The organism is Pseudomonas sp. RP-B7 (assembly GCF_059803535.1).
The window spans coordinates 1-52,358 of record NZ_JAPFHC010000038.1 but is presented as its reverse complement, the minus strand read 5'-3'; the positions used below and the strand labels follow the sequence as shown (position 1 = coordinate 52,358).

At 62.5% G+C, this 52,358-nt stretch carries 42 protein-coding genes; 22 read left to right on the top strand and 20 right to left on the bottom strand.

Annotation, left to right across the window (positions count from 1 at the left end):
- Nucleotides 1-326: 326 nt before the first annotated feature.
- Nucleotides 327-1,271, bottom strand: coding sequence for an aliphatic sulfonate ABC transporter substrate-binding protein (locus OPU96_RS25455; RefSeq protein ID WP_498559921.1), 945 nt, complete (start codon nucleotides 1,269-1,271; stop codon nucleotides 327-329).
- 239 nt (nucleotides 1,272-1,510) lie between these two features.
- Between OPU96_RS25455 and OPU96_RS25450 the strand changes: the two genes are divergently transcribed.
- The 4 genes from OPU96_RS25450 (at nucleotide 1,511) to OPU96_RS25435 (ending at nucleotide 5,020) form a co-directional block, all read left to right on the top strand.
- Nucleotides 1,511-2,569, top strand: a complete 1,059-nt coding sequence (locus tag OPU96_RS25450; RefSeq protein ID WP_498559920.1) for an ABC transporter substrate-binding protein — start codon at nucleotides 1,511-1,513, stop codon at nucleotides 2,567-2,569.
- Entirely contained in the window at nucleotides 2,556-3,545 is a 990-nt protein-coding gene (locus OPU96_RS25445; protein ID WP_463984826.1) for an ABC transporter permease, read from the top strand. The genes OPU96_RS25450 and OPU96_RS25445 overlap by 14 nt, the downstream gene beginning before the upstream one ends.
- Nucleotides 3,539-4,327 (top strand): ABC transporter ATP-binding protein, encoded by a 789-nt coding sequence (locus OPU96_RS25440; protein WP_498559919.1) that lies wholly within the window; start codon nucleotides 3,539-3,541, stop codon nucleotides 4,325-4,327. Before OPU96_RS25445 ends, OPU96_RS25440 begins: the two co-directional genes overlap by 7 nt.
- A 261-nt stretch (nucleotides 4,328-4,588) precedes the next feature.
- The gene (locus OPU96_RS25435) at nucleotides 4,589-5,020 is read left to right on the top strand and encodes a hypothetical protein (protein WP_498559918.1); all 432 of its coding nucleotides are present in this window, start codon (nucleotides 4,589-4,591) and stop codon (nucleotides 5,018-5,020) included.
- Nucleotides 5,021-5,115: 95 nt separating this feature from the next.
- Here the strand turns inward: OPU96_RS25435 and OPU96_RS25430 are convergent, their stop codons facing one another.
- Nucleotides 5,116-5,838, bottom strand: coding sequence for a pirin family protein (locus tag OPU96_RS25430; protein WP_498559917.1), 723 nt, complete (start codon nucleotides 5,836-5,838; stop codon nucleotides 5,116-5,118).
- 182 nt (nucleotides 5,839-6,020) lie between these two features.
- Between OPU96_RS25430 and OPU96_RS25425 the strand changes: the two genes are divergently transcribed.
- Together OPU96_RS25425 and OPU96_RS25420 are read left to right on the top strand one after the other, a co-directional pair.
- Nucleotides 6,021-6,971, top strand: coding sequence for a GlxA family transcriptional regulator (locus tag OPU96_RS25425; RefSeq protein ID WP_192296421.1), 951 nt, complete (start codon nucleotides 6,021-6,023; stop codon nucleotides 6,969-6,971).
- A gap of 148 nt (nucleotides 6,972-7,119) precedes the next feature.
- Complete coding sequence (locus tag OPU96_RS25420) at nucleotides 7,120-8,571, top strand: ATP-binding protein (RefSeq protein ID WP_305391045.1); 1,452 nt, start codon at nucleotides 7,120-7,122, stop codon at nucleotides 8,569-8,571.
- On the opposite strand, the gene OPU96_RS25415 is transcribed toward OPU96_RS25420, so the two are convergent.
- Together OPU96_RS25415 and OPU96_RS25410 are read right to left on the bottom strand one after the other, a co-directional pair.
- A complete protein-coding gene (locus tag OPU96_RS25415; protein WP_498559916.1) occupies nucleotides 8,518-11,280 on the bottom strand; it encodes an ATP-binding protein in 2,763 nt (920 codons plus the stop codon). The genes OPU96_RS25420 and OPU96_RS25415 overlap by 54 nt on opposite strands.
- A gap of 58 nt (nucleotides 11,281-11,338) precedes the next feature.
- On the bottom strand, nucleotides 11,339-11,737 hold the full coding sequence (locus OPU96_RS25410) for a helix-turn-helix domain-containing protein (protein WP_226457472.1): 399 nt from the start codon (nucleotides 11,735-11,737) through the stop codon (nucleotides 11,339-11,341).
- A 204-nt stretch (nucleotides 11,738-11,941) separates the two neighbouring features.
- On the opposite strand from OPU96_RS25410, the gene OPU96_RS25405 reads away from it, so the two are divergent.
- From OPU96_RS25405 to OPU96_RS25380, 6 genes are all read left to right on the top strand, one after another.
- On the top strand, nucleotides 11,942-12,856 hold the full coding sequence (locus OPU96_RS25405) for a LysR family transcriptional regulator (RefSeq protein WP_305391044.1): 915 nt from the start codon (nucleotides 11,942-11,944) through the stop codon (nucleotides 12,854-12,856).
- 123 nt (nucleotides 12,857-12,979) lie between these two features.
- Nucleotides 12,980-13,942 carry a hypothetical protein gene (locus OPU96_RS25400; protein ID WP_226457474.1) on the top strand — a complete coding sequence of 321 codons (963 nt, stop codon included), beginning with the start codon at nucleotides 12,980-12,982 and terminating at the stop codon, nucleotides 13,940-13,942.
- 230 nt (nucleotides 13,943-14,172) lie between these two features.
- The gene (locus OPU96_RS25395) at nucleotides 14,173-14,763 is read left to right on the top strand and encodes an antibiotic biosynthesis monooxygenase (RefSeq protein ID WP_305391042.1); all 591 of its coding nucleotides are present in this window, start codon (nucleotides 14,173-14,175) and stop codon (nucleotides 14,761-14,763) included.
- A complete protein-coding gene (locus OPU96_RS25390; protein ID WP_226457476.1) occupies nucleotides 14,760-16,598 on the top strand; it encodes an amidohydrolase in 1,839 nt (612 codons plus the stop codon). The genes OPU96_RS25395 and OPU96_RS25390 overlap by 4 nt, the downstream gene beginning before the upstream one ends.
- A 28-nt stretch (nucleotides 16,599-16,626) precedes the next feature.
- Nucleotides 16,627-17,244 (top strand): isochorismate family cysteine hydrolase YcaC, encoded by a 618-nt coding sequence (gene ycaC, locus OPU96_RS25385; RefSeq protein WP_192296414.1) that lies wholly within the window; start codon nucleotides 16,627-16,629, stop codon nucleotides 17,242-17,244.
- Between the two features lie 214 nt (nucleotides 17,245-17,458).
- Entirely contained in the window at nucleotides 17,459-18,340 is an 882-nt protein-coding gene (locus OPU96_RS25380) for a LysR family transcriptional regulator (protein WP_226457477.1), read from the top strand.
- Here OPU96_RS25380 and OPU96_RS25375 read toward each other — a convergent pair.
- Both OPU96_RS25375 and OPU96_RS25370 read right to left on the bottom strand, forming a co-directional pair.
- Nucleotides 18,327-19,364: an AraC family transcriptional regulator gene (locus OPU96_RS25375; RefSeq protein WP_498559915.1), complete on the bottom strand. Its 1,038-nt coding sequence runs from the start codon at nucleotides 19,362-19,364 to the stop codon at nucleotides 18,327-18,329. The two genes, OPU96_RS25380 and OPU96_RS25375, sit on opposite strands and share 14 nt — an antisense overlap.
- Nucleotide 19,365: 1 nt before the next feature.
- Nucleotides 19,366-20,280: a GGDEF domain-containing protein gene (locus tag OPU96_RS25370; RefSeq protein WP_226457479.1), complete on the bottom strand. Its 915-nt coding sequence runs from the start codon at nucleotides 20,278-20,280 to the stop codon at nucleotides 19,366-19,368.
- 415 nt (nucleotides 20,281-20,695) lie between these two features.
- Between OPU96_RS25370 and OPU96_RS25365 the strand changes: the two genes are divergently transcribed.
- The 5 genes from OPU96_RS25365 to OPU96_RS25345 all read left to right on the top strand — a co-directional run bounded on the left by OPU96_RS25365 (nucleotide 20,696) and on the right by OPU96_RS25345 (nucleotide 27,123).
- The gene (locus tag OPU96_RS25365; protein WP_498559914.1) at nucleotides 20,696-23,209 is read left to right on the top strand and encodes a TonB-dependent receptor; all 2,514 of its coding nucleotides are present in this window, start codon (nucleotides 20,696-20,698) and stop codon (nucleotides 23,207-23,209) included.
- An 83-nt stretch (nucleotides 23,210-23,292) separates the two neighbouring features.
- The gene (locus tag OPU96_RS25360; RefSeq protein ID WP_498559913.1) at nucleotides 23,293-25,155 is read left to right on the top strand and encodes a phytase; all 1,863 of its coding nucleotides are present in this window, start codon (nucleotides 23,293-23,295) and stop codon (nucleotides 25,153-25,155) included.
- A 46-nt stretch (nucleotides 25,156-25,201) separates the two neighbouring features.
- Nucleotides 25,202-25,894 carry a protein TolQ gene (gene tolQ / locus OPU96_RS25355; RefSeq protein WP_192296408.1) on the top strand — a complete coding sequence of 231 codons (693 nt, stop codon included), beginning with the start codon at nucleotides 25,202-25,204 and terminating at the stop codon, nucleotides 25,892-25,894.
- A gap of 15 nt (nucleotides 25,895-25,909) precedes the next feature.
- Entirely contained in the window at nucleotides 25,910-26,356 is a 447-nt protein-coding gene (gene tolR, locus OPU96_RS25350) for a protein TolR (protein ID WP_226457483.1), read from the top strand.
- The gene (locus tag OPU96_RS25345) at nucleotides 26,353-27,123 is read left to right on the top strand and encodes an energy transducer TonB (RefSeq protein WP_498559912.1); all 771 of its coding nucleotides are present in this window, start codon (nucleotides 26,353-26,355) and stop codon (nucleotides 27,121-27,123) included. The genes tolR and OPU96_RS25345 overlap by 4 nt, the downstream gene beginning before the upstream one ends.
- 5 nt (nucleotides 27,124-27,128) lie before the next feature.
- On the opposite strand, the gene OPU96_RS25340 is transcribed toward OPU96_RS25345, so the two are convergent.
- From OPU96_RS25340 to OPU96_RS25315, 6 genes are all read right to left on the bottom strand, one after another.
- Nucleotides 27,129-29,249, bottom strand: coding sequence for a TonB-dependent receptor (locus OPU96_RS25340; protein ID WP_498559911.1), 2,121 nt, complete (start codon nucleotides 29,247-29,249; stop codon nucleotides 27,129-27,131).
- Between the two features lie 311 nt (nucleotides 29,250-29,560).
- Nucleotides 29,561-30,505, bottom strand: a complete 945-nt coding sequence (locus OPU96_RS25335; RefSeq protein ID WP_498559910.1) for a D-isomer specific 2-hydroxyacid dehydrogenase family protein — start codon at nucleotides 30,503-30,505, stop codon at nucleotides 29,561-29,563.
- Nucleotides 30,502-31,671 carry an acyl-CoA dehydrogenase family protein gene (locus OPU96_RS25330; RefSeq protein ID WP_498559909.1) on the bottom strand — a complete coding sequence of 390 codons (1,170 nt, stop codon included), beginning with the start codon at nucleotides 31,669-31,671 and terminating at the stop codon, nucleotides 30,502-30,504. Before OPU96_RS25330 ends, OPU96_RS25335 begins: the two co-directional genes overlap by 4 nt.
- Before the next feature lie 124 nt (nucleotides 31,672-31,795).
- Nucleotides 31,796-32,479, bottom strand: a complete 684-nt coding sequence (locus tag OPU96_RS25325; protein WP_498559908.1) for a peroxiredoxin-like family protein — start codon at nucleotides 32,477-32,479, stop codon at nucleotides 31,796-31,798.
- The gene (locus OPU96_RS25320) at nucleotides 32,476-33,822 is read right to left on the bottom strand and encodes an LLM class flavin-dependent oxidoreductase (protein WP_498559907.1); all 1,347 of its coding nucleotides are present in this window, start codon (nucleotides 33,820-33,822) and stop codon (nucleotides 32,476-32,478) included. The genes OPU96_RS25325 and OPU96_RS25320 overlap by 4 nt, the downstream gene beginning before the upstream one ends.
- 30 nt (nucleotides 33,823-33,852) lie before the next feature.
- A complete protein-coding gene (locus OPU96_RS25315) occupies nucleotides 33,853-34,827 on the bottom strand; it encodes an ABC transporter substrate-binding protein (RefSeq protein ID WP_226457489.1) in 975 nt (324 codons plus the stop codon).
- A 285-nt stretch (nucleotides 34,828-35,112) separates the two neighbouring features.
- Here OPU96_RS25315 and OPU96_RS25310 point away from each other — a divergent pair, with 285 nt between their 5' ends.
- Nucleotides 35,113-39,273, top strand: a complete 4,161-nt coding sequence (locus OPU96_RS25310) for a toxin C-terminal domain-containing protein (RefSeq protein ID WP_498559906.1) — start codon at nucleotides 35,113-35,115, stop codon at nucleotides 39,271-39,273.
- A gap of 4 nt (nucleotides 39,274-39,277) precedes the next feature.
- Nucleotides 39,278-39,727 carry a hypothetical protein gene (locus OPU96_RS25305; protein WP_305391031.1) on the top strand — a complete coding sequence of 150 codons (450 nt, stop codon included), beginning with the start codon at nucleotides 39,278-39,280 and terminating at the stop codon, nucleotides 39,725-39,727.
- 8 nt (nucleotides 39,728-39,735) lie between these two features.
- Here the strand turns inward: OPU96_RS25305 and OPU96_RS25300 are convergent, their stop codons facing one another.
- The 4 genes from OPU96_RS25300 to OPU96_RS25285 form a co-directional block, all read right to left on the bottom strand.
- The gene (locus OPU96_RS25300; protein WP_226457490.1) at nucleotides 39,736-40,098 is read right to left on the bottom strand and encodes a 4Fe-4S dicluster domain-containing protein; all 363 of its coding nucleotides are present in this window, start codon (nucleotides 40,096-40,098) and stop codon (nucleotides 39,736-39,738) included.
- A gap of 146 nt (nucleotides 40,099-40,244) precedes the next feature.
- Entirely contained in the window at nucleotides 40,245-41,819 is a 1,575-nt protein-coding gene (locus tag OPU96_RS25295) for an FAD-dependent oxidoreductase (protein ID WP_498559905.1), read from the bottom strand.
- A gap of 108 nt (nucleotides 41,820-41,927) precedes the next feature.
- Nucleotides 41,928-43,511 carry a rhodanese-related sulfurtransferase gene (locus OPU96_RS25290; RefSeq protein WP_498559904.1) on the bottom strand — a complete coding sequence of 528 codons (1,584 nt, stop codon included), beginning with the start codon at nucleotides 43,509-43,511 and terminating at the stop codon, nucleotides 41,928-41,930.
- Nucleotides 43,508-44,119 carry a cysteine dioxygenase family protein gene (locus OPU96_RS25285; RefSeq protein WP_226457493.1) on the bottom strand — a complete coding sequence of 204 codons (612 nt, stop codon included), beginning with the start codon at nucleotides 44,117-44,119 and terminating at the stop codon, nucleotides 43,508-43,510. The genes OPU96_RS25290 and OPU96_RS25285 overlap by 4 nt, the downstream gene beginning before the upstream one ends.
- 214 nt (nucleotides 44,120-44,333) lie before the next feature.
- Here OPU96_RS25285 and OPU96_RS25280 point away from each other — a divergent pair, with 214 nt between their 5' ends.
- Entirely contained in the window at nucleotides 44,334-45,239 is a 906-nt protein-coding gene (locus OPU96_RS25280; protein WP_192296396.1) for a LysR family transcriptional regulator, read from the top strand.
- 198 nt (nucleotides 45,240-45,437) lie between these two features.
- Entirely contained in the window at nucleotides 45,438-46,232 is a 795-nt protein-coding gene (locus OPU96_RS25275) for a class II aldolase/adducin family protein (protein WP_305391028.1), read from the top strand.
- Nucleotides 46,233-46,365: 133 nt separating this feature from the next.
- On the opposite strand, the gene OPU96_RS25270 is transcribed toward OPU96_RS25275, so the two are convergent.
- On the bottom strand, nucleotides 46,366-47,448 hold the full coding sequence (locus OPU96_RS25270; RefSeq protein WP_226457495.1) for an LLM class flavin-dependent oxidoreductase: 1,083 nt from the start codon (nucleotides 47,446-47,448) through the stop codon (nucleotides 46,366-46,368).
- A 293-nt stretch (nucleotides 47,449-47,741) separates the two neighbouring features.
- On the opposite strand from OPU96_RS25270, the gene glsB reads away from it, so the two are divergent.
- Nucleotides 47,742-48,650: a glutaminase B gene (glsB, locus tag OPU96_RS25265; protein WP_192296393.1), complete on the top strand. Its 909-nt coding sequence runs from the start codon at nucleotides 47,742-47,744 to the stop codon at nucleotides 48,648-48,650.
- A 43-nt stretch (nucleotides 48,651-48,693) separates the two neighbouring features.
- Here glsB and lspA read toward each other — a convergent pair whose 3' ends face one another.
- The 3 genes from lspA to OPU96_RS25250 form a co-directional block, all read right to left on the bottom strand.
- Nucleotides 48,694-49,197 carry a signal peptidase II gene (gene lspA, locus OPU96_RS25260; RefSeq protein ID WP_498559903.1) on the bottom strand — a complete coding sequence of 168 codons (504 nt, stop codon included), beginning with the start codon at nucleotides 49,195-49,197 and terminating at the stop codon, nucleotides 48,694-48,696.
- A 434-nt stretch (nucleotides 49,198-49,631) separates the two neighbouring features.
- A complete protein-coding gene (locus OPU96_RS25255) occupies nucleotides 49,632-50,876 on the bottom strand; it encodes a saccharopine dehydrogenase family protein (protein ID WP_226457497.1) in 1,245 nt (414 codons plus the stop codon).
- A gap of 28 nt (nucleotides 50,877-50,904) precedes the next feature.
- Nucleotides 50,905-52,002 carry a carboxynorspermidine decarboxylase gene (locus OPU96_RS25250; protein WP_192296390.1) on the bottom strand — a complete coding sequence of 366 codons (1,098 nt, stop codon included), beginning with the start codon at nucleotides 52,000-52,002 and terminating at the stop codon, nucleotides 50,905-50,907.
- Nucleotides 52,003-52,358 lie beyond the last annotated feature (356 nt).

The window sequence follows — 52,358 nt, the reverse complement described above, 5'->3', positions numbered from 1 at the left end:
AAGCGCTGGTTCAGCCAACACCTCTACCAACAGTCCCACCGCCTTCGCAGCCTCACTAAAGTTCGACAGCTCCCACAGGAGACTGGCAGTGTCTGGGCGATCTCCAGCCGAGCACTGACGGCCCGCCAACACCGATCACCTGTGGGAGCGGGCTTGCCCGCGAAAGCGCTGGTTCAGCCAACACCTCTACCAACAGTCCCACCGCCTTCGCAGCCTCACTAAAGTTCGACAGCTCCCACAAGGATTGGCAGTGCCTGGGCGACCTCCAGCAAGCGCCTAATGCCCTTCACGTCCTTGCACCCAAGGCCGTTCCACAGTTGACCCGGTTACGGCTTCCAGGTGTCGACATCCTTGGCATCCACGGATTTGGGCAGCAAGCCCGCCTTGAAGAACGCATCGGCAATCTTCTGCTGTTCACCCAACTGCTCGACCGTCACCGGCTGCACCAGGTAGCTGCGGTGCGCATTCGCCGCTTCCACCGTGGCGACATCCAGGTTGCCCCACAGCGGGCCGAGCACTTTTGCTGCGTCCTGCGGGTTGCTCTTCACCCATTTCCCGGCTTTTTCCAACTGCTCATACACCACCTTCAACACCTCGGGATGGGCCTTGGCGTACGGGGTGCCGGTCAGGTAGTAACGCTTGTAGCTGGCCAGCCCGCTGCCGTCCGTGAGGGTGCGGGTCGGCAGTTGGCGCTGCACGCCGGCGAGGAAGGGTTCCCAGGTGACCCAGGCATCCACCTTATTGTTCTCGAACGCGGCGCGGCCGTCGGTGGGGGACAGGTAGGCGGGCTCGATGTCGGCGAATGCCAACCCGGCCTTGGCCAGTGCAGCGATCAGCAAATAGTGGGTACCGGCGGCCTTGGTCACCGCGATTTTCTTGCCTTTCAAATCGCTGAGCTGCTGGATCGGCGAGTCCTTGCGCACCACGATGGCCTGGGCCGAAGGCGAGGGCGCTTCCTGGGCGAAGTAGGTGAGTTTGGCCTGGGCCGCCTGGGCGAAGATCGGCACGGTGTCGGCGACGTCGGCGCTGATGTCGACGTTGCCCACATTCAACGCTTCGAGCAGCGGCAGGCCACTGGGGAACTCGTGCCAGGACACGTCAATGTGTTCGGCCTTGAGGGCTGTTTCCAAGGTGCCCTGGGTCTTCAACAGAGTGATCAGGGTGGACGACTTCTGATAACCGATACGCAGGGTCTCCCGGGCTTCGGCACTGATCGCAACGCAGAGGGCCAACAGCCCGAATGCAGCGGCGAGGGGGCGACGGATAGACATGGCAGGCTCGATCTTCAACGGAATGCGGCCAATCTTAAAGTTCTAAAAACTATTCGATAAATACTCTTTCGATCTTAGCTTAGGGCACTTTTTCCGCGATCCGACGAATCGGGCATAACCATAGAATTATAGGGTCCTTTCATAATCATTCGTCATTAATATAATCGAAAGCGATTTATTTTCGAGCCCTGTGCAATTTTTGGCATATGGCTGCTGGCCTCTTTGAAGGGAAACTCTCCATGGCTGCATTCGACCATTTGACCCGTCGCCACTTGCTCGGCATGGCCGGCATCACCCTGGCCGGCCTGACGCTGCCGCACCAGGCTTTCGGTGCCGACGAACACGCCGGCCACCACCCGCCGCAGGAGCCCTCGGGCACTGGCGATTTCATCCGCCTCGACGCCCCGCGCAAACTCAAGCTGGCCGTCAACCTCAACGCCGTATGCCTGGCTCCGGTGGTGATCGCCCACGGGCAGGGTTTTTTCACCCGGCACAACCTGGACGTGGAATTGGTCAACTTCGGCAACTCCACCGAGGTGCTGCTGGAGGCCATCGCCACCGGCAAGGCCGATGCGGGCGTGGGCATGGCGCTGCGTTGGCTCAAGGCACTGGAGCAGGGCTTCGACGTCAAACTCACCGCCGGTACCCACGGCGGTTGCCTGCGTTTGCTCAGTGCCGCGAATGGCCGTATCAGCAAGCTGGAAGACCTCAAGGGCAAGGCCATTGGCGTCACCGACATGGCCAGCCCGGACCGCAATTTCTTCTCGATCCTGCTGAAAAAACACGGCGTTGACCCGGTGCGTGACGTGGAGTGGCGCCTGTACCCCGCCGACTTGCTCGGCACCGCCCTGGAGCGCGGCGAAGTGCAGGCGGTGAGCGGCAGCGACCCGTTCATGTATCGCCTGATCAAGTCCGGCGTGGCGCGGGAACTGTCCACCAACCTGGTGGAGGAATACGCCAACCTCAGTTGCTGCGTGGTCGGTGTCACCGGCAAGTTGGTGCGCGAAGACAAACGCGTGGTTGCGGCGCTGACCCAGGCGATCCTCGAAGCCCATGACTATAGCGTGCAACACCCGGAAGCGGTCGCCAAAGGCTTCCAGGCCCATGCGCTGAACACTTCGGTGGAAGAAGTGCAGGCGATCCTTCACGACCACACCCACGGCCACCACGCGGTGGGCGCGGCGTTGACCGAGGAAATCCTGACTTACGTCACCGACCTGAAAACCGTCGAAGTGATCAGCAAGAGTACTGACCCGGCGGAGTTTGCCAAGGAGATCACCGCCGATGTCTTCAGCTGACGCGACAACCCTCAACCCGCCGCTGACATTCAAGGCCTGGGGGCAGGGCGCCGCCGTGGTGGCGGCCTGGCTGGCCGTCGCGCTGTTGATCAGCTACTGGCCCAACGCGGTGCGCCATTGGCCGATGACCCAGGGCTTGGCGAATCTCTGCGTGGGTCTGGCGGTCTTGTTCGTTGTGCTGAGCCTGCTCGGTCTGCGTATCGCCAAACTGGGCCAGCGCCTGCGTACTGGCGCGCCGTGGCTGATCGCCTTGCCGGTGCTGCTGGGCATCTGGGAGCTGCTCACCGCCAAACTCGCGCTCCTTCCGGTGCCGTTTTTTGCACCACCCCAGGCCTTGCTCGCGGTGTACGTCGAAGACTACGCACGCCTGGCCGACAGCCTGCTCAACTCCGCGTTGCTGCTCGGTTCGGGCGTGGCGCTGGGGGCGATCAGCGGGTTTATCGCCGGTGTCGCCATCGGTTGGTCAACGCGTATTGGCTATTGGCTGCACCCGCTGCTGCGCATCCTTGGCCCGGTGCCGTCGACGGCGTTGTTGCCGCTGTGCTTTTTCCTGTTTCCGAGCAGCTGGAGCGCGAGTGTGTTTCTGATCGCGCTGGCCACCTGGTTTCCGGTCACGGTGCTGACCTGGTCCGGTGTGGCCAGCGTGGACAAGGCCTATTACGACGTGGCACGCACCCTCGGCGCCAAGCAAGGCTTCCTGATTTTCAAAGTGGCGATTCCGGCGGCGCTGCCCCACGTATTCGTCGGTTTGTTCATGGGCTTGGGCGCCTCGTTTTCGACCCTGGTGGTGGCGGAAATGATGGGGGTCAAATCCGGCATCGGCTGGTATCTGCAATGGGCCCAAGGCTGGGCCGCTTACGCGAATATGTACGCCGCACTGTTGATCATGGCATTGGCCTGTTCGGGGTTGATCACCGGGTTGTTTCTGGTGCGTGACCGCTTGCTGGCCTGGCAGAAAGGAGCGATGAAATGGTAGCCCTGGCACACGCGGTATCGGCGTCGACGGGATTGGCGCTGCGCATCGACAACCTCAGCCACGGTTTTGCCCTGGACGGCGAGCATTTGCCGGTGTTGGAACGGGTGTCGCTGGACGTGGCGCCGGGGGAATTCGTCGCACTGCTCGGTCCTTCCGGCTGCGGCAAATCCACTCTGCTGCGCTTGGTCGCTGGGCTGGAACCGGCGGATTCCGGGCGCTTGCTCGCCGACGGCGCACCCATCACCGGGCCTGACCCGAGCCGCGTGGTGGTGTTCCAGGACCCGACCCTCTACCCCTGGCGCCGGGTGTGGGACAACGTTGCGCTGGGCCTGGAAGCCCAGGGTTTGCTCAAGACGCATTCGGCCAAGGTCGATGAGGCCCTGGACAAGGTCGGCCTGCGCCAGTTCGCCCGCGCCTATCCGCGCCAGTTGTCCGGCGGCATGGCGCAGCGCGTGGCGTTGGCCCGTGCGCTGGTCAATCAACCGCGCTTGCTGATCCTCGACGAACCGCTGGGCAAGCTGGACTCCCTGACGCGCATCACCATGCAAAAAGAGTTGATCGAGTTGTGGCAACGCCAGGGCTACACGGCGTTGCTGGTGACCCATGACGTGGAAGAAGCCTTGCTGCTGGCCAACCGCGTGATCGTATTCAGCGATCGCCCGGCAAAAATCCAGGCACAGTTGACCATCGAACGGCCGTACCCCCGGCATCGTGATGATCCGTATCTGGTCGACTTGCGGCGGCAGATCCTGGGCCTGCTCGGGCTGGGAGAAAACTGGTAGAAACCGACCCGAAACAGGCAGAGCCATGTAGTGAGCGGGCTTGCCCGCGCTGGGTGGCGAAGCCGCCCCAAACCCAGGCACCTCGACCTCCCTGAAACACCGCGTCGGTCGTGTTGGGGCGGCTTCGCCACCCAGCGCGGGGCAAGCCCGCTCACTACAGGTCGTGTTTTGAGGGGGGCAAATATCCGGGTTTATTCGGGGCGAAAAAAAACCGGCTGATCAGGCCGGTTTGGAGTACCCCGCGAACAGTGCGGGTTATACGTGGTTGCCCAGCAGACGATCCGCACCGCCTTCAGCCAGACCACGTTCCTGCAGACGATCTGCACCACCTTCAGCCAGACCACGTTCCTGCAGACGATCCGCACCGCCTTCAGCCAGACCACGTTCCTGCAGACGATCCGCACCGCCTTCAGCCAGACCACGTTCCTGCAGACGATCTGCACCGCCTTCAGCCAGACCACGTTCCTGCAGGCGATCCGCACCACCTTCGGCGACACGATTTCCTTGCAGGCGATCCGCACCACCTTCGGCAACGCGGCTTTCAATCAAGCGGTCTGCACCGCCTTCAGCGACAACAGGATGAGCAAAAGCGTTTGCAGCGAGTACCGAGAAAGCGAGGCTAAGCAGGATTTGGCGTTTCATGATGGTGTGCTCCAGATGTTTAAGGTTGGGTGTTGCCGGGTATGGGTTTGATGTTACGCGTTGCATTTTTTAAGAGAACTTCATTGCGCTGATGGTGACTATCGACGCCAGCGATGGCCCGTTTCGAGGGGCCATCGCCGTGCCGGTCACGGCATGCGTGGCAGTTCCTGAGGGCGCAGGTCGAACACCAGCACCTCGGCGTCGTCGCCGTGGCTGAGGTGGATCTGCTGCTCATTGCGCACTCGCGCACCGTCACCTTCGGCAAAGCGCTGGCCGTTGATTTCAACGCTGCCACGGGCCACGTGGATGTAGGCGTGGCGGTCCGCGGCGAGGTCGAGGGTCGCGCTTTCGTCGCCGTTGAACAGCCCGGCATACACCCGCGCATCCTGGCGCACGTTCAGCGAACCGTCGGCGCCGTCCGGCGAGATGATCAACTGCAAGCGTCCGCGTTTCTGCGCTTCGCTGAAGTGCTCCTGCTGATAGCGCGGCTCGGCACCGACCACGTTCGGCACAATCCAGATTTGCAGGAAGTGCACGCCACGGGTCTGGCTGTGGTTGAACTCGCTGTGGGCCACGCCGCTGCCGGCGCTCATCAGTTGTACGTCGCCAGGACGGATCACCGAGCCGGTGCCGAGGGTGTCCTTGTGTTCCAGGGCGCCTTCGAGCACGTAGGAGAAAATCTCCATGTCGCGGTGCGGGTGCTGGCCGAAGCCTTTGCCGGCGGCGACGCGGTCATCGTTGATCACTAGCAGGTCGGAGAAACCCTGCTCGTTGGGGTTCCAGTAGTTGGCGAACGAGAAGGTGTGGAACGACTTCAACCAACCGTGATTGGCGGCGCCGCGTTCGGAAGCTTTGCGAAGGGTCAGCATGGTCTTGTCCTCAAGTGAGCGTTGGCTGCGAGATGCAGTGCGCTGGCGTTGAGAAGAAGGTTAATGGTTATCCGTATATTCATTAAGAAGCTGAAATTTGAATAACTGTCCCCTTGAGATTGACAATATAAGACGTGCCATAATGCCCGGCCCGTACCTTATTCGATGGATTTGCCGCCCCTATGAAAACCGTGGCCATGGCGCTGTTCCCGGACTTCCTGTTGCTCGACATGGCCGGGCCGCTCGAAGTGTTTTCGATTGCCAACCGCTACCTGCCAGTGGCCGAGCATTACCGCATCCTCACCGTCGGCACCGAGCCCGGCGCGCTACGTGCGTCCAATGGCGTGCTGGTGCAGCCCGATCTGTTGCTGGAACACGCCCACGACGCCTATGACCTGCTGCTGGTGCCCGGCGGCCCTGGTGCCTATAACGAATGCCATCCCGCGTTGCTACCGTGGCTCAAGGCTAGCGCCCCCAAGGCGCGCCGCTTTGGTTCGATCTGCACCGGCGCGTTTGTGCTGGGGCATGCCGGGCTGCTCGACGGCCACCGCGTGACCACTCATTGGCACTACACTGAGCGGCTGATCCAGGGCTTTCCCAAGGCCATCGTCGAGACCGACCGCATTTACTTGCAGGACGGTCGCTTGATCACCTCGGGCGGCGTCACCGCCGGTATCGACCTGGCGCTGTCGGTGGTCGCCCAGGACCACGGCAAGCAGGTCGCGGTGGATGTGGCCAAGGTGCTGCTGGTGGTGATGAAACGCCAGGGCGGCCAAGCCCAGTTCAGCCCGATGACTGCGGCGGTAGCGCCCCAGGAAACGCCGATCACGCGGGTACAGAACCACGTGTTGGCGCATCTGGATCAGCCGTTCACCATTGATTCGATGGCCGATCTGGCGGGGATGAGTGCGCGCCACTTTGCCCGGGTATTTGCCAAGGACGTGCAAATGACGCCGATGGCATTTTTGCAGGGCGCGCGCATCGACCGGGCCCGCCACTTGCTCGAAACCACTGACCTGCCGCTCAAGACCGTGGCCTTCCATGCCGGCTTCGGCAGTGTGCGCTACATGCGTTCTCTGTTCAGCGAGAAACTCGGCCTCAACCCGACTCAGTACCGCCAGCAATTCAGTTAAGGACGCTATGGCCGTCTCGCGCACTCCAATGTCCGTGTGGCTCCCCGTGCCAGCATTGTCCTGTCACGGCGAGCTGGCAAGATAGCTCCACGCCCATAAAAAAGGATGCGCAAACGCCCAAGGCCGGGTGTTTCAGCGCTTTATCGAGATGAACAACGCGCCCACGGTGAGCTTTGGCCGCTACACCTTTCACCCGCAGCAACGGCTGGTCAGCAAGGCTGGCTTTCCGGTGCCGCTGGGCGGGCGGGCGCTGGACATCCTCGCGGTGCTGCTGGAGGTGCCGGGGCAGTTTGTCAGCAAGGACACCCTGATCGCCCGCGTCTGGCCCAGCAGCGTAGTGGAGGAGAACAACCTGCGCGTGCACATTGCCGCGCTGCGCCGTGCGTTTGATGGCCAGCCGTGCATCATCAACGACCCCCAGCGCGGCTACAGCTTTGTCGCGCCGGTGCAGGGCGCTGCTCAAGTCAGCCAGTCCCGGCACAACCTGGCAGTGCGCCTCAGCCCGCTGATTGGCCGCGATGAGCTGCTGGGCGTGTTGGCGCGGCGCCTGTGCGGGCAACGCCTGATGACCCTGACCGGTTGCGCCGGCGTGGGCAAGAGCAGCCTGGCGCTGGCCCTGGCCGAACGGATGCTGCCGCGTTACCGCGATGGTGTGTGGTGGGTGGACCTGGCGACCGTGCAAGCGCCCACCCAGATGCTGCACCATCTGGCCCAGGCGCTTGGCCTGGAACCCTGTGCCAGCACCCAGGCACTGTGCAAACCCTTGGCAACGCGCCAACTGTTGCTGGTGCTCGATGGTGCCGATTTGCTGCTGAGTGCCTGTCGCCATCTGGTGCGCGCCCTGGCGCAGCACGCGCCCCGGGTCAGCGTCTTGCTCAGCAGCCGCGAAGCGCTGCAATTGCCCGGTGAGTGGGTGCAGCGCGTGCCCCGGCTACCCCTGCCGGCGCCATGTGCGTGGGGCAGTGTCGAACAGGCGATGACGGCGCCGGCGGTGCAACTGTTTGTCGCGCGGGTGCGGGCCGGCCAGCAGGGTTTTGAGTTGCGGCCCCAGGACCTGGCGCCGCTGCGCGAGATCTGCCGGCGCCTCGATGGCCTGCCATTGGCCCTGGAGTTGGCGGCCGCCCAGGTCGAAGCCCTCGGCATACAGGGCGTGCAAAGCCAATTGCGCAGTGGCTTGCAGGTGTTGACGCGCGGGCGCCGCACGGCGGTGGAGCGCCACCAGTCCTTCACGGCGGCTTTGGATTGGAGTTACGCACGCCTGAGCCTGCCGGAGCGCTGGCTGTTCCTGCAAATGGGCCTGTTCAAGATGGCCGTGAGCTTGCCCGTGTTGATCGAACTGGTCGCGGGCACCGAACTGGAACATGCCGACCTGGCCTATCTGCTGGCACGGCTGGTCGGCACTTCGTTGCTGGCGCAGGAACCGGGCCCTGGGCCTGCGCGCTATCGCCTGCTCAACAGCCTGCGCAGCTACGCCCTGGCGCAACTGCGCGACCCGCAGCAGGTGGCGCGTTTGCAAGCGGGCTACGGGCATTACCTGGGGCCGTTTTCAGGCCGGTCGTTTGTCCTGCAACTCGTCGAGCAGGCAGCGTACTCGGACTAGATCCGCGGTTCCAAAGCCTTCGCTGAACCGACCGTAAACCGATTCCAGCAGGTCACGCGCCGCCTGCACGCGCCCCTGGCTTTGCCACAACCGCGCCAACGCCGTGGCACTGCGCAGCTCCCAGGCCAGGGCGCCTTGCTGGTGCGCCAGGCCGAGGGCTTCGAGCAGCAGGCTTTCGGCGGCGCGCTTGTCGTCGAGGCTTTCGGCACGTACTCGCAGGATCTCCGCGGTGCACCAGCCGGCCATGCCGTTGCTGGCGCGTTCGAATACTGCATCGCTCACCGCGATGGCGTTGAAGGTCAGCAGGATGTCCTCCACCAGCCCCAGGCCCTGCACGTCTGCCATCGGTAGCGTCCCGGCGTAGCAGCGTGCCCAGGTGTGGAACAGCTGTGCCGAGTGTTTCTGCGCCTGTTGCAGCAGCAAGTCCATCTGCTCGCGGGTGGCGTCGGTGTCACCGTTGTAGCGGGCGATCACCACCCCGGCCAGGGCCAGCGTGTAGCAGATCGAGGTGCCATGGTTGATCTGCAACGCCAATGCCAGCGCCTGATCGGCGGTACGTGCCGCGCGCTCCGGGAAACCGCGCAGCCACTGGATGCGTGCAAGGATCGTCAACGACGCCACGCTCTGGTCGTACTGCACGCCAAAGCCATGGGTAAAACGGTTGAGATGGCCGCTCTGGGCCATGCGCTGGATCACCTGCTCGGCGTTGTGCAAGGCCAGCGCCTGGTTGCCGGCGAAGTGTTGCGCCAGCACCCGCAGGCGTTGTGCGCTGAGGTCCAGCAAGGGGTCGGCCTGGGGCCCCAGTTGGTCGAAGTGCAGGCTCTGCACCAAGGCTTCGCGATAGTTGCCGCAGCACAGGCTGACCGCCATCTGGCCCGACACGGCGCGCAACTGGCCGGCCAGGTCCTTGCCAGCTTCAGCCAGGCGCCTGGCGCAGGCGAATGCCTCGATGGTTTGCGGCGTGCCGCCCTGGGTGTGATAGGAAAAACTGCCCAGCGCCAGTTGCAACGCCATGCGCAAACGCTGGCTCGGTGTGGTCGATTGGCCCAGGCGCGCCAGGGCCTTGCCCACGTACAGGCCGTGTTCGCGCAGCAGCGACAGCTCTTGCCACAACGGCATCGCGCTGACGGTGAGACGAATCCCCAGCAAATGGGCGCCCTGGTCGCCGAGGCCCCAGTCGAGGGCGGCGCGGATGTCTTCGCGCAAGGGGGCGTAGCGGTCGAGCCAGGCCTGGGTCGCGATCAGTTCCCAATCGTCCTGCGCCTGCTCCATCAGCGCCAGGCAGCGCTCGGCATGGCGCTCGCGGGTGGTGTCGAGCTCGTTGGCGCCGCTGAGTTTTTCCAGGGCATAGGTGCGGGTGATGTCGTGCAGGCGATAGACCACCTCGTCATCGCCAGCCTCCACATTCAACAGCGACTTGGCGACCAATTGGGTGATGGAACCCAGCACTTCGAGCGGTGCGATACGCTCCCCGGCGATCACTGCCGCCGCGCTGGCCAGGCTGAAGCTACCGCGGAATACCGCGAGGCGGCGCAGGCAAATCTGCTCGCAACCTGTGAGCAGGTCGAAGCTCCAATCCAGGGTGGCGCGCAGGGTTTGTTGACGGGGCAGGGCGTTGCGGCGGCCACGGATCAGCAGGCGGAAGTTGTCTTCCATCTGTACCCGCAAGCCTTGCAGGCCGAAGCGTTCGATCTGTGCAGCGACCAACTCGATGGCCAAGGGAATGCCATCCAGGCGCTGGCAAATATCAATCGCCAGCGGCAGTTCAGCTTCGCTCAATGCAAAGCTGTCCTGGTGGGACATGGCCCGCTCGATCAGCAGCTGCAAGGCCGGGTAGCCCAGGGCCTGGGCGCGGTTGCCGGTGGCGGGCGGGCAGGCCAGCGGTTCCAGGCGCTGCACCGATTCACCCTCGGCGCGCAACGCTTCACGGCTGGTGGCGATGATGTGCAGCTCTGGCGCGTGGCGCAGCAGGGTTTCGCTGATCAGCGCGATGTCGTCCAGCAGGTGTTCGCAGTTGTCGATCACCAGCAACAGTTGGCGCGATTGCAGGTTTCGAGCGAGGGACAGCAGCGGTTGCGCCTCGGTGAGCGTGAGGTCGAGCAGGGCGGCGAGGTTGGGCAGAATCATCGACGGCGTGCTCAGCGGCGCCAGGTCGAGCAGGCAAATGCCGTCGCGGTAATGCCCGATCAGCAACTCCGCAACCCGCAGCGCCACGGTGGTCTTGCCCATGCCGCCGGCGCCGGTCAGGGTGATGAAGCGTAGCACGGGCATCTGCTGCACCAGTGCGTCGATCAGGGCCTGGCGGCCGATCATCCGCGTGCGCCGCAGTGGCAGGTTATGGCACGGGCGCGGTGATGCACCCTCGGTGGGCAGGCTCATCGGTTCGATGCTCAGTGGTGCGACAAAACTGTAGCCGCGTTGGGCCACCGTCACGATATAGCGCTGCCCGGCCTGGCCATCGCCCAAGGCCTTACGCAGCGCCGCCATATGCACCCGCAGGTTGCCGTCCTCCACCACGCTTTTGGGCCACACGCGGGCCATCAATTCCTGCTTGCTCACCACATTGCCGGCCTGTTCCAGCAGGACCAGCAGGATATCCACCGCGCGCCGCCCCAGGCGCAACGGCCGGCCGCCTTCCAGCACCAGGCGCTGGCGCGGGTGGATGCGGTAAGGGCCGAACTGCACGGCCTGGTCGCTGAGGTCACTCATGGGCGGCCACGTTCCTGGAAAAGGGTCTGGCCAGCATATTCCAGGCGTGTGCAGACCACTAGGCCGCAATCACCTGTGGTTTGTGACGCGATTGGTGGTTTCGCCAGGTCATCGGGTTGACACCGACGCTGCGGGTAAACATATGGCAGAAATGCGCCTGGTCGCAGAACCCGCACTCCAGGCTAATCTGCGTCAGGCTCAAGTCGGAACCGGTGATCAGCTCCTTGGCCCGCTGGATGCGCTGCTGGCGGATCCATTCCTGGGGTGACAACCCGGTGCTGCACTTGAAGGCACGGGAGAAGTGGCTGCGCGACAGGGCGCAGGCCTGGGCCAGTTCGGCAATGGTCAGGCTTTCCCCAAGGTTGGCGAGGATCAGTTGCTTGGCAATCTGTTCGCGGCGCGAGCACAGGCCGCCGGTTGCAGATAAACGGGGAGCAAGTTGCTCGAGTCGGGCCATGACGAATATCCGTAGTCGATGGGAGCGTTCCCGGTGGATGGATGCAGTGTAGACCGACACATTCTTGGCGCCTGACCGCCCGGCTGACGAGTTAATCGTTGTTAATTTCGCCAGGTCCGGGCGTTGAAAAGACAGCACAGGCGTGCAATCCAGGCGGCGTTCTGCGTGCTTATCTGGCGGTTCGCCAATCGTGTGGATACCGCTATGAATCGCAACGACCTGCGTCGCGTCGACATGAACCTGCTGGTGATTTTCGAGGCGCTGATGTTCGAGAAGAACCTGACCCGGGTCGCCGAAAAACTGTTCATGGGCCAACCGGCGGTGAGTGCCGCCCTGGGCCGCCTGCGCGACCTGTTCGACGATCCGTTGCTGCTGCGCAACGGGCGGGGAATGGAGCCCACGCCACGTGCCGTGGCGATACTCAAGGAGTTGCAACCGGCCATGGACATCATCTCGGGCGCCGTCAGCCGCGCCAAGGACTTCGACCCTTCAACCAGCTGTGCGGTGTTTCGTATCGGCCTGTCCGACGACGCCGAGTTTGGCCTGTTCCCACCGTTGCTCAGCCAACTGCGTGAAGAGGCGCCCGGGATTGTCGTGGTGGTGCGCCGCGCGAACTACCTGCTGATGTCGGCGTTGCTGGCCAGTGGCGAGATTTCCGTGGGGGTCAGCTACACCACGGAATTACCGGCGAATGCCAAGCGCAAGAAACTGCGGGATATTCCGTGCAAGGTGCTGCGCGGGGACGACGGTGTCGAGCCGCTGACCCTGGATGAGTACTGTGCGCGGCCCCATGCAATGGTGTCGTTCTCCGGAGACCTGAGCGGCAACATTGATCTGGATTTGGCCCGGATCGGCCGGGCCCGCCGGGTGGTGCTGGCGGTGCCGCAGTTCAGTGGGCTGCGGGCGTTGTTGGCGGGTACGCAGATTATTGCGACAGTGCCGGATTATGCGGCGTGTGCGTTGACCGAAGGCACCCCCTTACGGGCGGAAGATCCGCCGTTTGCGATTGATGCCGCGGAGCTGTCGATGGTGTGGAGTGGGGTGCATGACAATGATCCGGCGGAGCGCTGGTTGCGTGGGCGGATTGCTGAGCATATGGCGCGGGCGCTTCAGGTTTGATCGCCGACCAACCCGCGCCAGAATTAAGCAAAATCCAGGACGTCCGAGTCGTTTTACTGACAGCCTCTTTGAGTAAAGGCTTTCTACTATGGAGGGACTTTTCCAGCGAAGGCAGTTACTCCTATGCGCATTGGCAACTTACCACTGTTTCCACAGATAGCACCTGAAACGTCTGTTCTCACACCAGGTTTATCCTCGGCGAGTGTGCTGCATGAGCAGCGCAGTAGTCACAGTGAAGGACACCGCAAAAGCCCGCAGCCGGCAGCACATGCCGGCGCTGCGGAAACTACCGTGACGTCAAAGCTTGACAGGGTCAGTGAGCCAAAACTTCAAATAAAAAAACAGGCGACCGCGCCGAATGGACTATTCGGTGTGAGTTACAGTATTTATGCGCCTAGCCCTGGACTGAGCAATATCACGTTTCCAATAACTATCGATAAAGGCGCTCAACGCAAGAGCAGCAAGGATGGCGGGATCTATTACGCGATGCAGTTCGGCGTCAATAATGAAAAAGGTAATAAGCTGGGGACTGGCTACATTGGGATGCAGCCACGCGGTGACGGTAAGGCACTGGTGGTGTTTTCCGGATTTGGTCCGCATTTCAGCGCTCCCAAAGGTCGTTCCGAGGCGGATGGAGGACCAGGGGGCAGTAATAGCACATTGGTAGATTTCAAGTTTGGTCATAAATATAACCTGACAGTAGAGCGAGATCCCGATAACGCCAAGCGGCTAAAGGCCTATGTTCAGGATGTTACGGACCCCGATAAGCCTGGGCCCAGACAGCATGTGAAAGATATTGATGTCGATCAGAAAGTTGCATTGGCCGGCTCCAATGTTGGATTTGTTGAACACTATGGCGCGGGGATCGACCGAAGTTCACAGATTGCGCCGACAAGTGGCAGTTTTTTTGCTCCCTTTAGTACAGACGACAGAGGCCGTGTTAGAAACGGTTCAGTCAATAGCAGAGGCTTGTATGGTCGATTCGCGAATTCAATAACCGGCACCCAGGAGATTACAAAAAAGTTTGATAGGCGTACCCAAGTGAAATTTTCTCTTCAGGGGGTTGGCTATGAAAAGAAGGCCTGAAGTCTAGAACCTGAGGTGTTGTTATTGAGCCCCGCGAACAATCAAACGCGTGGGCGGATGGGCGAACACATGGCGCCGGTGCTTTAAGGTTTGGCGTGCATATCCGTTTGTTCGGTAACGGGTGTGTACCCAACCCACCCACCCCAAACAGCACATACATCCAATTCCCCATCCCCAATCCCCACCAAACTCCCCCCATCGCTCAACTCTCCAGGGGGGAATCAAACGTCATGGACCCTACACCTAAAACCAGCCCCGACGAAGTCGTCACACTGGTCGTCAAGCATCTGGTCAAGCCAGGCCGCGAAACCGACTACGAAGCCTGGCTACGCCGCATCGTGCGCATTGCCGGCGAACGCCCCGGCCACCTCGGTGTGGACGTCGTACGCAGCAAACAAAACAAGCTCGCGCTGTTCACCTGCGTCCTGCGCTACCGCTCCACCGATGCTCTGGAACAGTGGCTCGATTCCCCCGAACGCAAGACCCTGATCGCCGAAGCCGCCCCCATGCTGGCCGACGGCGACAACACCGAAATCGGTGCCGTCAACGAGTTCTGGTTCAACCCCGAAACCGAAAACGCCGCCAAGCCGCCGCGCTGGAAGCAAGCCGTGGTCACGCTGTGCGTGATCCTGCCGCTGACCCTGCTGGTACCGATCATCTGGGGCCCGGTGCTGCGCCTGCACCCGTTGCTCTCCAACTATGTGGTCGCCACGTTCCTGATCACCCTGACCATCGTGCTGCTGGTGGTCTACCTGCTGATGCCGGCGGCCACCCGCCTGTTCGCTCCCTGGCTTGAAGCCTCTGTAAAGGAAACCCTATGAACGCCGATCTGATTCTGTTCAATGGCCAGTTCCACACGGTGGACCGGGAAAACCCGCGCGCCACCGCCGTCGCCATCCACCAAGGGCGCTTTGTCGCCGTCGGTACCGATGCTCAAGCCATGGCCCTGCGCGGCAGCGGCACCCAGGTCATCGACCTCAAGGGCCGCACCGTGATCCCGGGCCTCAACGACTCGCACCTGCACCTGATCCGTGGTGGCTTGAACTACAACCTGGAGTTGCGTTGGGAAGGCGTGCCATCCCTGGCCGATGCATTGCGCATGCTCAAGGACCAGGCCGACCGCACCCCGACGCCACAGTGGGTGCGCGTGGTCGGTGGCTGGAACGAATTCCAGTTCGCCGAAAAACGCATGCCGACCCTGGACGAACTCAACCAGGCCGCGCCGGACACCCCGGTGTTTGTACTGCACCTCTACGACCGCGCCTTGCTCAACCGCGCCGCCCTGCGCGTGGCCGGCTACACCAAGGACACGCCGAACCCGCCGGGCGGCGAGATCGTGCGTGACAGCAACGGCAACCCCACCGGCATGCTGGTGGCGCGCCCCAACGCGATGATCCTGTATTCGACTCTGGCCAAGGGCCCGAAACTGCCGCTGGAGTACCAGGTCAACTCGACCCGCCAGTTCATGCGTGAACTCAATCGCCTGGGCCTGACCAGCGCAATCGACGCCGGCGGTGGTTTCCAGAACTACCCGGACGACTACGCGGTAATCGAGCAGTTGGCCAAGGACGAACAGTTGACGGTGCGCATCGCCTACAACCTGTTCACCCAGAAGCCCAAGGAAGAGCTCGCCGACTTCAAGAACTGGACCGGCAGCGTGACCCTGCACCAGGGCGACGACTACCTGCGCCACAACGGCGCCGGCGAGATGCTGGTGTTCTCCGCCGCCGACTTCGAGGACTTCCTCGAACCACGCCCGGACCTGCCGCTGACCATGGAGCAGGAGCTGGAGCCGGTGGTCCGCCACCTGGTGGAGCAGCGCTGGCCGTTCCGCCTGCACGCTACCTATGACGAATCCATCTCGCGCATGCTCGACGTGTTCGAGAAGGTCAACCGCGACATCCCGTTCAACGGCTTGCCGTGGTTCTTCGACCACGCCGAAACCATCACGCCGAAAAACATCGAGCGCGTGCGCGCCCTTGGCGGTGGTATTGCGATCCAGGACCGCATGGCGTTCCAGGGCGAGTACTTCGTCGAGCGCTACGGCGCCAAGGCCGCCGAAGCCACGCCGCCGATCAAGCGCATGCTCGCCGAAGGCGTGCCGGTCGGCGCGGGCACCGATGCCACGCGCGTGTCGAGCTACAACCCGTGGACCTCGCTGTACTGGATGGTCAGCGGCCGCACCGTGGGCGGCCTGGAGCTGCACGCCGAAGGCCTGCCGCGCCTGACCGCGCTGGAGCTGTTCACCCATGGCAGCGCCTGGTTCTCGTCCGAGCAGGGCAAGAAGGGCCAGATCAAGGTCGGCCAGTTGGCGGACGTCGCCGCACTGTCGGCGGACTTTTTCAGCGTCGATGAAGAAGCCATCAAGTGGATCGAGTCGGTCCTCACCGTGGTCGGCGGCAAAGTGGTCTACGGCGCCGGCGACTTTGAAGATGTCGCACCGCCACGCGTGCCGGTGCTGCCGGACTGGTCGCCGGTGGTCAAGGTGCCGGGGCACTGGCGCCCGAGTTCGCCGTTGCAGGCCCAGGTTCACCAGTGCAGCGGCCCGTGCGGCGTGCATTCCCACAGCCATGAAAAGGCCCGGCTTTCCAGCGTGCCGGTCAGCGACTTCCAGGGTTTCTGGGGCGCGTTTGGCTGTTCCTGCTTTGCTTTCTGATTTCCCATCCCCCGTAAGGAGTTGAACTATGGCTAGCCCTCGTTTGAACAAAGATGACGCCGTTGTACTGTTGGTTGACCACCAGACTGGCCTGATCTCGCTGGTGCAGGATTTCTCGCCGAACGAATTCAAGAACAACGTCCTGGCCCTGGCCGATGTGGCGAAGTTCTTCAACCTGCCGACCATCCTCACCACCAGCTTTGAAAGCGGCCCCAACGGTCCGCTGGTGCCTGAGCTGAAAGAACTGTTCCCGGACGCGCCGTACATCGCCCGCCCTGGCCAGATCAACGCCTGGGACAACGAAGATTTCGTCAAGGCCGTGAAGGCGACCGGTCGCAAGCAGATCATCATTGCCGGTGTGGTGACCGATGTGTGCGTGGCGTTCCCGACCTTGTGCGCGCTGGAGGAAGGCTTTGAAGTGTTCGTGGTCACCGATGCATCGGGGACCTTCAACGAAACCGTGCAGCAGGCTGCCTGGGCACGCATGACCGCCGCCGGTGCACAACTGGTGAACTGGTTTGCGGTGGCGTGCGAGCTGCAACGTGACTGGCGCAACGACATGGAAGGCCTGGCCAACCTGCTGTCGCCGCGCATCCCCAACTACCGCAACCTGATGAACAGCTACTCGGCGTTTACTGCCAAGTAAGCGGTTCTGCATCACACCGTTGAACCCTGTGGGAGCCGGGTTTTTGTGGGAGCGGGCTTGCTCGCGAATGCGGCGTGTCAGTCAAAGATGTTCCAACTGACCGAGCGCTTTCGCGAGCAAGCCCGCTCCCACAGAAGCCAGCTCCCACATTTTGTTTTGTGGTATTGCGACTAACCGGTTATACAACCGCTTAAATGTCCACCGAGAAGCGACAATGAACCCCTTTGAAGACATGCGCCTGTTTTGCCAGGTCATGGAATCCGGCAGCTTCACCGCCGCCGCCGAACAGTTGGGCCTGTCCAAGCAGTTTGTCAGCCGCCGCCTGATCCAGCTCGAAGACCGCCTCGGCGTGCGTCTGCTCAACCGCTCCACCCGCCGCCTGGACGTTACGCCACTCGGCCAGAGTTACTACGAATCCGCCTTGCGCCTGCTCAGTGAAGTCGAGCAAGTGGAGCAGGGCATCGCCGGCCAGAACAGCGAGCCGCGCGGCACCATTCGCCTGAGCGCGCCGTTGTCGTTTGCCATGGCCCATCTGGGTTGCCTGTTGCCGTTGTTCTTGCAGCGCTATCCCGAGGTCGCGGTCGAGGTCGACCTCAGTGACCGCCCCGTGGACCTGATCGGCGAAGGCTACGATCTGGTGCTGCGCATCGGCACCCTGGAAGACTCAACCCTGATTGCCCGCCGCATCGCCGGCATCCCCCGGGTGTACTGCGCCAGCCCCGACTACCTGGCCCGGCGCGGCACCCCGCAAAAACCCGATGACCTCGCCGCGCATGACTGCCTGCCCTACGGCCATGGTCGCCAGGTGCAGTGGCGCTTCAAGGGCAAGCTGCAAGCGGTGAACGTGTGCGGGCGCATGCGCGTGAACAACGGCGACCTGTTGCGCGACACCGCGATTGCCGGGCTGGGCGTCACCTACCTGCCGACTTTTATCGTCGGCGAGGCGTTGAAGGACGGCCGCCTGGTGACGGTCCTCGACGAATTCGCCCCCGAAGACCTGACCCTGTCGGCGGTGTACCCGCAGCACCGGCAAAGTTCGCGCCCGGTGCAGGCGCTGGTGGAATTCCTGCGCGAGCGCCTGGCTAGCGGCTGTTGAACAGCTGGCGGATCAGGCTCGGTGTGCTGCCGGTCCAGCGCTTGAACGCGCGGCGAAAGTTCGCCGCGTCGTTGAAGTTCAAATACGCCGCCACTTCCTCATTGCTGTAGCCCTTGACCTGATACAGGTGCAACGCCACCTGCTTGCGCACGCGGTCGACCTGCTGCTGAAACCCGGTGTCGTGCTTGTGCAACTTGCGCTTGAGGGTCGCCGGGCTCATGGCGAAGGCCTGGGCCGCCTGCTCCAGGCTCGGCGCCTGGCGCACCTGGTCGCGCAGGTAATCGTGGAGGCAATCGAGAAAACTGCCGGCAAAACCCAACTGCTCGATCTGCTCGCGGGCTTGCTGGCGTGCCACTTGCCCAGCCGTGGCCGAGGCGCCCGGCCAGGCACGGGTCAGGTATTCACGGGGGATGCTCAGCATGTCCAGCGGGCGTTCGAAGCGGGTTTCTTCGCCCAGGTGCACCCAATACTGCTCGACGTAACGCGGCTCGGCATGGCTGACACTGCACGCCCACGGCAGGCGTTCGCCGCTGAGCCACTGACTCATGGCAACCAGCGAGGTCATGCTCGCTTCCAGCAGGAAACGCCAGTGTTCGCCGGCGCCGCAGCTGTCCAGCCAGTACAGGTAGGCGTGGTGCTCATCCAGTTCCAGTTGCAGGCTCACCAATGGGCTGAGCAGCACTTGCTGCTGGATCAGGATCTCGAGGGCCTGATGCAGGTTCTGCGCATGCCCCAAGGCGTGGCTGGCCGCGCCGTAATAGCCTGGCAGCAGGCGCTGGCCAAACAGGAAGCTGCTGTCGTCGGCGTCCAATAATTTGCGGCTGTTGCCGATCAGCGCAAAAAACTGCTGCGGACTCAGGCGCGCCGTACCGGCCAGGATGTCTTCGTGAAACAGCCCGGTGCCGCGTAGCAGGCGATGGCTGTCGATGTCCCGCGACAAAGCCAGGTCGATCAGTGTGGCGGGTTGGTAGTGCCCGGGGATGAAGCGGCTGTCGGCTTCATACCAGTCGGCTTTCACGGCCATCTCAGGCGCTTTTCGCGAGGGGGTGTTTGGCGCGGGCGAGGGCCAGGTTCAGGCGCTTGAGCAAGTCCTGGGGCGCTTCGTCGAGGGCCATCACCACGGCCGTGGTCGCCGCCAGTTGCAGGCGTTCGCCTTGCTGGCGGGTCTTGTGGGCGAGGGCGCGTACGCTCTGTTGCAGTTCCAGTGCGAGCACCTGGGCCTGGCGTTCGCCGGTGTTTGGCAGCAGCACCACAAAACGATCACCGGCCAGGCGGCACAGCAAATCCTGGCGGCGCAGGTTCAGCAACAGTGCATGGCTGAGGGCCTGCAATACCGCGTCGCCTTCGGCATGGCCGTAGGCCTGGTTGATTGCGGCGAAGTTGTCCAGGTCCAGGGCCAGCAACGACAGCGGCTGTTGTTGCTCGCGGCTGTCTTGCAGGCTCTCGGCCAACTGGCGCTTGAGGTAGTCGGCACCGGCCAGTGGCGTGAGTTTGTCGAACAGCCGGTGCTCGCGGAACAGCCGCTCGCGCTTCTCCATCTGCGCGCTGATCGCCAGTTGCTCGCGGTGCCAGTGGTAGATGCCGATGGTCAGCAGGATCATGCCCACCGGCATCGGCCCGGACTCGAGCCAGTGGTCCCAGGTGATGCTGTCGGGCAGGCGGATGAACTCGTCGAGGCTGTCGATCCACCATGAGAAAAAGATGCACGACAGGCCCAGCGCCAGGTAGTTGGTCACGCGCCCGGCGGGGCGGCTTTTCAGCACCAGGCCAAGCCAGACCAGGGCGAGTAGGGCCGAGCCGCCTTCGCCGAAGATGTCCAGCCAGACCCATTCGCTGACGCTTTTCAACTCGCCGCAGGCCAGGTGCAGGAGCAGCCCGAGGTTGGCGGCGATCAGCAGCAGGGCGAGTTTCCAGCGGTGGGGTTTGAGTACGCAGAACATGGCCGCGAGTCCTTGGGCAACGAAGCGATGGGCGCCAGCACAGCAGATGGATGTGACGGTTGCATGACGGTGGGGGTGGGTCGAATCAGCTCACGGCTAAAACACAATTCACTGGCAAACACAGATCAAATGTGGCGCTGGCTTGTGTGGGAGCGGGCTTGCTCGCGAAGGCGGTGGGTCAGTTAGAACAGCTTTGACTGGCACACTGCATTCGCGAGCAAGCCCGCTCCCACACAAGCCCCACATTTTGACCGAGGTCATTTCAGCTCATTTGTTCGCGTAAACCCGCTCAAAACCCCGGTTTACGGGGTTCACAGCCAACTCCTGTCACAGAACCGTCATCCCCCATCCCTAGCTTGCCCTCCCAGTTGCCAGGCCTCTTGCCTGGCGCCACAGGATTCTTGGGGAGGATTGCATGTACAAGCGCACCGGGCTCGTCAGCTTCACGCTTACCGCCTTGGCCCTGGCGATTGCCAGTGAGCGGCTCAATGCGGCCGAGGCGGCCACCACCGAGCACGTTGAAGTGGTCGGCCAGGCGGCGGCGATTGATTCGGCGTTGAAGGAGCAGCGCACTTCCGACAGCATCAAGAGCGTGGTGCACGCCGACGGCGTCGCCCAGTTGCCGGATGAAAACGTCGCCGAAGCCGTGCAGCGCCTGCCCGGTGTCAGCGTCGAGCGCGACCAGGGCGAAGGGCGCTTCGTCAGCGTGCGCGGCCTGGGCCCGGACCTCAACAGCGTGACCATCAACGGCACCCTGGTGCCAGCCCCGGAAAGCGCACGCCGCGCCGTGGCCCTGGATGTGCTGCCTTCGGAGCTGGTGCAATCGCTGTCGGTGATCAAGACCTTGACCCCCGACATGGACGCCAACTCCCTCGGCGGCACCGTCGACGTGCAAAGCCTCTCGGCCTTCGACCACAAGGGCCTGTTCTACACCGGTAGCAGCGAAGCCAGCTACGACAAGAACACCAGCCAGACCAGCCCGAAATTCTCCGGCGCGGCCAGCAACCGTTTCAGCCTTGGCGATGGCATCGACAACTTCGGCGTGGCCGCCGCGCTGAGCTGGCAGAAGCGTGACTTCGGCTCGGACAACGTCGAGACCGGCGGCGCCTGGGACTTCACCGACGGCGCCAAACTCAACGAATTCGAACAGCGTGACTACGACATCAGCCGCGAGCGTGCCGGTGGTGGGCTGAACTTCGACTACAAGCCCGACGACCTCAGCAGTTATTACCTGCGCACCCTCTACAGCCGCTACAAGGACACCGAGACCCGCAACTCCACCAGCATCGAATTTGCCGACCCGCTGGCTGCCGGCGAACTGGGCGATGCCGAAGCCAAGCGCAAGTTGAAGAACCGCGAAGAGACTCAGGAAATCCAGTCCTACGTGTTTGGCGGCGAACGCATGCTTGGCTTGTGGACCCTCAGCGGCCAGGCCGGTTACAGCCAGTCCAGCGAAGACAGCCCGGGGCATATCGCCGGTGCGACCTTCGACGGCGGCGACTTCGCCAATAGCGGCTTCTACGACAAGGACAAGCCACGGCCGATCATCGGCGCCGGTTTCTACGACGCCAGCAACTACACCCTCGACAAAGTCGACTGGAAAAAACAGAACACCAAGGACACCGAGAAAAACCTGCGCCTGGACCTGGCCCGCGACTACGACCTGAGCGGCTACGCCTCGCAGTTCAAGTTCGGCGGCAAAGTCAGCCGCCGCCACAAGACCAACGACCTGGAAGCCTGGGCCTACAAGAACTTCGATGACCTCGGTTTCAGCGACGAACAGCTCAACCTCACCCAGTTCCAGAAGGGCAATGTCGACTACCGCCTGGGCAACTACGGCCCCGGCATCAGCGCCAGTGGTATCAAGCAACTGCTCGGCGGCCTGAATGCGGCGGACTTTTATGACGAGACCGAATCGCGGGTCAACGACTTCACCATCCGCGAAGACATCAACGCCGGTTACCTGATGAACACCGTCGACATCGACGATTGGCGCTTCATCGCCGGCCTGCGCTACGAAGGCACCGAGTTCGACGCCAAAGGCACCGGCGCCACCGACGGCGTGTTCAGCGACAACCACACCCAGCGCCGCTACCACCACTGGCTGCCGGGCCTGCATGCGCGCTACCAGATCGACAAGAACACCCAGGTGCGCGCGGCCTGGACCAAATCCGTGGTGCGCCCGACCTTCGGCCAGCTGGCGCCGGGCTTTGTGATCGACGATGACGAAGCCACCTTCGGCAACCCGAACCTAAAGCCCCTGGAATCGAGCAACCTGGACCTGGGCATCGAGCACTTCATGGGGCGCGCCGGCACTGTCTCGGCGTTCGTGTTCTACAAGGACATCAAGAACTTCGTCTACAACACCGACCTGGCCGGTACCGGCGCCTGGACCAATTTTTCCGAGGCCCACACCTACGCCAATGGCGACAGTGCCAAGCTCTACGGCCTGGAACTGGCCTATTCGCAGAAGTTCGACTGGCTGCCGGCGCCGTGGAACGGCTTGCTGGTCGGCGCCAACACCACGTTCAGCCGCTCCAGCGCCGACATCGAGGGCTTCGACAGTGCCAGCGGCAGCAACCGCAAACGCAATATCAGCCTGCCGAACCAGTCGGACAGCGTCGGCAACCTGATGCTCGGTTGGGAAGACGACAAGCTCAGCCTGCGCCTGTCGGCCAACTACAAGTCGGCCTATTTGTACGAGCTGGCCTCGATCAACGACAAGGCCCACGACCTGCACGTGGATGCGCAGACCTTCGTCGATTTCAGCGCGCGCTACTCGCTGACCAAGAACCTGCAAGTGAGCTTCGAGGCGCAGAACCTGACGGATGAGTCGTACTTCGTCTACACCGGCCATCGCAGCTACAACGGCCAATACGAGGAGTACGGCCCGACCTACAAAGTCGGCCTGACCTTCACCCATTTCTAAGCACCAACACTGATCTAAATGTGGGAGCAGGCAAGCCAGCTCCCACAGTAGAACTCCATTGTTTTCAAAGGATTTACCCGTACATGAGAATTTCCAAGCTGTACCTGCTGATGACATTGGCGACCGCCGTGCCTGCAATGGCCGCCGACCTGGCGCTGACGCCCTGGGCGCCAGGCCTGAATGCCGAAGCAATCACGTTCCTGAGCGACACCCAGCGCCTCACCGCCAGCCCCCGTGACGGCTTGCAACTGGTCGACGCCAAAGGTGCCGAACTGGCCCGTTTCAAGGGCAATTTCAGCAGCCTCGATACCCGCACCGCCGGCTCCCAGACCCTGGTCGCCAGCCTCGACAATGATCGCCAGCAAGCCCTGCTGATCAACCTCGATGCGTCCGCGAAAACCTTCGGCAAACCGCTCTACCTGCCCACCCGCGACTACGCGGTGAATGGCCTGTGCCTCTACCGCGACTCCGCCGCCAACCTGTTTGTGTTCCTCGTCGGAGAGGAAGGCAAGGGCGAGCAATGGCTGGTCGGTCACGCTGCGACGCTGTTGAGCGAGCCGCAGCGTGTGCGCGGTTTGCCGCTGCCGCCGTCGGCGCAATTCTGCCAGGTGGACGACGGCGCCAATCGCCTGGTGGTGAACGAAGAAAACCTCGGCTGGTGGGCTTACCCGGCGCACCCGGAAGCGGATGTGAAACGCACGCCGGTGGCGGTGTTCGACAATCCCAAGCGCGAAGCCGGGGCCATGGCGCTGGTACCGGGAGGTGTGGTCGCGCTTGATCCCAAGACGGCTCAACTGCATCTGTTCCAGCAAAGCGGTGAGCGCTGGGTGGAGCAATCGAGCCTGAACCTGCCAGGCCTCAAGGAACCGGAGCAACTGGCGGTGAGCGGCCAGCAACTGCTGGTGCGTGATGACGACACTGGCAAGCTCTATCAGGGCAAGCTCAATTGGCAGGCCAAGTCGGTGCCGGTCGAAGCGGTGATTCCAGAGGTCGCGGCCATGCGCCAGACCGATCCTGTCGGCCGTCAGGGCGATGCAGCGGATGATCCGGCGATCTGGATTCACCCCGAGCAGCCGGGCAAAAGCCGCGTGCTCGGCACCAACAAAAAACAGGGCCTGCTGGTCTATGACCTGGACGGCAAGCTGTTGCAGGAACTGGCGGTCGGGCGCCTGAACAACGTCGACGTGCGCCCCAATTTCAAGTTGGGCACGCAGACCGTCGACCTTGCCGTCGCCAGCAACCGTGATCACAACAGCCTGAGCCTGTTCAGCATCGACCGCAGCAGCGGCGAGCTGCGCGAAGCCGGTGAAGTGCCGACGCCGCTCAAGGCGATCTACGGCATCTGCCTGTTTCAGCCCGCCAGTGGCGAGATCTATGCCATCGCCAACGACAAGGACGGCACCTTCCTGCAATACCGCCTGAGCGCCGCGGACGGCCGCGTGCACGGCGAGTTGGTGCGCCAGTTCAAGGTCGACAGCCAGCCCGAAGGCTGCGTGGCCGATGACCAGCGCCAGCGCCTGTTTATCGGTGAAGAAGACGTCGGCGTGTGGGCGGTGGATGCCCGCGCCGACCAGCCGGCCAAGCTCACCAGCGTGATCAAGGTGGGGCCGCAACTGCACGCGGACGTCGAAGGCCTGGCGTTGTACCAGAGCGATAAACGCGACTACCTGGTGATCTCCAGCCAGGGCAACGACAGCTACCTGGTGGTGGATGCCGAACCGCCGTTCGCCACCCACGGTGCGTTTCGCGTCGGCCTGAATGCCGATGCCGGCATCGACGGTGCTTCGCAGACCGATGGCCTGGAAGTCACTGCGATCAACCTCGGCGGGCCCTGGAGCCAGGGCATGCTGGTGGTGCAGGACGGGCGCAAGCGCATGCCCGAGCAGGCCCAGAACTTCAAGTTTGTGCCGTGGGCCGAGGTGACCCGCACGCTGAAATTGCCGTAACGCGTCATCACCCGGTCATCACTTTTTATTCGAATAGGAGTTCACCATGCACGCGACGATGGAACATATGACGATCTGGGGTTTGATCAGCGACGCCAGCCTGTTGGTCAAGGCGGTGATGATCACGCTGCTGCTGGCTTCCTTGCTCAGTTGGTACTTGATCATCCAGCGCGGCACTGTGCTGCGCCGCCTGGAGCGCCAGTTGCACGCTTTTGTGCAGCGCTTTCGCGCCGCGCCCGACTTGCAGCCGCTGTACCGCGACGCGGTGCAGGCGGGTGAGGGCGGCATTGCGCCGATCTTTATCGCCGGGATCGAGGAATACCAGCACCTGCACAGCCATGATCCGGCGGTGCTCGAAGGGGTGGAGCGGGCGTTGCAGGTGGCGATCACCGAGCAGGAAATCGAACTGGAAAAGGGCCTGCAATTTCTCGCGACCGTGGGCTCGGTCAGCCCTTACATCGGCTTGTTTGGCACCGTGTGGGGCATCATGAATTCGTTCATCGGTTTGTCCCAGGTGCAACAGGCCACGCTGTCCACGGTGGCGCCGGGCATCGCTGAAGCGTTGATCGCCACGGCCATCGGTCTGTTTGCGGCGATTCCGGCGGTGATCGCCTACAACCGCTTTGCGGCCCGTGGCCAGACCTTGCTTACCCGCTACTACGCCTTCGGCAACGAACTGCAAGTGCGCCTGCACCGCACCTTGCGCGGCACGCCGATCAACCTGGCCGTGGCCGCCTGAAAGAGGAGCAAGACGATGCTGACCAGGCCGCAACGCAAGCACGGGCCCAAGGCCGAGATGAACGTGGTGCCGTATATCGACGTGATGCTGGTGCTGCTGGTGATCTTCATGGTCACCGCGCCGATGCTGACCCAGGGCGTGAAGATCGAACTGCCCAAGGTCGCCGCCGAGGCGCTGGCCACCGACACGCGCCAGCAGATCCTGACGTTGTCGGTGAAAGCCGACGGTGGCTACTACTGGAACCTCGGTGGCGAACTGGACACCACGCACCAGACCGACAGCGCCGTGAGCCTGGACGAAATGGGCGCCAAGGTCATGCAGGTGGTGGCGGCGCGCAGTGACACCCAGGTGTACATCCGCGCCGACGATAACGCCGGCTACGGCCGCGTGGTCGCGGCCATGGCGGTGTTGCAGAAAGGCGGTGTGAGCAACCTGGGGCTGGTGACCGAGGCCCCGCAATGACGGCGATGATCATGCACAGTCCAACGCTGGCAAGGCTGCCCCGGGACACGGCGGGGTTTTGGCGCAACAGCTTGGCGGCGAGCATCGCGGTGGCGCTGCACGTCGGTGTGTTGGCCGCGCTGATGCTGGGCTGGTCCACGGAAAAACCGCTGGTGGAGGCTCCACGGGTGATGCACACCCAGTTGGTGATGCTGCCACCGGCGCCCGCGCCCGCGCCGGTGCCTGAGCCAGTGGCCGTCGTACCCCCCGCGCCACCGGAGCCGGTTGCCGTGCCGGTACCGCCCAAACCCGTGGTCGATCCACGGATCCAGGCGCAAAAGCTGGAGAAAGCCGCCTTGGCCCGCAAGCGGGTCGAGGACCAGAAAATCGTGCAGCAGCAAGAGCGACTGGCGACCGAGCAGCGCAACCGCGAGTTGGAGCAGCAGCGCCTGGACCAACAACGCCTGGCCGCCGAACGCGCCCGTCCTGCGGCCCCGGCGGCAGCCCCGGCGTTTGACAGCCGCCAATACCAGCCCTTGAGCAAGCAAGCTCCGGACTACCCGGAGCGCGCCCTGGACAAGAACATCGAAGGCGATTGCTCCGTGGAGTACACCGTCAACCCCCAGGGCCGCGTGGAAAATCCCCGGGTGCTCGACGGCTGCCATCCATTGTTCATGCGGCCTTCACTGGCGGCGGCGAACACCTTCCGCTACCAGCCGCGCATCGTTGAGGGCAAGGCGGTCGCCGTACCGGCGGTGCGCAACACCTTCCACTACCGCATCAAATAGGCGCCTCAGAGGTCGTAGCGCACTGACAGCAACACGGTGCGCGGGTCGTTGACCGAGTAGTAGCGCGCACCGCTGGACGGCACGTAGCCCACCGATTGCGGATAGGCGCGGTCCAGCAGGTTTTTCACCGCGAGGGTGGTGGTCCAGTGGCCGTCGCCGCTGATGTAGCGGGTGTTGGCGTTCCAGAAGGTTTGCTGCGGCACTTCCTGGATGTCGTCGTTCAGTGCGTTGGCCCAGGACTTGGTCTGGAACTGCGCATCCGTGCCCGCCAGCCACGTGCCCGGCAATCCGGCCGGGATTGTGTAGTTGAGACCGACGCTGGCGTTCCAGCGCGGCGAGAACACCAGGTGCTTGCCGTTGGCATCCACGCCTGCGCCGCTGGCGTTCTGGAAGTCGTCGTACTGGCTTTCCAGGTAGCCGAGGTTGGCGGTCAGTTGCAAGTCGCGGCTCAGGGCGGTGAGGGTCTCCAGCTCGACGCCGTAGGTGTGGGCCTGGCCGACGTTGGTGCGCAGGCTCACGCCCAGCGCCGGGTCGTAGGCGTTGGTCTGCAGGTCCTTGTAGTCGTTGTAGAACAACGCAACGTTGGCGCGCAGGCGCTGGTCGAAGAAGTCACCCTTCAAGCCGGTTTCCCAGGTGGTCACGTCTTCCGGCGAGAACGCCTGCTCGGCGGCGGCGCGGGTCGGTGCACGGTTGTCGTAGCCGCCGGCCTTGAAGCCCTTGGCGACGTAGGCGTACTGGTTCAGGTGCGGGGTCCAGGCGTATTCGAAGCCGAGTTTCGGGCTGGTGGACTGCCAGGACTTGCTCGACTCGGCGGCAAAGTTAGTGCCGGTGATCTGCCGGTCGGTGTTGATCGCGTAGTTGGTGAACTCGAAGTTCTTGTGCTCGCGAGTAAAGCGCAGGCCGGCGATCAGCGACAGTTGCGGGGTGATCTTGTAGGTGCCCTGGCCGTAGAGCGCATAGCTTTCAGTGTTGGTGGTGCTGTACTGGCCCTGGCCGATCACGCGGTTGCGTGAGATGGAATAGGTGAGGTTGTCGCGGTCGGCGTCGAAGCGCTCGCGGTACAGGTACAGGCCGGTGCTGAAGCTGAAGGCGTCGTAGTCGCCGTTGAGTTGGAACTCCTGGGTCGCGTAGTTCTGCTTGTAGAGGATCAGGTTGTTCTGGATCAGCGCGGCCTGGCCGGAGTTGTCGTAGTCCACCGGCTGGTTGAACGAGGACCAGGCGGTGACCGACTTGACGTTCAGGTGATCGTCGATCGCATAGAGGGCGCGTAACACCGAACTGCCCTGGTCGAGGCGGTTTTTCGGGTCGAGGCTGCTGTAGCTCTTGAACTTGTCGAAATGCCCGTTGGCATCGAAGGGCGAATAGCTGGTGGTGTCACCGCGGTCAAAGGTGCCGGCCAGGGTCAGTTGCACATCCCACGGTGAATCCTCGGGCTTGTAGCGCAGCTTGCCGCGATAGGACTGGATGTCGACGTTGTTCACGTCCTTGCCCCGCGTCGGGTTTGACACGGTGCCGTCGCGGCTCAGGCGGATCGCCGAGAAGCTGGCGAACAGCGCGTTGTCCACCAGCGGGCCGCTGATCAGGACGCGGCCGTTCTGCGCGTTGTAGTTACCGGCGCCAAGTTCGACGAAACCACGGGTCTGCTGGTTCGGGTCGCGGGTGATCACGCGGATCGCCCCGGCGCTGCTGTTGCGTCCGTACAATGTGCCCTGGGGGCCGCGCAGCACTTCGACGCGCTCGACATCGTTGAAGTCGAGCATCGAGGAAATGGCGCGGGGGATGTACAGGTCGTCGGCATACACCGCCACGGCGGCTTCCTGGATCGGGTCGGTTTCGCCGATGCCACGGATGCCGTAGGTCTGCGCGCTGTAGGAGATCGACTGGCGACTGAGGGTCAGGTTCGGCACCTGGCCGGAGAGGTCGCGCACGCTGCGGATCTGCTTGTCGTCCAGGGTCTGCTCGTCGAATGCGGAAATCGCCAGCGGGGTTTTCTGCAGGTCTTCGCTGCGGTGTTCGGCGGTGACATTCACCACCGGCAGGGCGGTGTCATCGGCGTGGGCGTAGACGCCGAGCAAGGCGAGGGAAGCGGCGAGGGTGAGGCGGCTGGGCACACGGGCATGGCTCATGGTGATGTCCTGAGAAAGTGGGGTTGGCAAGGCCTCCACCTGGTCAGGGGTCGGTGCTGTCTGTAACAATATGGATATGAAAGGCGTTCGTAAAAGTCCGTTTTGTTATATGTTAATTATTAATAATATGCATTGTATTTGTTAGTTGGATGCTATTTTCTGATTATATTTCCGGCTCGCCCAATACCCAATGTGGGAGCGGGCTTGCTCGCGAATGCGGTGAATCAGTCAACCTATTCATTGACTGACACACTGCATTCGCGAGCAAGCCCGCTCCCACACAATCCCGCTCCCCCATTTATTGGGTGGTGTCAGGGTTTGGCGAGGTTGGCCAGCTCAGAACCGGCGACATAGCGCTCCAGATTCGCCAAGAACGTCTGCGCAATCTCATGGCGACTGTTGGTGGAAATCGCCGAGGTATGCGGCGACAACCTCACCCGCGGGTGCGTGTACAGCGGGTGCCCATCTGGCAACGGCTCGGGCTCGGTCACGTCCAGCGAGGCCAAGCCAACCTGGCCATTATCCAGCGCCTGCAGCAACGCCTCCTGATCCAGCAAGCCACCCCGTGCAATGTTGATCAGATGCAGCCCCGGCTTGGCGCTGGCGAGCACATCGCGGTTGATGAGGTTGCGCGTGGCCTCGGTCAATGGTGCGGCCACCACCAGGTGGTCGGCACGGGCGAACAGGTCGTGGATGTCCTTGGCGGCGTCCACGCCTGCGCTGAAGGGCGCCTGGCTCTGGCGCAACGCCACAACGTTGATCCCCAGGGCCTGGGCTTTCTGCGCCAGGCGCTCGCCAATCGCGCCAAAGCCGAGAATGCCCAGGGTGGTGCCCTTGAGCGGGCGCAGCGGGGTGAAGTTCCAGTGTGAGTCCTTCACCCAGATGTCCGGCAGGTGCTTGGACGCGGCAAAGATCGCGGCCAGGGCGAACTCGGCCAGGTTGTCGGCGGCACTGCCGCGCGAGGTGGTCACCGGCGGGCCGTTGAACAGCCAGTGCGGGTAGAAATCGATGCCCGACGACACCAGGTGCACCCACTGCGTGCCGTAGGGCCAGCCCGGTGGCGGGGTGTCCGGGGCGGTGTAGCCGCGTACGTTGATCGGCCGCGCCAGCAGGATATTCGCCTGGGATGGCAGGTCACTGGGGACGCCCACGGGCACACCGATGACTTGGGCCTCGGGGTGGATCGCAGCGAGGCGCTCGCGGATCACCTGGTTGAAATCTTCATCCAGCTGGCTGGCGATAATCACCTGAGTCATGTGCGCTCCTTTTGGCGTTGGGCGAAAGCGGCCTTGCCGGCGCCTTGCAATACGGCGTCGTCCTGCGGTGTGTGCACGCGGCTGCAGAGCACATCGCGGTAGTGGCGTTGCAGCGGGTTGTGACGCGACAGGCCTGGGTTGCCGGAGGCCTCGATGGCCAGCTCGACGGCGCGAATCGCGTTGTTGGTCACCAGGTACTTCAACTGCGCGGCATTCGCGGCCGGGGTGTGGCCTTCGGCCGCGGCGTCGAGCAGGCTACGGTTGGCGAACAGCAGGGTGTCGATATGGCCGACGGTTTCCTGGAAGCGCGGCAGGGTCGACAGCGCCGCGCCGAGGTTGGACGGTTGGCGTTCTTCCAGCCAGTTCACCAGCCAGTCACGCGCCGCCTGGGCCACGGCGTCATAGACCGAGGACAGCAACACCGACATCCACAGGAACCCTTCGGCATCCAGTTCCGGCGACGGCGCGCTCCACGGGCTGACACTGACGGCGTGGTCCAGCGGCACCAGCACGTTGTCGAGCACCACTTCGTGGCTGCACGTGGCGCGCATGCCGAGGTGGTCCCAGGTGTCGATGATGGTCACGCCGGGGCTGTCCTTGGGCACCAACCAGGTACCCACCAGCGGGTCGGCGTCATTGCTGCGGCCCCACACGCCGAACCAGCTCAGGCCGTGGCTGCCGGTGGAGTAGATCTTGCGCCCGCTGATGCGCCAGCCCTCGGCGGTGCGTACGGCGGTGGTCGCCGGCAAGCCGCCACGGGCCGGGGTGCCGAGGTCGGGTTCGACGCGCAGGGCATTGATCAACCCGCCGTTGCGCACGGCGTCTTCGGCGACTTGGGTGCGCAGGTGCGCGGGCCAGGTCTTGCTGTCTTGCAGGCGCGTGTGTTGCAGGTATTGCATCACCAGGATCAGTGCGGTGGAGGGTTCGCCCTTGGCGATCGCACTGATCGCCTTGCGTGCCTGGGGCAGGCTGGCCCCGCCGCCACCGAGGGATTTGGGCACGGTGAGGGCGACCAGGCCGTGTTCGTGCAGGCGTTTGAAATTGGCATGGGGGAAGGCGCCGCTTTCGTCGTAGAGCTGCGCGGTGCTGGCCAGTTCGGCGCTGAGGCGTTCGAGCAGGGCTTCGAAATTGGCGACTTCCACGGAGCGTAGTGACGGTTGGGTCATAGGAATGTACTCGGTCAGAAAATGTGGGAGCGGGCTTGCTCGCGAAAGCGGTGGGTCAGTTAACACATGCGTGACTGATGTACCGCTTTCGCGAGCAAGCCCGCTCCCACAGGAGAGTGTGGGCTTAGATGGCCAGTCGTACGGCTTGATGGCCCAGCAAGCGCTCCACCACCTGCAACACCGGCTCGGCTTGCGTGCGTACCAACCAATCCGGACTCACCTGCACAAACGCCACCGTGCCATCCTTGGCAATCACTACCACCGTCGGCTGCGGCAATTCCCAGGTGCCGGTGCCAGTGGTTTCGCCGATGCTGTTGCCCTTGGCCAGCGCCGCGTTACGCGACGCCTCGTCAAAGCTGTAGAGAATCCCCAGGCGCCGCGCGAGGTTGTTGTCTCGGTCACTGGCCACCAGCAATTGCAGGGCGTGGCGGGTCTTGATCTCCACCAGGCGCTCGGGCACTTGCGGGCTGACCGCCACCAGCGGCACGCCGAGCTCGCGCAGGCGTGGGTAGAGCTGGCGCTCGTAATAGGGCAGGGTGATGTTGCACGCCGGGCAGCCGGCAAAGCGGAAGAAGATCAGCACCGCGGGGCCGTCGGCCAGCAGCGACTCGCGGTTGAGTTCGCCGCCTTCGACATTGAGCAGGGTGAACGGGTCCAGCTCATCGCCGACCTGCACGTAGTCGTCGGGGCGTGCTTCAGCCACCAGGCGTTGGCGCTGGTCGATATTGATCTGCAGCGCTTGCGGCGCCCAGGTCGCGACCCGTTCGGCGTGCAGGTCCGCCAGCTGACGGTTGAGGGATTCGCTCATGCCAGCGCCTCCTGTTTTTCTTTCTCGTTGGCGACGCTGTAACGGTTGGCCGGTACGTCCAGGCCGAGGTTGTCGCGCAGGGTCTGGCCGCTGTATTCGCTACGGAACAGGCCGCGTTGCTGCAGTACCGGCACCACCAGTTCGGTGAAGTATTGCAGGCCGTCCGGCAGCACCGAGTTGACGATGAAGCCATCGCTGGCGCCGCGCTCGAACCAGGTCTGGATCGCATCGGCGACTTGCTCCGGGGTGCCGACAAAATCACGCTTGGGCCGCGAGAAACGCAGGGCCACTTCGCGCAGGCTCAGGCCTTCGTCCCTGGCTAACTGCTTGATCCGGTCGGAACCGCCTTTTTGGCTGTTGGAGCCGAGGTCGCCCAGTTCCGGGAAGGGTTCGTCCAGTGGATATTTGCTGAAGTCGTGGTCGTTGAACGGGCGGCCGAGGGCGACGATGGCGTCCTCGACGGTGACCAGGTCCACGGCTTGCTGGTAGCGGCTTTCCACTTCGGTGGCATCGCGGCCGACAATCGGGCGGATGCCGGGCAGGATCGACAGGCTGTCGGGGTCGCGACCAAAACCCTTGGCGCGGCGCTTGAGGTCCTGGGAATACGCCAGGCCTTCCTCGATGCTCTCTACGTGGACAAAGATCGCATCGGCATTTTCAGCGGCAAAGTTGCGCCCGTCTTCAGACGTGCCTGCCTGGAAAATCACCGGCTGGCCCTGACGCGAACGCGCAATGTTCAGCGGGCCCTTGACCGAGAAGAACTCGCCCTTGTGGTTCAGCGCGTGCAGCTTGCCCGGGGTGAAAAATTCGCCGCTGTGCTTGTTGTAGGCGAAGGCGTCGTCTTCCCACGAGTCCCACAGGCCCTTGACCGCGTTCACGTGTTCCTTGGCGATGCGGTAGCGCACGGCGTGGGGCGGATGCTCGGCCTTGCCGAAGTTGTCGGCGGTGCCGCTCAGCCACGAGGTCACTACGTTCCAGCCGGCACGGCCGCCGCTGATATGGTCCAGGGACGCGAACTGGCGCGCTACCTGGTAGGGCTCGGTGTAGCTGACGGTCACTGTGGCGACCAGGCCGATGTGGGTGGTGATCGCCGCGAGTGCCGAGAGGATGGTCAGCGGCTCGAAGCGGTTGAGGTAGTGCGGGCTGGACTTGGCGTGGATGTGCAGGCTGTCGGCGATGAACACGAAGTCGAACTTCGCGGCTTCGGCCAGTTCAGTCTGCTGCTTGTAGAAGCCGAAGTTGGTGCTGGCGTCCGGTTGGGCCTGCGGATGGCGCCATTCGCCCCAGCCGTGACCGACGCCGTGGACCATGGCTCCGAGTTTGAGTTGACGTGGCTTGCTCATGTTCTGCTCCTGTTGGCGCGATGCTTTTTATCAGCGCGATGCTTGGGAATTGGGGGCACGCTTGGCGTTAAAGCTCTTGTCGAAACCCTGCGACACGTCGATGTGTTTGGTCAGCAGGCCTTCTTTTTGATAGGTGTCGGCGGTCGCTTGCAGGCCGCTGATAACGCTGTCGTCAATCGCCACTGGGGTCAGGCGGGTGTCCTTGGCCACTTCCACATGCACTTGCAGCGGCAGGCCGGTGATCTTGGCTTGGGCGGCGGCGTATTCATTGGGGTGGGTGTTGGCCCAGGCGTAGGCACGGTCGAGGCGGGCGACAAAGTCGTCCAACTGCACACGCTTGTCGGCGATGGCCTGGCTGGTGGCTGCCAGGTACAGGTGGTTGCTCAGCAGCTGGTTGCCGCTGACCAGCACACGGGCCTGGCTTTGCGAGGTGACCACGGTGGTGTAGGGGTCCCAGGTCGACCAGGCATCAGCCGTGCCGTTGTCCAGTACCAGGCGTGATTCGCTGGGCAGCAGGAAAATGAACTGCACGTCCTTGGTGGTCAGGCCGGCCTCGGCCAGGGCCTTGATCGCCAGGTAGTGGCCGATGGAGCCGCGCCCGGTGACGATCTTCTTGCCCTTGAGGTCGGCGACGGTCTTGATCGGCGAGTCCTTGGGTACCAGCAGCGCGGTGGTGTTGCGCCCTTCGGCGTGGATGATGCTGACCACCTTGAGCGAGGCACCGGCACCGAGGGCAAACACGTAGGGCGCGTCACCAAGGGCACCAATATCCACGGCCCCCGCGTTCAAGGCTTCGCCCAGGGGCGAGGCGGACGGGAACTCCGACCACTGGATTTCGTAAGGCACATTCCTGGTTTCGCCGCTGGCTTCCAGCAGCGCCTTGATCGTCGATTTCTGATTGGCCACCCGCAGCGGTTGCAGGTCGGCGGCGCCGGCAGTGCCGAGCAGTCCAAGGGCGAGGGCGGTGCCCAGGAGCAGGCGTTTGAAAGGGGTGGTAAAGACCATGGGATGCAGGCTCCAGGCAGATCAAGAAAGGGTTCGGCTACCTCCGCCTGGAGAAGGGGTCGGTGATTGGGTTAACGTTATTCCCATAAAAACTCGCTGTGAAGTTCTTTTTGGTTATATGGTAATTATCAAAATAATTCATTATTAATAGTTTGATTATTCTCTTATTGCATTTGGTGGTGTGGTTCTCCAGAGCTTTCCTACGAGCGACTCGGAAAGTCTCACCTGAGCAAGGGGCAAACTGCGTGATTTGATCCGGGGCTTTTCTGACAAGGATCGTTACGCATGACGGATACGCTGTGGGCCGCCCGCGAGGGCGATGCGCTGTTACACAGCCCCCTGCTGGCGGACGTGTTCGGTGGCGTGCTGGAGATCGCGGCGAACATAGCGGTGACCGCGCTGGCCACGGCGGCGGTGGTGGCCGCGACGGGGATTGCCGTGGCCACCGGCGGCTTGGGCTGTGTGGTGCTGGGGGCCGTGGTTGGTGTGGTGGTCGGGTTGGGCATGGGGGTGACCGGTGCAGGCCGTGGCCTTGCGCGAATATGTGAGTCTTTCGCCAACGCACTCTTCCCACCCGTCATCGATGCATTCATCAGCAGCGGTTCGCCGGATGTGTTTATCAACGGCAAACCGGCAGCGCGGGCGGCCGGGAAAGTCGCCGCCGCCGTGGCAGAAGCGGGCAGTGAACCGACTTATCTGGATATCGCCGAAGGTTTTCTCTCTCAGCTCTGGCGTCCTACGGTCGCTGCGCCGGTGGCGGGCGCTGTGCCTTGTCCTGCCGATACCGTCGACTGCACTAAACACCCGCCCATGCCGGAGCAGTACCTCGCCGAAGGTTCCAGCAAGGTATTCATCAACGGCCAGCCCGCCGTGCGCAGTGGGGACAGAAGCACCTGCGAAGCCACGGTGGGCAAGGTGCAGATTTCGTCCAACGTGGTCATCGGCGGCGCGCCGGTGGTGGTGCGTGAGATTCGCAGCGGCAAGGCGCCGGGTGTAGGGCTGGCGGTAACGGCGTTGTTGGCATCGCGCGGTGGTGGGGCGAAGTTCTTCAGCACATTGCCCTGTATGACGGTGGGTGGGTTGGTGTCGTGGGGCACAGGGCAGGTGAGCAACGCGCTTGCGTCAGCAGTGCGCGGCTCGCCCAACCCGGTGCACTGCGCCACGGGGGCGAAGATTCTCGACGGTGACGACGACCTGGATTTTGCATTGCCTGGCCTGTTGCCAATCGAGTGGCAGCGCTATTACAGCAGCCGGAATGAGCGCCGTAACGGTCTGTTCGGTGCGAATTGGAGTGTGGCCTATGAGGTTTTCGTCGAAATGGGCCCGCATCCCGAAGGCGGCGAACGGCTGATCTACACCGACGAGCAGGCTCGGCAGATCGACATGGGCGTGATCCCGCTAGGTGCTGCGGTGTTCAGCGCCGGCGAAGGCTTGAGCGTACGCCGCCATGCCAGCGGCCACCTGCTGATTGAGCGTGTCGACGGGCTGTATCGGCTGTTCGAACCCACACCGGACAACCCTGCGCATTTGCGCTTGGGCCAGTGGGGAGATCGCAATGACAACCGCGTTTTCCTCGACTATGACGATCAGGGCCGCCTGAGCCAGTTGCGCGATACCTTTGGCGTTGTGCGAATCGAGCTGAGCTACAGCCAGCAATGGCCCCGCCGTGTCGAACAGATCGAGCGCCTGTACCCCGATCACCGTCGTGAAACGCTCTCCAGCTATACCTACGATACGCACGGCGATCTTGCAGCCGTGCGCGATGCCGATGGGCATGTTCAGCGCCGCTTCGCCTATGACAGCGGCCAGCGCATGGTCGAACACCAACTGCCCACCGGCCTGCGCTGCTTTTACCAATGGGCCTGCGTGGACGACCGTGAATGGCGAGTGGTACGGCACTGGACCGATGAGGGCGACGATTATCAGTTTGACTACGACCTGCTAGTCGGGCTTACGCGGATTACCGATGGCTTGCAACGGGTCAGCACCCGCAAGTGGAACCCGCAGTACCAGATCACCGAATACACCGACAACCTGGGGCACACCTGGCAGTTCGATTGGAATGACGAGCGCCAGTTGTTGGGGGCTACCGATCCTCTGGGTGGCCAGTGGCGATTCGGCTACGACGAATCCGGCAACCTGTGCAGCACACAAGATCCGCTGGGCCGTATTGAATCGACGGTGTGGCTGGAACACTGGTCGCTGCCATTGGTTGAAACCGATGCAGCCGGCCACAGCTGGCAGTATCGATACGATCAACGCGGCAATTGCGTCAGTGAAACCGACCCGCTGGGGCACGTTGTGCGCTATCGCCATGATGGAGTTGGGCAGGTCATCGAAATCACCGACGCCACGGGCAAGCGCAAAATCCAGCGCTGGAATGAAACCGGGCAGTTGATCGAGCAGGTCGATTGTTCGGGCTATGCCACAAGGTTCGAGTACGACCGTCGAGGTCATTTACAAACCCTTATCGATGCAGTCGGTGAACGCCAGCGTTATCAACACGACAGCCACGGCCGATTGCTGCAAATCGAACGGCCCTACGGTTACATTGAACATTACCTGCGCAACACCAGTGGTCAGTTGAGCGCCTACACCGATGCGGCGGGCCACACTACCCGCTACCAATATGATCGGCGCGGGCAGCTGGTGCGGCGCATTGATGCCCATGGCCGCCAGATCGAATATCGGCACGATGCCTACGGTCGATTGCAAACCCTGACCAACGAAAACGGCGAGCACTATCGCTTCGCCTGGGACCAGGGCGATCGACTCACGCAACAGCAAGACCTCGATGGCAGTGCACGGCGTTATGCCTATGACGCGCTGGATAACGTGGTCTCCGTCGAATACGTCCCGCGGGATGACGCATCTCCTACCGTGCATCGCCTGCAACGCGACGCTGTTGGGCGTATGCGGATCAAGGAGACTGACGAGGGCCGAACCGAATACACCTACGACGCGTTGGACCAACTCACCGACGTCACCACCACCGACCGGCAAGGCAATGCTCAAGCACTGGGTTTTGCCTATGACGCGCTAGGCCAACTGACGTGCGAGCAGAGTGCTACCGGCAAGCTGCAACACCACTATGATGAACTCGGCAACTTGAGCCAGACGCAACTGCCCGATGGCCGCTGGCTCAACCGCCTTTACTACGGCAGCGGCCACCTGCACCAGATCAACCTGGACGGCCAAGTCATCAGCGACTTCGAACGCGACCGCCTGCATCGCGAAGTCCTGCGTACCCAAGGCCGGCTCAGTACTCGCCACGCCTACGACCGCAGCGGTCGCCTGCGAACGCGCACGCGTCAGTCTCAACTGTCGGCCACTGTACAAACGCACTACGAATACGACCCAGCCGACAACCTGATCGGTCGCGTCGAACCCCATCGCAACCATCGCCAACTGCTGCACTACGACGCCACCGGCCGCATCCTCGCCAGTCAGGGCAGCGTGAGAGGCCAACACGAAACCTTCGCCTACGACGCCGCCGCCAACCTGCTCGACGGCACCGGACTTGTGCGGGATAACCGACTGCTAACCTACCAGGACAAGCACTACCGATACGACGGCTTCGGCCGGCTGCTCGAAAAACGCAGCCGGGCGCGGGGCGTGCAACGCTTTGCCTACGATGCCGAACACCGCCTGATCGAAGTGCACAACGACAACGGCAACGTGGTGCGCATGACCTACGACCCACTGGGCCGGCGCGTAGCCAAAACCGAACACGACAGCCGCGGTTATCTACTCGGCGAAACCCGCTTTGAGTGGGACGGCTTGCGCCTGCTCCAAGAGCATCGGCATGGCCAGACCAGCCTCTATCTTTACGAAGAACACAGCCACGCACCGCTGGCCCGGGTGGACGGTACGGGCGAGCAGCAGCGGGTGCGTTACTACCACAACGACCTGAATGGGCTACCTGAAGAGCTGACCGAAACCGACGGGGGAACCGTGTGGAAGGCGCAGTATCGGGTGTGGGGGAACACGCTTGAAGAGGTGCGTGAGGCGCACTTTCTTGAAGAGCAGAACCTGCGGTTCCAGGGGCAATACCTGGACCGGGAGATCGGGCTGCACTACAACACGTTTCGGTTTTATGATCCGGATGTGGGGCGGTTCACGACGCCGGATCCGGTTGGGTTGGTGGGGGGGATAAATCTTTATGTGTATGCTCCTAACCCGTTCGGATGGGTGGATCCAAAAGGCTGGAGCTGCGTCCATGCTGATTCTGCGAGGCGCTTAAAATATAAAAAAATCAACGAGCGGTCACACGGTCAACCCGTGTTTTTGAACAATAGGGCACCGATCAAGCTTAAGTACATAACGCCAGATGTAGATAAACATAATGGAGGGTACTGGAAAGCAGCTGACAGCGTTAGAAACCTGGGCTCCAAGAGAACCAGGTCCGGTACGTTTGACGAAAACCTGAATCGAATAGGCGACTAGAGGCATGAAATATTCTTATCGGATAACAAAGTATGGTCACCTGGGCAGCGAGCGCCCAGATGATGAGTGGACCAGCTTTTATGATATTGGAAAAACCGTCTCGGAGGAGGAGTATCTGGCTGTCGAAACCGACTATGTACAAACGATAATTGCCATCTCTCGCTGCTTGCGCGTTTCCTCGCTGACAGTGAGTGGTCTTGAATTGAATTCGGATTGTGAGCCCTACACTGAAGGGCAAGAAATTGAAGTGGATGGGCTGGCATCTGTTGTTGAAGCTGTTTTGAGAGAAAGAATTTGGTGCAAGCTGAAGTCGTCAATATGTGAATTTCATTTTGGCTATGACTATTACATGTACCTGGTCTCTGAAGTTGATGCAGCCTCTTGCTTCCCACATGAAAAAAGCAAATTGAATTTTGAGGTTTTTCAATCGCCTTATATCGATCAGCAGGTTTGAAATCAGCGTTATTGCTTCAAACCACTACCAACCTCCCGCGCCAACGCAAATATCCCATCCATCCGCCAATGCTCATTGCGATGAGCCGGGTCCTGCGCCCACTCATCCCACCCCGAATCCCGCCGATATTGGCCCAACAACCCCGCCGCGCGCACTGCCTGCGCATCGGGGTGACGCAGTTGTTCGGCGTCCGGGTCGACGTAGAGTGCGTCGCTGCGGCAATACAGCTCGCACATGAAGCAGGTCTGGCACGCCTGTTGGTCGGCGATCCGGGGTTTGCCCTGGGGGCTCAGCGCCAGCACGTTGGTGGGGCACACGGTGACGCATTGGCCGCAGCCGTTGCAGAGGTCGGAGTAGATCAGTTCAATCACCAATAATTACCTCATTCTGTAGTGAGCGGGCTTGCCCCGCGCCGGGTGGCGAAGCCGCCCCGAATCCAGACGCCGCGGTGTATCAGCAAGGCCGAGGTGCCTGGGTTTGGGGCGGCTTCGCCACCCAGCGCGGGCAAGCCCGCTCACTACATGGGTTGTGTGGGGGTAGGGGGGATGGGGTCGAAACGTGTGTGCACCTGATCGACGCCGGATATGCGCAAGTGCGCGTCGTATAGGGCGCTTTGCTGCGGTGTGTCGCTACGCTGGTGCATGCCACGGCTTTCCTTGCGCTGCGCCGCTGCGGTGTAGCACCAGCGCGCCGTGGCGGCCATGGCGGCGGTTTCGCGGTCACGCAGGGGGTTGGTTGAGGGGGCGGTGGCGCGCACCTGATCCCAGATGTTGTCGAGTTCGCGCAGTGAACGGTCGAGTTGCGCGCCGCTGCGGAAGAGGTTTTTGTCCAGCGGGTGAACCTCGGCCTGGATGCGTTGAATCAACTGCGCGCTGCCGCCGGCAACGCCATCAAAGCCGCGCACTGCACCGTGATAAGCCGCGCGCTGCCTGGCCAGCCGCGCCGCTCCCCGCCCAGCCCACTGCCCCGTGGACAACGCCCACGCCGAGTTCTGCGCACCGCCCCCGGACGTCGCACCGGCAATCGGTTCACGGCTGGCCGCGTCGCCGGCGGCGAATACGCCGGGCACGCTGGTCTGGCAGTCGTCGTTCAGCAAACGCAAACCGCCCACCCCACGGATGGTGCCCTCGGGGTGCAAGGTCACGGCAAACCGCTGTCGATACGGATCAACCCCGTGCCGATCAAACGGCAGCATCAGGTTGGGCTGGATACTCGGCAGTTGTGCACGAATATCCGCAGGCACCCGATTCAAGCGGCAATACACCGGGCCGTTGAGCAGCGCCCGGGCCAAATCCTCGGTAAAGCCGGGGCCGCCGCTGATTGCCAAGGGCCGATCCGCTGCGTCGAAGTAGTCGCCGAAGCTGTACACCATCGAACGGGTCATGCTGCTGCCCGCCGCCGCGATGCAGTAGTAGTTGGAAAACTCCATGCCCGACAGTTCGGCACCGGCTTCGGCGGCCATCAGGTAGCCGTCGCCGGTGTTGGTGTGGTTGCCCAGCAGACGCGAGAGGAACGCGCAGCCGCCGGTGGCCAGTACCACCGCGCCAGTGCGGATCAACCAGTCGCCACCGGCCTGGCGCCGCCAGCCACGGGCACCGACCACGCGGCCGTTGTCGTCGCGCAGCAGTTCCAGGGCCGGGTGGTGGTCGAGGATCGTCACGCCGCTGTCGAGTACCCGGCGACGCAGGCCGCGCAGGTACTCCGGGCCGCGCAGGCCACGGTATTGGGTTTCGCCCTGGTCGTTTTGCGCGAAGGCGTAGTAGTCGCGCAGGCCCGGCAGGCTGGTCCAGGTGGTGTCGATGGCACGGGCCATCCAGCGTGCATCGGCCAGGCCGTAGGCGGTGGCCAGGCGTTTGTCGATGGCGGCTTCCCGCGCGCCCGGTGGCACCCACCAATGGCCGGGACCGGCCGTGGCGGTGACGCCGCTGGTGCCGCAGTAGCCCTTGTCCACCAGGATGACCTTGACCCCTTCGCGGGCCGCAGCGATGGCGGCCCAGGTGCCCGCCAAACCGCCGCCGACGATCACTACATCGCAGCTCAACTCAGTCATCTCAGCGGCCTCGGAAGTTGTACGCCAGGCGCGTGTAGTCATACGCACCGCCACAGCCGAACGGCGCGAACGGGCCGATTGGGCTCAGCTTGCGCCTGGAGAAGGGGCGGATGTGGGGCCTGCACCCGGCGTGGGTGCAGATGGGGTTGATCAGATGACGAAAAAACCATGGGTGCCGTCGCGGGCCAGTTGGGCCACCAGGCCGAATTCCCAATCCAGGTAGGCCTGCATGGCTTCCTTGGGGTTGTCGGTGCCTTCGTACGGGCGGCGATAGCGGTCGATGCGCGGCGAGGCAAGGTGGCTTTCACCTTCTTCCAGCGGCAGTTGCGCATTGATCCAGGCAGCGGTGCCGCCTTCGAGCAGGAACACTTGCTTGCCGGTGATGGCTTCGACTTCTGCCACCGCCAGGCGCGCCAACTGGCTGCTGCCGCAGGTCAGCACGTAACGCTCGGCCACGGGCGCCTCTGCCAGGGCAGCGGGTAGTTGCGCGCGCAGGACCCACCAGGCGCCGGGGATATGGCGTTTGACGTAATTGGCGCTGGCGGTGAAATCCAGCACCACGGTGTCGCCATGTGCCTGCCATTCGGCAAGGGTGTGCGGGCTGATCAACTCGGCTTGCGGCGGCGCCGGGACCGGTGCGACCCACGGCCCTTGCTCGCTGAAGTGCGCTGCTTGCAGGTCGTCCAGCACATGCACGTCCCAGCCCAGTTGCGCGAGCCAGGAGGCGGACATGTTGGCGCGCACACCGTCGTCATCCGCCAGCACGATCCGCGCCCCGCGCACGCTGGCGACGTGGTCGGTTTCCTGCACCAACTGGCCGCCCGGCGTGGAGCGTGCGCCCGGCAGGTGACCGGCTTCGAATTCTTCCGGGGTGCGCACATCGAACAGGTAGGTGGTGCGGTGCGCCTGTTGCTGCCAACTGTGCAGGTCAGCCAGCGTGGCGCGGCCGACTCGCGCCCTGTCGGCGACGCGGCGCGCATCGGCCGCGGCCACTTGGCGATGTTCTTCCGACGTCGGCGCAAAGCGGCGCGATTGGCCGTGGGCGAGTTTCTGCCCGGCCAGGGTCCAGCCGATGGTGCCGTTGCGCAGCGCCGACACCGGGTTGGCCACGCCGGCGTTGATCAGTGACTGCGTGCCGATGATGCTGCGAGTGCGTCCGGCGCAGTTGACGATGATGCGCGTGGCCGGGTCGGGCGCCAGTTCACGGGCGCGCAACACCAGTTCGGCACCGGGCACGCTGATGCCGGTGGGGATGCTCATGGTCTGGTATTCGTCGAAGCGGCGGGCGTCGAGCACTACCACGTCGGCGTTGCTGTCGAGCAGCGCCTGCACTTCTTCGGCGGCCAGGGACGGCGTGTGACGCTGGCTTTCCACCAGTTCGCCAAAGGCCTTGCTCGGCACGTTGACGTCGATGAACAGCTCGCCGCCGGCCTTGCGCCAACCGTCCAGGCCGCCGTCGAGCAGGCTGACCCGGGTGTAGCCCAGGGCAACCAGGCGCTCGGCGGCGCGGGCAGCCAGGCCTTCGCCGTTGTCGTACACGGTGACCTGGGTGTCACGCCGCGGAATGCGCGAGTACACCTCCAGTTCCAGCTTGGACAGCGGGATATTCGCGGCAAACAACGGGTGGGATTCGGCGAAGGGCGCCTCTTCACGCACATCGACCAGGGCGATTTCGTGACGGTCCAGCAGGGCCTGGCGGATCTGGGCGAAGTTCAGGGTCGATACGGTGCTCATAGGGCAGGGCTCTTTTCTTTGGACAAATCCCAGATGTTCGGGAGGAAGGCGTTGGAATAACCGGAGATAAACGGTTTCTCGCTGCCGTCGGGCTGATACACCGCACGGCGCACCGCGCCGATATTGGCGCCGTACACATGGATGCTGATGGACACCTGGTCGCTGTAGGCGTTGCTCACCTGGTGGATGTCACCGACCTTGGGCGACACCGCTTCAACCTGGCCGGGCACCAATTCAATCGGCTTGCCTTCGGCGACCAGGCTGCCGTCGGGCGCACGTGCGAAGCCTTGGGAAAACTCCGCGCCGCGCAACATGCCGATCAGGCCCCACACCCGGTGGTCGTGAATCGGCGTGCTTTGGCCCGGCCCCCACACGAAACTGACGATGCTGAAGCGCTGGCGCGAATCGGCGTGCAGCAGAAATTGCTGGTAGCGCTCGGGGTTGGGTTGGGCGAATTCATCCGGCAGCCAGTCATCATGGCTGACCAGTTGCGCCAGTAGCTTGCCGCCACGGTGCAGCAGGTCGCCTTCGCGTGGATTGCCGTCGATCAGTTCCGCCAGGGCGCCTATAAAGGCTCTGAGTCTTTCGGGGTGCTTGGCCTGGGTCATGGCAATTCCATCAGTCGGTGTTGATAGAAGTTATCTAAGCATAATGTTTATAGTTAATATGCTATTTTTTAATGATTAGCTTATAGCTGAAGGTAATTTAGAACTGGGTTGACTAGGCTTAGACGTTATCGATCACAGCGTGGACTATCCAGATAGCGTTCCTGCAACTATGCTTCGCACACATCTTAATGACTGATCTCTATGTGCGGCCCAAATGAAAATTGACGATATAGACGCCTTTGTCGAAGTGATCCGTTGCCAGTCCATCAGCCATGCCGCCGAATCCTTGCAACTGACCCAGCCCGCCATCACCCGTCGCGTACAGAACTTCGAGCAAGCGCTGGGGGTGGAACTGTTCGACCGTAATACCAAGCCGCTCAAACCAACGCTGATCGGCACCCGCGTGTATGAGCAGTGCCGGCTGATCCTGCGCGAGATGGATGCGCTGCGGGAACTGGTCGCCACCGACGCACCGCCCACCGGCCTGTTGCGCCTGGGTGTGCCGCAGACCATCGGCGACGTGGTGCTGCTGGATGCGCTCAAGCACCTGCGCACCGAATACGCCGACCTGCGCGCCCAGGTTGCCACTGGCTGGGGCAGCCAACTGGTCGGCAAGATCGAACGCGGCGAGCTGGATGCGGCGGCGGCGTTGTTCCCGGCAGGCAAGATCTTCCCCGACAACGTGGTCGGTGAGTCCATCGGCAAGATGGAGCTGGTGGTGGTGTGCGCCAAGGCGCAACTGCCAAAGAAGCCCTGCAAGCTGGCGGATGTGTATCAGAACGGTTGGATCTTGAACCCGGATGGCTGCGGTTTTCGCGCCGGGTTGCAGCGCACCTTGTCCGACCAGGGGCTGGCGTTGCGGGTGAACCTGGAAACCTTTGGCACCGAGCTGCAATTGGGCCTGGTGGCGGATGGTCTGGGCCTGGGTTTGGTGCCGCGGCCGCTGCTGGAGCGTAGCGTCCATCGCGAGCAACTGGCGGTGATGCCGCTCAAGGATTTCAAGCCGGTGATGGATTTGTGGCTGATCTATCCGCACTTCCTGGGCAACTTGCAGGGGCCGGTGGATGCGTTTGGCAAGTTGGTCGCCGCTTCCCTGCACAAGATCCGCGACGCCGCATAACCCCAGTGAAAGCGGCTTATTGTGGGAGCGGGCTTGCTCGCTCCCACACAGGCCTGCTCCCACATTCGTTCTGTGTTGTTGCCTGATTTTTTATGAAAAAAAATAATAATTAGCTTAGATTAAAATGTGCTTTTTATTATTTTTATCCATCCCCTAGGCTTGCCTGGAAGTCCTTAAGGCCATCCAGGAAGTTTTGCCATGAGCAGCGTCACCTCGATTTCCAACGTTTCCAGCAATGTCCGCCAGCGTGTCACTCCACAAGAATGGGAAGTGCGCGTCAAACTGGCCGCCGCCTACCGCCTGGCGGCCTTGTACAAGTGGACCGATCACATTTACACCCACTTCTCCGCCCGTGTCCCCGGCCCGGACGAGCATTTCCTGATCAACGCCTTTGGCCTGTTGTTCGATGAAATCAACGCCTCCAACCTGGTCAAGGTTGACCTCGACGGCACTATTGTCGACGACCCGACCGGCCTGGGCATCAACTACGCCGGCTACGTGATCCACAGCGCGATCCATGGCGCACGCCACGACTTGCAAGCGGTGTTGCACACCCATACCCGCGACGGCATTGCCGTGTCGGCGCAGAAGGACGGGTTGCTGCCGATCTCCCAGCACTCCATCGGTTTCTCCGGCCGCGTGGCGTATCACGGGTATGAAGGCATTGCCCTGGACCTGGACGAGCGCGAGCGACTGGTGGCGGACCTGGGCGACAAGAGCGTGATGATCCTGCGCAACCACGGCTTGTTGACCGCCGGCATCAGCGTTGAGCATGCGTTCCAGCAGCTGCAGCAGTTGGAGCGTGCGTGCAATATCCAGGTCGCGGCACAGGCGGCGGGGAATGCGGAGTTGATCTTTCCGCCCAAGGAGGTGGTGGAAAAAGTCGAGCAGCAGGCCAAGGCGCACGCCAGCGGTGAAGGCCCGGGCGTAGCGCGGCATTGGAATGCGCTGGTGCGGCAGTTGGAACGTACCGACACCGACTACAAAAACTGATTCTCGGCACGCAGCAGATCTAAAAATGTGGGAGTTGGCTTGCCTGCGATAGCATCAACTCGGTGCATCTGAACAACCGAGGTGTTTGCATCGCAGGCAAGCCAGCTCCCACATTGTTTTGCAGTGTTCTTGCTTATGCTACTTGCTGGGCCTGCTCGCGCTCGGCAATCAACTGGCGGGTGAGGGGGATCAGGCGCTTGCCGTAATCGATGGCATCGTTCAGTGGATCAAACCCGCGAATCAGGAACGTAGTGATGCCCAGGTCGTAGTAGTCCACCAAGGCTTCGGCGACTTGCTCGGCGGTGCCCACCAGCGCAGTGGAGTTGCCTTGGGCGCCAAGCAGCCCGGCAATCCCGGTCCACAAGCGCTTATCCAGCCGCGATCCCTGCGCCGCTGCTGCCAGCAAGCGGCGCGAGCCTTCGTTCGGCGGTTCACGGCGCACAAAACCATTTTTCTCGGCCAGTGCGGTGGCCTGTTGCAGGATGCTGTCAGCCCTCTCCCAGGCAAGCTCTTCGGTCTCGGCGAGGATCGGTCGCAACGACAGGCTGAAGCGAATCGTACGCCCGTGCTTGGCCGCTTCGGCGCGCACCTGGGTGACGATCTCGCGCACTTGTTCGTAGGTTTCACCCCACAGCGCATACACGTCGGCATGTTTGCCGGCGACGGCAATGGCGGCAGCGGACGAGCCGCCGAAGTACAGTGGGATATGCGGCTGTTGCGGCGACTTCACCGTGGAGTGCGCGCCTTCGACCTGGTAGTAGGTGCCTGCGAAATCAAACGGCTGCTCGCTGGTCCATTCCTGGCGCACCACGCTCAGGTATTCGTCGGTGCGTGCGTAGCGTTCGTCCTTGCCGATATGGCTGCCATCGGCGCGCAGTTCGCGGTCGTCACCGCCGGTGATGATGTGCACGGCGGTGCGCCCGCCGTTGAACACGTCGAGGGTGGTGAACTGGCGTGCCGCCAACGTCGGTTGGGCGAAGCCGGGGCGGTGGGCGATGAGAAATTGCAGTTTCTCTGTGACGCTGGCGGCGTGGGAGGCAATCAGCGTGCTGTCCGGGCTGTTGGAGTGGAACGCCACCAGGGCGCGGTCGAAGCCGGCCTCTTCGTGGGCGCGGGCCACGGTCTCGACGTAATCCGGTTGCAGGGTTGGGCCGCTGCGCGGGTGGATCTCGGAAGCGTGGTGGCCGCCAATGTAGCCGATGAATTCAATGCTCATGGTCTGTCCTTCTATCGTGCGGGAGGGCACCTCCACCGGGCAGGGGGTCGGTTGTTCGCGTCCAAAGTAGGGGCAGGGGGCGGGGCTGTAAAATGCCGTTTGGTTCTAACCTAATTATTAAAATGTTGAATCATATTTTGTGACATGTATCAGTATTTTGCATTTTTGGCGGGTCAGGTCATTTCTCCCAAGCTTTGGGCAGGTGGTAGAGATTGTGTGGGGCTTGCGCGCGCATTGCAGTATCCTCCGCGACCCGCTTATCAATGATTCCAAGACAGATGACAGGACAAGACATGCAGGTGATGCTTTCGTCGATTCTCGACGAAGTGCGCCCACTGATCGGCCTCGGTAAAGTCGCCGACTATATCCCCGCGCTGGCCGACGTGCCGGCCAATCAATTGGGGATCGCCGTGTACGGTAACGACGGTACGGCCTACTGTGCAGGTGACGCTGAAACACTGTTTTCGGTGCAGAGTATTTCCAAGGTATTCAGCCTGGTGCAGGCCATCGACCATGGTGGCGAAACCATCTGGGAGCGCCTGGGCCACGAGCCATCGGGGCAGCCGTTCAACTCGCTGGTGCAGCTGGAATTCGAACGTGGTCGGCCGCGCAATCCCTTTATCAACGCCGGTGCGTTGGTGATCTGCGACATCAACCAGTCGCGCTTCGCGGTGCCGATCCTGTCGATGCGCGATTTTGTCCGGCGGCTGTCGGGCAACCCGCAGATCCTGGTCAACAGCACTGTCGCCGAATCGGAAGCCCAGCACGGCGCACGCAATGCGGCCATGGCCTATCTGATGAAATCGTTCGGCAACTTCCACAACGATGTGGACGCGGTGCTGCACAGCTACTTCAACTATTGCGCGCTGCAAATGAGTTGCCTGGATCTGGCCAAGGCGTTCAGCTTCCTGGCCAACGAAGGCGTGAGCGCCCACAGCGGCGAACAGATCCTCACCGCGCGCCAGACCAAGCAGGTCAACTCGATCATGGCCACCAGCGGGCTGTATGACGAGGCGGGCAACTTTGCCTATCGCGTAGGCTTGCCCGGCAAGAGCGGCGTAGGCGGCGGGATCGTTGCGGTGGTGCCTGGGCAGTTTACGGTGTGCGTGTGGTCGCCGGAGTTGAACGCGGCGGGGAATTCGCTGGCGGGGATCAAGGCGTTGGAGTTGTTGAGCGAGCGGATTGGCTGGTCGGTGTTCTGACAGTTCGGGGATTTGCGGTCACTGCCGTAAATCCCCTTGAAGCTTAGGCTTTGCGCGGCTTCATAAACAGATCCAGCATCAAGAACAACGCCCCGACGGTGATTGCGATGTCGGCGAGGTTGAACACGCCGGTATGCGTCGGTCCCACATTCAGCACCATGTAGTCGACCACGTGGCCGTCACGGAAGACGCGGTCGATCAGGTTGGCGATACCGCCCAGGGCAATGGCGTAGAGCGGCAAGACCTTGCGCAACGGTTGGCTCCAGTTGGACAAGGACCAGCCCATCGCCCAGGCCACCACGATTGCCACGCCGACGATAAAGATCAGTTGTTTGACCTGAGGCGGCAGCGCCGCGCCCAGGCTCAGGAACGCGCCTGGATTCAGGCTCAGTTCCAGCGCCAGATTGAACGGGTTGGAGCCGAATTTGAAACTCCGGGTTTGCAGCGACACCAGGGCCAGCAGTTTGACCAGTTGGTCCACGGCAATAAAGGCGATGCCCGCGAGGAGGGCGAAGGTGCGGCCGCGCAGTAGGGATGACGTGCTCAAGCGGTAACTTCCTGTTCCGGGTCTGTGAGAGGGCGCCAGAAGATAGCCCAGGCGCTTTGTGGCGTCTATGTCCTGCCCGCACGGATCTCTCTTGCAAACGCGTTGTGTCGTGAGCGGGCGTTGTTGCAGTGCTCGAGAGCGCTGAGCCATTCAGCTCGTAGCCTGGAATAACAGGCCCTGATATTTAAATGTGGGAGCTGGCTTGCCTGCGATGACAGTGTGTCAGCCAGTCTACCTTTAACTGACCCACCGCATTCGCGGGCAAGCCCGCTCTCACAGTGGATCGGTGTTGCTGGATAGTGAGTGTTCGGCTGAAGATCGCCCAGGCACTGCCAGCTCCCACATTTGATCTGATTGGTCATGAGGGCTGTGTTTTCCCCAAACAAAAAATGCGCCCCTGAAGGCGCATTTTTTGTTCGGTCCGCTATCGCCTGTCAGGCAATCGCATCCCATGCACGATCCCCGTGCTCGTCCTTGATCCGGGTCGGCAGGCCCATCACATCCAGTGCTTTCAGGAACGGCTCGGCCGGCAGTTCTTCAACGTTGGCCATGCGTTGCACGTCCCACTCGCCACGGGCTACCAGCAGCGCTGCGGCCACCGGCGGAACGCCTGCGGTGTAGGAGATGCCCTGGCTGTCGGTCTCGGCAAACGCTTCTTCGTGATCGGCTACGTTGTAGATGAACACTTCGCGTGCCTTGCCATCCTTGGTGCCCTTGACCAGGTCGCCGATGCAGGTCTTGCCGGTGTAGCCGGGCGCCAGCGAAGACGGGTCGGGCAGTACGGCCTTGACCAGTTTCAACGGCACGACTTCCAGGCCTTCGGCGGTGGTGACCGGTTTTTCGGAGAGCAGGCCGAGCTTGTTCAGCACGGTAAACACGTTGATGTAGTGTTCGCCGAAGCTCATCCAGAAACGCACGTTGGGCACGTCGAGGTTTTTCGACAGCGAGTGCACTTCATCGTGGCCGGTCAGGTACAGGTTCTGCGAACCGACAACCGGCAGGTCATCGGTGCGTTTGACTTCGAACATGGTGTTGCTGGTCCACTGGCTGTTCTGCCAGCTCCACACCTGTCCGGTGAATTCGCGGAAGTTGATTTCCGGGTCGAAATTGGTGGCGAAGTATTTGCCATGGGAGCCGGCGTTGACGTCGAGAATGTCGATCGAATCAATGCGGTCGAAATGCTGTTGCTGCGCCAGCGCGGCATACGCGTTGACGACACCTGGGTCGAAGCCCACGCCAAGGATGGCGGTGATGTTCTTCTGTTTGCACTCTTCCAGGTGGTTCCATTCGTAGTTGCCGTACCACGGCGGGGTCTCGCAGACCTTGCCCGGCTCTTCGTGGATGGCGGTGTCGAGGTAAGCCACGCCCGTGTCGATGCAGGCCCGCAGGACCGACATGTTGAGGAACGAGGAACCGACGTTGATGACGATCTGCGATTCGGTCTCGCGGATCAGGGCCTTGGTCGCTTCCACGTCCAGGGCGTTCAGCGCGAAGGCTTTGATTTCGGCGGGTACTTTGAGGCTACCCTTGGCCTTGACGCTGTCGATGATGGCCTGGCATTTGGAGATGTTGCGCGACGCGATAGCAATACGACCGAGTTCGTCGTTGTGCTGCGCGCACTTGTGGGCCACCACCTTGGCGACACCTCCTGCACCAATGATAAGAACGTTCTTTTTCAATTGCTTTCTTTCTCCTATATCCGCCAGCTTACGAAAGGCTGGACAGGTAGTCGTCGTAACCAAATTCACGAACCACCTCGACTGTACCGTCGAGTTGTTTCACTACGATGGACGGCATTTTCAGGCCGTTGAACCAATTTTTCTTGACCATGGTGTAGCCCGCGGTGTCGATGAACGACAGCCGATCGCCGATGGCCAGCGGACGATCAAATTGGTACTCGCCGAAGATGTCCCCGGCCAGGCAGGATTTGCCGCACACCATCACGGTGTGTTCGCCATCGCTCGGCGCCAGCTTGGCGTTGAGGCGATAGATCAGCAGGTCCAGCAGGTGGGCTTCGATGGAGCTGTCTACCACGGCGAGGTTCTTGCCGTTGTAGAGGGTGTCGAGCACGGTGACTTCCAGGGAGGCGCTGTTGGTGATCGCCGCTTCGCCGGGTTCCAGATAGACCTGCACGCCGTACTTGGCGGAGAACGCTTTCAAGCGGGCGCAGAACGCGTCCACGTCATAGTCGTCGCCGGTGAAATGGATGCCGCCGCCGAGGCTGACCCACTCGACTTTGTGCAGCAGCGCGCCGAAGCGTTCTTCGATGGTGCCGAGCATTTTGTCGAACAGGCTGAAGTCGCCGTTCTCGCAGTTGTTGTGGAACATGAAGCCGGAGATCTGCTCGATCACGCCTTCGATCTTCACCGGGTCCCATTCGCCCAGGCGGCTGAACGGACGCGCCGGGTCGGCCAGCAGGTAGTCGGAGCTGCTGACCTGGGGGTTCACGCGCAGGCCGCGGGTCTTGCCTGCGGAACGTTCGGCAAAGCGCTGCAACTGGCTGATGGAGTTGAAGATGATCTTGTCGCAGTTATCCAGCATCTCTTCAATTTCATCGTCAGCCCAGGCCACGCTGTAGGCGTGCGCTTCGCCTTCGAACTTCTGGCGGCCGAGCTTGAGCTCGTACAGCGACGACGACGTAGTGCCGTCCATGTATTGCTGCATCAGGTCGAACACCGACCAGGTGGCGAAGCACTTGAGCGCCAACAGGGCCTTGGCGCCGGACTGCTCGCGCACGTAAGCAATCTTCTGCATGTTGACCAGAAGCTTCTGTTTATCGATGAGGTAGTACGGCGTTTTGATCATTTTTGAGAGCCTGCGGCGGTGCCTGCCAAAAAAGGACACGCATTGTGCCCGCACTTGGGGCGAATCGGAAGGTTAGTGGGCGGAATTTGCTGCCCTTGGTTTACGAGCGTAGCGCAGGTGTATGACTGTCCGTGCAGCGACAGCGTTTTTGTAGTGAGCGGGCTTGCCCCGCGCCGGGTGGCGAAGCCGCCCCGAATCCGGGCACCTGGGTCTTCCTGCATCACCCGCCATTTTGAACGGTGTATGCCTGTTCCAGCCTGCAAACCCAATCTCCTGTGTGGAGCTGTCGAGCTTAGGCGAGGCTGCGAAAGCGGCGGCACGGCAGGCAGAGATGTCGCCTGATCCGCCGCCTTCGC

Excerpts from the sequence above, each read along its gene's own strand:
- OPU96_RS25455 (WP_498559921.1), bottom strand. The coding sequence starts at position 1,271 with ATGTCTATCCGTCGCCCCCTCGCCGCTGCATTCGGGCTGTTGGCCCTC.
- OPU96_RS25450 (WP_498559920.1), top strand. The coding sequence starts at position 1,511 with ATGGCTGCATTCGACCATTTGACCCGTCGCCACTTGCTCGGCATGGCC.
- OPU96_RS25445 (WP_463984826.1), top strand. The coding sequence starts at position 2,556 with ATGTCTTCAGCTGACGCGACAACCCTCAACCCGCCGCTGACATTCAAG.
- OPU96_RS25440 (WP_498559919.1), top strand. The coding sequence starts at position 3,539 with ATGGTAGCCCTGGCACACGCGGTATCGGCGTCGACGGGATTGGCGCTG.
- OPU96_RS25430 (WP_498559917.1), bottom strand. The coding sequence starts at position 5,838 with ATGCTGACCCTTCGCAAAGCTTCCGAACGCGGCGCCGCCAATCACGGT.
- OPU96_RS25425 (WP_192296421.1), top strand. The coding sequence starts at position 6,021 with ATGAAAACCGTGGCCATGGCGCTGTTCCCGGACTTCCTGTTGCTCGAC.
- OPU96_RS25420 (WP_305391045.1), top strand. The coding sequence starts at position 7,120 with ATGAACAACGCGCCCACGGTGAGCTTTGGCCGCTACACCTTTCACCCG.
- OPU96_RS25415 (WP_498559916.1), bottom strand. The coding sequence starts at position 11,280 with ATGAGTGACCTCAGCGACCAGGCCGTGCAGTTCGGCCCTTACCGCATC.
- OPU96_RS25410 (WP_226457472.1), bottom strand. The coding sequence starts at position 11,737 with ATGGCCCGACTCGAGCAACTTGCTCCCCGTTTATCTGCAACCGGCGGC.
- OPU96_RS25405 (WP_305391044.1), top strand. The coding sequence starts at position 11,942 with ATGAATCGCAACGACCTGCGTCGCGTCGACATGAACCTGCTGGTGATT.
- OPU96_RS25400 (WP_226457474.1), top strand. The coding sequence starts at position 12,980 with ATGCGCATTGGCAACTTACCACTGTTTCCACAGATAGCACCTGAAACG.
- OPU96_RS25395 (WP_305391042.1), top strand. The coding sequence starts at position 14,173 with ATGGACCCTACACCTAAAACCAGCCCCGACGAAGTCGTCACACTGGTC.
- OPU96_RS25390 (WP_226457476.1), top strand. The coding sequence starts at position 14,760 with ATGAACGCCGATCTGATTCTGTTCAATGGCCAGTTCCACACGGTGGAC.
- ycaC (WP_192296414.1), top strand. The coding sequence starts at position 16,627 with ATGGCTAGCCCTCGTTTGAACAAAGATGACGCCGTTGTACTGTTGGTT.
- OPU96_RS25380 (WP_226457477.1), top strand. The coding sequence starts at position 17,459 with ATGAACCCCTTTGAAGACATGCGCCTGTTTTGCCAGGTCATGGAATCC.
- OPU96_RS25375 (WP_498559915.1), bottom strand. The coding sequence starts at position 19,364 with ATGGCCGTGAAAGCCGACTGGTATGAAGCCGACAGCCGCTTCATCCCC.
- OPU96_RS25370 (WP_226457479.1), bottom strand. The coding sequence starts at position 20,280 with ATGTTCTGCGTACTCAAACCCCACCGCTGGAAACTCGCCCTGCTGCTG.
- OPU96_RS25365 (WP_498559914.1), top strand. The coding sequence starts at position 20,696 with ATGTACAAGCGCACCGGGCTCGTCAGCTTCACGCTTACCGCCTTGGCC.
- OPU96_RS25360 (WP_498559913.1), top strand. The coding sequence starts at position 23,293 with ATGAGAATTTCCAAGCTGTACCTGCTGATGACATTGGCGACCGCCGTG.
- tolQ (WP_192296408.1), top strand. The coding sequence starts at position 25,202 with ATGCACGCGACGATGGAACATATGACGATCTGGGGTTTGATCAGCGAC.
- tolR (WP_226457483.1), top strand. The coding sequence starts at position 25,910 with ATGCTGACCAGGCCGCAACGCAAGCACGGGCCCAAGGCCGAGATGAAC.
- OPU96_RS25345 (WP_498559912.1), top strand. The coding sequence starts at position 26,353 with ATGACGGCGATGATCATGCACAGTCCAACGCTGGCAAGGCTGCCCCGG.
- OPU96_RS25340 (WP_498559911.1), bottom strand. The coding sequence starts at position 29,249 with ATGAGCCATGCCCGTGTGCCCAGCCGCCTCACCCTCGCCGCTTCCCTC.
- OPU96_RS25335 (WP_498559910.1), bottom strand. The coding sequence starts at position 30,505 with ATGACTCAGGTGATTATCGCCAGCCAGCTGGATGAAGATTTCAACCAG.
- OPU96_RS25330 (WP_498559909.1), bottom strand. The coding sequence starts at position 31,671 with ATGACCCAACCGTCACTACGCTCCGTGGAAGTCGCCAATTTCGAAGCC.
- OPU96_RS25325 (WP_498559908.1), bottom strand. The coding sequence starts at position 32,479 with ATGAGCGAATCCCTCAACCGTCAGCTGGCGGACCTGCACGCCGAACGG.
- OPU96_RS25320 (WP_498559907.1), bottom strand. The coding sequence starts at position 33,822 with ATGAGCAAGCCACGTCAACTCAAACTCGGAGCCATGGTCCACGGCGTC.
- OPU96_RS25315 (WP_226457489.1), bottom strand. The coding sequence starts at position 34,827 with ATGGTCTTTACCACCCCTTTCAAACGCCTGCTCCTGGGCACCGCCCTC.
- OPU96_RS25310 (WP_498559906.1), top strand. The coding sequence starts at position 35,113 with ATGACGGATACGCTGTGGGCCGCCCGCGAGGGCGATGCGCTGTTACAC.
- OPU96_RS25305 (WP_305391031.1), top strand. The coding sequence starts at position 39,278 with ATGAAATATTCTTATCGGATAACAAAGTATGGTCACCTGGGCAGCGAG.
- OPU96_RS25295 (WP_498559905.1), bottom strand. The coding sequence starts at position 41,819 with ATGACTACACGCGCCTGGCGTACAACTTCCGAGGCCGCTGAGATGACT.
- OPU96_RS25290 (WP_498559904.1), bottom strand. The coding sequence starts at position 43,511 with ATGAGCACCGTATCGACCCTGAACTTCGCCCAGATCCGCCAGGCCCTG.
- OPU96_RS25285 (WP_226457493.1), bottom strand. The coding sequence starts at position 44,119 with ATGACCCAGGCCAAGCACCCCGAAAGACTCAGAGCCTTTATAGGCGCC.
- OPU96_RS25280 (WP_192296396.1), top strand. The coding sequence starts at position 44,334 with ATGAAAATTGACGATATAGACGCCTTTGTCGAAGTGATCCGTTGCCAG.
- OPU96_RS25275 (WP_305391028.1), top strand. The coding sequence starts at position 45,438 with ATGAGCAGCGTCACCTCGATTTCCAACGTTTCCAGCAATGTCCGCCAG.
- OPU96_RS25270 (WP_226457495.1), bottom strand. The coding sequence starts at position 47,448 with ATGAGCATTGAATTCATCGGCTACATTGGCGGCCACCACGCTTCCGAG.
- glsB (WP_192296393.1), top strand. The coding sequence starts at position 47,742 with ATGCAGGTGATGCTTTCGTCGATTCTCGACGAAGTGCGCCCACTGATC.
- OPU96_RS25250 (WP_192296390.1), bottom strand. The coding sequence starts at position 52,002 with ATGATCAAAACGCCGTACTACCTCATCGATAAACAGAAGCTTCTGGTC.